The organism is Mycoplasmopsis columbinasalis, assembly GCF_900660705.1.
GTDB classification, from domain to species: Bacteria; Bacillota_I; Bacilli_A; order Mycoplasmatales; family Metamycoplasmataceae; genus Mycoplasmopsis; species Mycoplasmopsis columbinasalis.
This window is the reverse complement of record NZ_LR215043.1, coordinates 288,357-346,027: the sequence shown is the minus strand read 5'-3', so window position 1 is coordinate 346,027 and position 57,671 is coordinate 288,357. Positions and strand designations below refer to the sequence as shown.

The following is a 57,671-nucleotide window of genomic DNA, read 5'->3' as shown; positions in this document are numbered from 1 at the left end:
ATTTCAAATGGATAATAGAAACAGTGCCACAGCTAGTGTCAAAATGCAAAGACTAAGCCCACGCAAAGCACGTTTAGTAGCTGACTTGTTTAGATACAAGCATGTACGTGAAGCATTAGGAATTTTGCACAACACCAACAAGAAAGCTTCTGCTTTCTTCATCAAACTACTTAACTCAGCCATTGCCAACGCAACCAACAACCACAACCTTGATGCCACCAAACTTTACGTGGCACAAGTACTTGTCAACGAAGGACCAACACTCAAACGTTTTCAACCAAGATCACAAGGTCGTGCTTACTCAATTTTCAAACGTACAAGTCACTTATCAATTACAGTAGAGGAAAGAAATTAGGTGCATTATGGGACAAAAAGTTAATCCAAATGGTTTTAGATACGGTATCACCAAGTCACACAACACAGTGTGATTCGCTGAAAAGCAAAACTATGGAACTTATTTAGTTCAAGATGCCAACATTTACAAATTCTTCGATAAGTTAGTACGTAAATATCAAATCGGACAAGTGGAAATTCACCGGAGCGCACACAACAAAGTACGTGTGATTCTACACTCAGCCTTACCTGCTAAAATCTTAGGCGAAAATGGTTCAAACATTAAAGCCTTAACCTTAAGCTTACACAAATACCTTGCCGACCGTAAGCTTAACTTGCGCTTAGATTTGCAAACCTTAAAAGACCCAGCACTTAATGCTCGTTTAGCTGCCGAAGCAATCGCGCAACGTCTTGAAAATCGTGAAAGCTTTAGAATTGCTCAAAAAACAGTCATTAACGATGCACTTCGTGCCGGTGCGAAAGGTATTAAAACCGCTGTGTCAGGCCGTCTTAACGGTGTTGATATGGCGCGTACCGAAGGTTATTCACGTGGTGAAATGAAGTTACACACCTTACGTCAAGATGTTGACTTCGCCCGTGCGACCGCACGTACCACTTATGGTGCCATCGGTGTGAAAGTGTGAATTTCGAAAGGTGAAGTGGAAGGAGAACAAGCCTAATGTTACAACCAAAGAGAACGAAGTATCGTAAGCCTTTCCTTGTAAACCCTCTTAAGCGTAAAGCACACAAAGGTAACAAGGTATCATTTGGTGAATTTGGTTTACAAGCAACTTCAGCTTCGCTCATTACTTCACGTCAAATCGAGGCAGCTCGGATCGCCATTACTCGTAGAATGGGTCGTGAAGGACAAGTTATTATTCGTATCTTCCCACACTTTCAAAAAACTTCGAAACCTATTGGTGTACGTATGGGTAGCGGTAAAGGTGCACCAGAAAAATGATACGCTTCAGTACGTGAAAACACAATGATGTTTGAAGTCTCAGGCGTGAAAAAAGACATTGCCCGTGACGCGCTTAGATTAGGCGGTCACAAGCTACCTGTAACCTGAAAAATTGTTGCCAAAGCACAGCAAGAGTGCAATTGTGGTGTGAGCAATTGTCACCTCAAAGCTGCTCGTGCTAATGAAGGAGGTCAAAACTAATGCTTTTCAAAGATATTAAAGACAAGAGTCTTGACGAACTTCACAAGTTAGTAAATGATTTAAGAGCCGAATTGTGAACCTTAAGGTTTAAAAACCACACTTCAACCCTTGACCAAACTCACAAAATCAAACTTGTCCGTCGTGACATTGCCCGTTTACTTACTGCCATCAAACAAAAATCACTTGAGCAAGGAGCTAAATAATGGAAAGAACAACCAAGACTCGTAAAACTCTACAAGGTCGTGTGATCAAAGTTAGAGGTGACAAGACCATTTACGTGCAAGTGGAAACCTACCGTTCACACCGTTTGTACTCAAAACGTTACCGTGTGACCAAGAATTTCGCTGTGCATGACGAACACAACCAAGCTCAAGTTAATGATTTTGTGGCAATTATGGAAACGCGTCCATTGTCAAAAACCAAACATTTCCGTTTACTTGAAGTTAAACACCACGCTTCAGAAAGTGAGCAATATTTATGGTTATAGAACTTTCGAGATTAAATGTTGCTGATAACTCAGGTGCCAAAGAAGTTGGTCTCATCCGTGTCCTTGGGGGCAGCCGGAAGAAAACTGCTAACATTGGCGATGTGATTATTTGTTCAGTGAAAAAAGCTTTACCAAACGGACTTGTTAAGGAAGGCCAAGTAGTCAAAGCGGTCGTAGTAAGATCGCGTTATGGCCTTAAACGTGACAATGGTTCACACATCAAGTTTGATGATAATGCTGTTGTGCTTATCAAGGAAGACTCAACCCCACGTGGTACCCGTGTGTTTGGCCCAGTGGCGCGTGAGTTACGTGACCGTGGTTATCTTAAAATCGTTTCGTTAGCACCTGAAGTGCTTTAAAATTCCCCATCTCCCCAGTGTCAAAAGTTAACCTGACCCACTAAACCAGCATATTTAAGCAAAACTTAAACCTGCTTGCAAGTGGCTAACTAATTAACTTAGACCTTCGACAACACTTAGTGCCCTAACCAAATCACAGTCTTAGTTGCCTGCCAAACAAACTCAACCCACCTTGAGTGAGCGTGCGATTGTGTGACTATTGCCTGCTAGTTTGAAACCTACACTTTGTGCACTTGTTATGACTTTTACCCTGTAACAAACTAATTAATAACACTTTCATAACACTGCTGGGTCTGCCGATCAGCCCAACACCAACAATATTTGTTCTTTGACAACTCCATCCATCTACTCTCCAAGCGTGAATGCGAACCATCCTTTTGTGTTTCCTTATCCCTTCTTGTTATTTACACTTAACAAAAAACATTTTTTGTTCTTCTTTCACCTAATTCAAGTTTCCCCTGCAATCACAGGGGCGAACGAGCGGGAAACTTGCCTTTGCTTCCTAGTTGCACTTAGACTTGCATCATTAAGCTGCTTGCGCTGGTAGTTTTAATTCCCACAACCGCAAGTGCGGTTGGTGCCACTACCACCACAGGTTAGGAGCAGAGTTAATTAATAATTTTGGTCAGTCGTCATGGTTCCTTTCTGACATTCTGTGTAGTAACACTAATTTATGGTGGTCTTAGTCTTTGAATACACAGGTAAGCTCATGCCTAGTGTTGACTAAGATCGCTCTCATTCAAACTTGCTTATCCAACCACGCTTAAGGCGTTGCTAACTTAACGTGTGGTTAGTTGAACTCGGGTTGTTTTTCTTAGCTTGCTCAACATCAAGTTGATTGTATGTGCGTATTTTCTGTAGTTCAACTTCACCTTGGAGAACATTAGATTTTCCTCAATTAGTGTCAATTTAGTTTCAGTTGCCTAATTTCATTTGAGCACTAAACTTGTGACCTTTGGTACTAGTTGCTAATGTCAATTTGATACGTGAAATCTTTCATTGTCAAAGGTGTAGGTAGATGGTTAGTGAGGAGCAAGTAATGTTGGTGTTGGGTTGAGTTCGACCAAAAGTTAGTGTTATGGTAGTGTGATGGGTAAAAGACAAACAAACAAAGTTGTGGCTAGGTGCCTAAGTTGTGTTGCTATGTATTAATTATTAAAGGAGCAAGATGAAATTTAAAAAGAACGATGAAGTAGTCATTATTGCTGGCGACCACAGAGATAGAGTCGGCATTATTGACAGAATCGACCACAAGCACAACCGTGTCTACATTAAAGACATTAACAAAGTAACTAAACACATTAAACCAAGTAACGGTCAAGACGGTAGAATTACCCAAGTTGAAGCTCCAATTCACGTTTCAAATATTGGTCTCTTAATCAAAAAAGCAACCAAAACTTCGCCAGCTGTGTATTCAAAAATCGGTTACGAATTCAAAGGTGAGAAAAAAGTGAGAATTAGTCGTAAAGACAAGAAGGAACTTAAATAATTATGACAACTTTAAAACAACACTATACACGTAAAGTTGTACCTGCTTTGCGAGAAAAATTCCAATACAAGTCAGTAATGCAGGTACCTCGCCTTGAAAAAATCGTGTTAAATATGACTGCTGGTCGTGAAGTTACTAACTCAAAGGCAATTGAAGAAGTGTTGAATGAACTCACCCAAATTTCAGCACAAATTCCTTACAAAACTAGAGCAAGAAAATCAAACGCGTCATGAAAATTACGTGAAGGTATGCCTATGGGTGGTAAAGTTACCCTTAGACGTGACCGTATGTGAGATTTCCTTGCAAAATTAATCAATGTTGCTATGCCAAGAATTCGTGACTTTAGAGGTGCCAACCCTAAAGCTTTCGATGGTCGTGGTAACTACTCATTAGGTATTAAAGAGGAAATTATTTTCCCAGAAATCGAATTTGACAAACTTCGTAAGATTAAAGGTTTAGACGTGCAACTTATCACCACAGCTCGAACTGACGCTGAAGCTAAAGCGTTACTTGAACTTATTGGTGTGCCATTTGCAAAAGGAGAGAAATAGGTATGGCCAAATCATCACTCAAAGCGAAAGCTAAGAAGCACCCTAAGTTTTCAACCCGTGCTTATACTCGTTGTGAACTTTGTGGTCGTCCACATGCAGTTTTAAGAAAATACAAAGTTTGCCGTATTTGCTTCCGTAACTTAGCCCACGAAGGTAAGATTCCTGGTATGAAGAAAGCGAGTTGATAATTATGTTTATTACTGACCCAATTTCAGATATGATAGTGCGGATCAAAAACGCCAACCAACGTAAATTTAAAACTGTAACTATTCCTTTTTCAAACAAAAAAGCCGCTATCCTTGATATCTTAGTAAACGAAGGTTTTGTAACTACTTACACTGTTAAAGGTGAAGGCAAAACAAAAGCATTTGAAGTTGTCCTTAAGTACAAAGGCAACCAACGGGCAATTATTGACTTTAAGCGTGTGTCAAAACCTGGTTTGCGTATTTACGCCAGTGTGGAAGAATTACCAACTGTGTTATCAGGTTATGGTTGTGCAATTATCTCAACTTCAAAAGGTGTCATGACTGCTAAAGAAGCTAAGAAGGAAAATGTAGGTGGCGAAGTGCTTGCCTACATTTGATAGGAGGTTAAAACTATGTCTCGTGTTGGAAATCGTGTTTTAACCGTACCAGCGGGCGTGGAAGTAACCATCAACGGTACCACCGTGAGTGTCAAAGGCCCACTTGGTACCCTTAGTCGTGACTTTAGCCCACTTATTAGCATTCACCTTAACAACGGTACAGTAACTACTACTCGTGCCAACGAAGAAAAGCACACCAAACAACTCCACGGTACCACCAACGCCCTCCTTGGTAACATGCTTGTGGGCGTGTCAAAAGGTTTTGTGAAAGAATTAGTAATTAAAGGGGTTGGTTACAAAGCCACCCTCAAAGGCGATGTGCTTGAAATCGCCGCTGGTTACAGCCACCTTGTGAACTTACCAATTCCAAGCGATGTCAAAGTTACAGTGGCTAAACCTACCGAAGTAACCCTTAACTCAATCAACAAAAAAAGTGTTGGTCAATTTGCAGCGTTAGTGAGAAAAGTGAGAAAACCAAACCCTTACTCAGGGAAAGGAATTGCCTACAAAGACGAAGTGATTCGTCGTAAAGAAGGAAAAACTGCTGCTAAATAATGTTAGTTTGTCCCCTTTGTTAGTTTGCATCTTAACACCAAAAACCCTAGCACATAGCGTTCTTGGTCGCAGCAAACAACAGGTACAAGCACACATTTAGAAAGGTATAAACTATGGCTCAATTATCAAGAAACCAAGCACGCAAAGTAAAACACTTACGTGAAAGACAAACCATTCGTGGCACAGCCACTAAACCTAGATTGGCAGTTTTCAAATCTCACCAAAACTTCTACGCGCAATTAATTGACGATGTGGCTGGTCACACACTTGCCGCTGTGTCAACACTTGAAAAGGGTAAATACCACGGCAATATCGCTAGCGCTGCTGCTGCTGGCGAAAAGATGGCCGCACTAATTACTAAACTTAACATCACCGAACTTGTCTTTGACCGTGGTGGTTACATTTACCATGGTAAAGTCAAAGCATTTGCAGAAGCAGTCAGAGCACACGCTAAAGGAGTAAAATTCTAATGGCAGAAGTACAAAAGAACCAAAACTTAGAACAATCAACAACATCAGCAGCTCCGAAAGCCGCAGCAACTCGTGAAGTAGTTGGCAAACCACAAGCACCACGCGGCGAACGTCCAAGGAGAACTCCTGGCGAAGCTGGTAGTGCACCACGTCGTTTCAACGGCGCACCACGTCCTCACGGTGAAGCTGGTGACAAACGTACACCAGGCGAAAAACCTTTCCGCAGCTTCCGTCGTGATGGCGAAGGCAGACGTGACAAGAGTAAACGTGGTCCACGTGAACGTCACCAAGACAATGACTTTAGCGAAAAAGTAGTACACATTAGTCGTGTTACTAAAGTAGTTAAAGGTGGTCGTAGATTTAGCTTCTCAGCATTTGTGGTAGTTGGTAACAAGAAAGGCCAAGTTGGTTTTGGCCACGGTAAAGCAAATGAAGTGCCTGACTCAATCAAAAAAGCTGTGAAAGATGCTAAAAACAACCTTGTGACTGTGCCAATTCACAAAGGTATCACTGTACCTCACATCACTCAAGCTAAATTCCTAGCCTCAAAAGTAATGTTAAAACCTGCACCTAAAGGTAAGGGAATCGTAGCCTCAAACACAGTTCGTGCTGTGGTTGAACTTGCTGGTTACACTGACATTTACACCAAAACCTACGGTTCACGTTCAAAAGCTAACATTGTGCGTGCAACTTTAAAAGCCTTAAGTGCTTTACGTACACCTGACCAAATTGCTTTCATTAGAGATAAAAAAGTTGAAGACTTACTTTAGTAATAGTTACCCAATTACGCTATGCGCAAGCGTAATTGGTGACAACAAGTTCACTAAACGTAGTCAAAAGATTCAACTTCATCATCATAAAGGAGATTACTATGAGTGTTAAATTACACACACTTAAGTTCGCCACTGGCTCACGTCCTGACAAACACCGTGTTGGTCGTGGACATGCTGCTGGTAAAGGTAAGCAAGCTGGTAAAGGTCAATCAGGTCAAAACAAACGTCACGGACACCGTCCAGGCTTTGAAGGTGGACAAACACCTTGATTCCGTAGAATTGGTAAAAGAGGTTTCAACAATGTTAACCACGTTGAATACCAAATTGTGAATTTAGCTGACTTAGAAAGAGTTTTTGCTGACAATACAACTGTTGATTTAGAAGCACTTTTTGCTGCAAATTTACTCAAACGTACCTTACCAGTGAAATTATTGGCTAAGGGCAAACTTACCAAAAAATTCAATGTTGTGCTTCACGATGCTTCAGAAAGTGCAGTCAAAGCTTTAGAAGCTAACGGCGGTTCATTCCAACCACTTGGTTTAACTGCTGACAATGCTGCTGCCTAAGTAACTTTTACTTAACCAAATTCAAATTATTTCGCAAATTTAATTACTCTGCAATAACCTAAATTATGTGTGTTGACGCCACAGTGCTCACCACACTAAACCTAATTAAAAAATACTTGCTTTGCTGAGCAAGTTTTTTTTATTTTATCTTTAGTCCTAAAACATAAGCCTATTAGTCAAATTAATTTTTCAAACTAGCACTTCTCAAAACATTTTGTACTGCTAAACACCAAACAAAAACCACAAATTGTTTTGTGGTTTCTTGTCAAAATTACAATTTAGTTTTATCAACTTTACGTGTGAAATCTTGGTTAGTAGTGTCACTATACTCGGCGAGCACTTTGGCTAAATTTTTCCGGTCACGAACACCTAGTTTTGGCATCACAACTTTAAAAAAGACTCTAAAACAACTAAAACTGCCAAGTTGTCCTTTTTTAAAGACTACGCTGTCTTGATCCATAATGTTTGAAGTAAGTTGATAAGTTTCCTCACCATAAGGGGCAGGAATTGTGATGGTTCTTTCGTTTAAAATATCTAAGAAAGTTACTGGCACTTCCAGTACAACTTCTCTGTTCATCACTTTAAAATAAGGGTGTTCGTCAATTTCAATTTTTAAAACTAAAGCACCAACTGCGCCACCGTTGATACCGCGTTCACCATATCCAGGGAAAGTGATGGTATAACCATCAGCTGTACCTTTTGGAATGGTGAAAGTAACTGTTTTACGTTTTTTGATGTAAATGTTGCCATTACATTCATGACAAGGTTCGCCATAAATTTTTCCTGCACCATGACAGTCCGAACAAGTAGTTGAGTAAACCATCATTCCCATACGTTTACCCACTTTACCAGTACCTTTACAGGTTGAACAAGTTTTAATGTCTTGTGGTCTTTGCGCACCTGTTGCATCACAATTTTGACAAAGCTCGTATTTTGGTCATTCAACTTTCTTTTCAACTCCGTTTATTGCTTCAATAATCGAAATTTTTAAGATGCCAAGGATGTCTTTACCTTTTCTCTTGCGGCCTGGTTCGCGAGTGGCTGTACCTGTAAAATCAAAGCCACCAAAATCTCCAAAAATATCACCAAAATTACTAAAGAAATCACCAAACCCACCAAAGTGCTGTGAAAAGTTAGCTCCGCCAAAACCTTGTGGTCCTTCCGCCGACCCAAAACGGTCATAATTTTCACGTTTTTCTTTATTACTTAAAACTTCATAGGCTTCGTTTAATTCTCTCATTTTTTGATCGCTTGTACCATCCTTCAAACGATCTGGGTGATATTGCATAGCTAATTTACGATATGCACTTTTAATTTCTTTCTCTGTTGCGTTCTTACTTACACCTAAGATTTCATAATAATTTTTATTAGACATAGAAGATATTTTAGCACATATGTATTTTTTTGCTAACTTTAAAATCAGGTTTTTTACTTAATATTTTTTCAAACTTAGTTTTAGCCGATATCTCTATAGCATAGCCAAAAAAGTCAAATTATTTAAAAAGAATTAACTTTAAAAATAAAAACTTTTTAGCGGAAAATTTGAGTTTACTTTAGACTTTTTGTTAAAATTTTTCTATGCCAAAATTACCATCAATATTAACCGGCAAAACTAGAAGTAATTCGGATTTAGAATTAACTTTAGTGACAATTGCCGACGCGAAGAAATATAAAATTCTCGGCCGCGAAGAAATAGAAAATTTAACTAATGAACAAAGAGACATTCTTTTAGATGCAGCTAAAAATGATTTAGACACCGACAAGAAATCTTTTTTATCAAAGCAAATGAAAATTTATTTTTCAACACTCTCAATTTTCTTTATTTCGCTTGGAATAATCGCTATTGGTGTGCTTTTGTGTCTTGGGGTTTTTATCTGAAAATAATTTGAATAAAACTAACGAACCGTACAAGCGTTCATTTTTTTTATTTACTGCTGTCAGATAGGCTCAACTAAGCTTTGCAAGGCTTTGTAATATAATACTTTTATGGAAATCGATGAGAGTTTACTAGAAAAAATTAACATTAATTTTAACTTCGAATATTTAGATGAAAATTTTACTTTTGAAACAGAATTTGAAGCTATAGTTGCCAATTTAATGCAAGAATTTGACATCAAAAAGGTAGTGGAAGTGGACGTTTCCTTTGTGGATGAAGAAACTATTCAAACATACAATCGCACCTATCGCGGAAAAGACAAACCCACAGATATTTTGTCTTTTGATTTTGGTAAAGATGAATTTTATGAAAAATTACCTTACTTACCACTTGGGGAATTGATTTTATGTCCGCCAATTATTCAAAAGCAAGCCGCAGAATTTAATCATTCGCTAAAACGAGAATATTGTTATTTATTTGCTCACGGTTTAATTCACTTGATGGGCTATGACCACGAACTCGAAGTTGAAAGACAACAAATGAATGCTCTAGTAGACAAAATCTTTTTACCGTTAAAAATCACAAGGGAGTAAGATGATTAAAAAGTTACAAGAATTATTACAATATTCGTATTCGCCTTGGAGTCACTTTAAAGTTGCAGCTGTAGCCGTTGATGCTGCTGGAAAAGAATTTTATGGCGTGAATGTGGAGAACGCTGCTTTTCCATCTGGCTTATGTGCAGAACGTTCAGCACTCTTTGGTTCAGTAGCATACGGTGGTAAGGTTGGTTCGTTTAAAGAATTACATATTATGGCTTCAACAGATGCTATCACATCTCCGTGTGCTGGCTGTCGTCAAGTAATTACTGAATTTATGCCAGACAACGCCAAAATTATTCTTTATAACCAAAGCGGTTCGCTAATTCGTGAGTTCACTGTAGAACAACTAGTGCCGCTGCCAATTCGTGCGGAGCAAATTAAATAATGAAAATCGCAATGGTTACTGTGCTTGGTAGACCTAATGTTGGTAAGTCTACTTTAATGAATAAAATTCTTAATTATGATGTGTCAATTGTCTCGAATGTGCCACAAACTACCAGAGATCAAATTACTGGAATTTATAACGAAGAAGACTATCAGATAGTGTTTATCGACACACCAGGAATTCACAAACCATTAAATTTGTTAGGTGAAATTCTTAATAAAAACGCTTACGATTCACTTGAAGAAATCGATTGTGTGTTGTTTTTAACACCCCTAAATGAAGACCTTGGAGCAGGTGATTTAGCAATTCTGGAAAAACTTAAAGTCGTACAAAACAAAATTGCAGTAATTACTAAAGTTGATTTAGCCAAAACCCCTGATGAAATAAGTACAAAACTTGCACAATTACAACAAACAGGTTTTAATTTCACAAAAATTATTCCTTTTTCAAACAAAAAACAAGAGTTTGCTGACGACCTAATTAAAGTGTTGAAAGAATTCACATATGAAGGTCAACCTTTATATGATCCAGAATACATTACGGATAAATCAATGCGTTTTTTAGCAAAAGAAATTATTCGTGAAGCAGCTTTTAACTATTTAAAAGAAGAATTACCACACTCGATTGCAATTGAAGTCGAGGATTTTATCGAAGATGATGAGTTAACTCAAATTAATGCCATTATTTATGTGAAAAAAGATTCTCAAAAGGGAATGGTGATCGGTAAAGAGGGTCAAATGATCAAAAAAATTGGAATGATGGCTCGTAGAAAATTAATGGCTTTATTTAGTGTCAAAGTTGAACTCAATTTGAAAGTTAAAGTAGCAAAAAAATGGACGCAAGATGTTAAATTGCTAAAAAAATTTGGTTATTAGAAAGGTAAAAATGAATAGAAAAATTTTAGACAAATTATTCGCCGAAAAAAAAGTAGATGCTTTAGTTTCAATGGTGCCACAAACTAGACTTTGATATGCAAAAGTGCAAACTACAGATGGTTATTTAGTAGTAGAAAAAGACAAAGCTTACTTATTTGTAGATGGTAGATACATTGAATATGCTCGTAGTAAAGCTAAAAATGTAGAAATCATTTTACTCAAAGGTACCAAAACATTGCAAGAGTTCTTTGACCAAAAACGCTATAACACAGTGGCATTTGAAAAAGATTACTTAACCTATGGTGACTTTAAACGTCTTGAAGCCTTGATTAAGCCTTCACACGTAGAATGAATTTCGGGGCAACACTTAAGAATTGTTAAGTCAAAAGAAGAAATTGAAATTATGCAAAAAAGTATTGATATTTCACTTAAGGCTTATGATGAATTACTGCAATGAGTAAAACCTGGAATGACTGAAAAGGAAGTTGCAGCTAAACTCAACTATCTTTTAAAAATCAACGGCGCAGACAAAGAATCTTTTGATGAAATCATTGCGACAGGTAAATATTCAGCTGAACCACACCACCACCCAACAGATGCTGTCTTAAAAGAAGGTGACTTGCTTAAAGTGGACTTTGGTGCTTTATATAAAGGTTATAGCGCTGATATCACCAGAACCATTGTTTTAGGCGGTAAAGCTTCAAACCCAGAAGCAGCAAAAATTCTCCAAATTGTTAAGGAAGCAGCAAAAGCTGGACGCGACGCGGTTAGACCAGGCATTAAAGCTAGTGAAATTGATGCTATTTGTCGAAAATACATCACTGATGCTGGTTATGGTCAATATTTTGTTCACGCTACTGGTCATGGTTTAGGTATCGATGTGCATGAAGAACCTTACGTAAGTTCTTTATCAGATGCAATTTTAGAACCTGGTCACATTATCACAGTTGAACCTGGAATTTATATTGAAGGACTTGGTGGCGCGCGTAATGAAGACGATGTACTTGTAACCGAAACTGGTCGCTATGTGTTTTCACAACCTGACGAAAGATCTTAGTTTATAGAGCTATTTAAAAAACGTTCACAATTTTGCGAACGTTTTTTATTTTTTAATCTTCTCTTCTTTAAAACCATGATAACTGTCAAAACTTAGCATATATAGCGCAACAAGTTTTATTTCATCATCGTCGATTCCAACAAATAACTCGTCAGAAACTGTATCTTTGCCTTTTGAAAATAATTTTGTTTCATTTAAAACCTTATTTATTATCTTAGGCAAAACCATACACAATTGATAAAACGCGTCATATTGACCTGTTATTATTTCGTAAAATTTATCAACACTCACACGTCTGATTCTATTATTCTTAAGTTCAATGTCTTCAATTTTTGTTTCTCAAATCACGTTTTGAGATTTTTTCGCCACTATTTCAACCAAAAAACAAAAAGTATTCTTATCTTCCAATAAAAGTTGATTTTGCATTTTCAAATACGTTCTTGATGCAGAACTATAGTTCATTGTATTGTGTTTGTTCTTTAACTCTACATAAACTTTTTCAATTCAAAACTCATCATCTACTTTAATTTTGGTTTCAGGCTTATAAATAACGTCTCAACCGTGTCCGGGTACAGAACAATTTTTTATATATTTAAATATGTTCTGGTGAAAATAACCAATTTCATTATTATTAGACTTATCTTTTTGTCTGAATATTTCGTTTTCAATTAATTCGTCTCAAGAATAACCGTAAACTTGTTTGTCAAAAATTAATTTAATGGGATCAATAACATTCTTTTTAAAAAGTTTAAGATCAAATGGTTTTATTTTTTCTCCGTACTTTTCAATTGTTGTCCTCACAACACTTGTGAGATCTGCTTCACTGATGAAATTTAATTTTCACATAATTTGTCTAAGCTTTCTTTAATTTTTTCGCCGATAGCTTTTGCTAAATTAACTGGTACTGCATTGCCTATTTGTTTATATTTTTCTGATAAACCACCTTCAAATTGTCAGTCGTCAGGAAAAGTTTGGCATCTTGCCGATTCTCTAATTGTCAAAGGCCTAGTTTCTGCAGGGTGACATCTTTCTGTTTGTTTTTGTGAAGGAGACGTCAAAATTGTCAATGCTGGTTCGGAATAACTTAATCTTCTTAAGATACCAGTTTTACCTCCACCTGTTTCTCAGGTTTTTTTCATATAAGATCTTGCTATTTTCTCAGGTATATCTCGTCAATAACCACCTGGAGGTACTAACTCAAAAATTTTTTTCTTTTCAAGCGAATACTTCGCACCTTCACTTGCGGGACAATTCGGCAAAACATCTTTCAATGTTGGTTTATACAAATGAGGCTCGGGAAAATTAAAAGAGGTTTTATGAATTAAATCTTGTCTAATACCGACTAATATCAATCTTTCTCGTTTTTGTGGTACACCATAATTTCAAGCATTCAAAACTTTGTAACTTTCAGAAGTTATTGCATAGCCAGTTTTTTGGAGTCTTTCAATAATTTGTTTAAAAGTATGTCCTTTATTATGAGAAAGCAATCCCTTCACGTTTTCAAACAAAAACATTTTTGGTTTTAGTTTCTCTAAAAAAAGAGCGAAATCATTGAATAAAGTTCCTCTGGTATCATCTAAACCCAATTTTTTCCCCGCGTAAGAAAAAGATTGGCAGGGAGGACCACCAGATAACAAATCTAATTCACCTCTTTTTAAATCAAAAAGTTGTTCTAAATTTTTTTTAGAAACATTTTTAATGTCATCTTGTATTACATTTCAACTAGGACGATTTTTTCGTAAAGTTTGAGCAGCTCATTTGTCCATTTCGACTAACCCAATAGTTTCAAAACCAGCAAGTTCGATTCCTAGAGCAAGACCACCAGCTCCTGCAAACAATTCAATTACTTTGTATCTCTTTTCGTGATTCATATCAAGTTATTATAAACAAATTGTGCTTTCATTTTCTCTCTGAAATGATTAAGAAATAATTTACTTGAAGACATAAACGAATTTGCTGCATATCTACTTTTGCTTTAACTGAAAAAATAATTAGTGAATTTTCCATATAACATTACGTGGCAATCTTTGCGAACAAGTACTTTATGTGTTTGAAATGTTATAATTTGCGCAAATTTAAGGAGAAGAATGAATCGAGACAATGTGAGAATTTTTGGAATGCCTAATTCTCAAAATTTAGCTGAAAAAATTGCGGCAAAATTAGGCATTAAGTTGACACCTGTGGTTGAAACAATTTTCGCCGATGGTGAATGTATGTTGGTAAGTAGTGACACTGTGCGTGGTCGGGATGTTTACATTATTGCAAGTAACTCAAGACCAGTGAATGAAAACGTAATGAAACTATTACTTTTCATTGATTCACTAAAAAGAGGCAGCGCTAAATCAATAACTGTGGTATTAACTTACTATGGCTATGCGCGTCAAGATAGAATTATTGGTGGCCGTCAACCAATTGGTGCTAAGTTAGTCGCGGACTTAATGGAAAAAGCGGGCGCTACAAAAGTTGTAGCAGTTGACTTACACAACCCTGCTATTCAAGGCTTTTTCAACATTCCTATTGATGACTTAACAGGACAATATACCTTAGCAAAAGCAATTAGTCAAACAAACGAAAAGTTTACAGTGGTTTCACCTGACCATGGTGGTACTGTTAGAGCGAGAAGACTCGCTGAATTAATTGCGGAAACAATTAAAATTAGCATTATTGATAAACGTAGAGTTGGCACCAACCAAACTGAAGTAATGGGTTTAATTGGTGATGTGCAAGATCAAAATGCTGTGATTATTGACGATATTATCGATACTGGTGGTACCATCTTAAAAGCCGTTGATACTTTGAAAAACTTTGGCGCTAAGAAAATTTATGTCGCAGCAACCCACGGAATTTTTTCGCGCGGTTTTGAAGCCTTTGAAGCTAATCCAAATGTTGAAAAGGTCATTATTTCTGACTCAATTGATAATAGTGAATTGACTAAAAAATTTAAAAAGTTAGAAGTTGTCAGCCTAGATTATTTCTTAGCAGGTGTGCTTAAGCGTCACATTGATGCTGAACCAATTGCTGAGCTTTACAAAAAGTTCGAACGCGAAATTAGAAAAGTGAAGTAATGAATAAACCAAGCAAACTGCAAACTTACATTAACCTTGTTTATGCGAAAAACCAAGTGATGAACTTAACTGGTTTTGCCACTAAAGCAGAAATCGAGCAACAAGGCGTGAATGATTCATTAAGTGCTTTTGCTGGATTATTAGCACTTGTGCAAGCTAAAAATTGAAACAAAATCAAACTCCTTGACATAGGTGCTGGAGCGGGGTTTCCATCAATCCCGCTTTTAATTAACCACAGCGAACTCATTGAACTTACTGCTGTTGAGTCTTTAACCAAGAGGTGTGAATTTTTAAAAGAAGTTGCCACTCAGTGTGAACTAGACTTTATCATTATTAATGACCGTGTGGAAAACATCAAAAATCAAAACGCAACTTTTGACTTCATTACTGCTCGTGCCGTAGCAACCATTACCAAAATTTATTTAATGGCGCATCATTTGCTCAAAGAAGGTGGGTACTTTTATTTATTAAAAGGCGAACATTATCAAGCTGACTTAGCCGAATTTTTTAGTTTTTTCCCGGACGCACAAGCGCATACGAAGGTATTGACATACCAAAATTCACAAGGCGCCAATTCTCACATTATCTTAATTCAAAAAATGGAACCTTCACCGCGACATTGACCTTTGCGGTGAAAACAAATCTTAGATTTTGTCACGCAGAAAAAATAATATTTTTGGCACTTTTTACTATCTGTGCTAAAATTTGCTTATCGATTCTGATTAATTATTACCTTTTACATTTATAATTAGATTTATTTTATGAATTAGACATAATCATAAAGGAGCGAAATGTCACACCAATTTAAAAAAGATCAAGACAAAAAATATGTTTATAAACAAGTAACAATCGAAGGCAAAGACTGAACCGCAGCACTTGCTGAAGCTGAAAAGAAACTTTACAAAAATCTTAAAGTTAAAGGGTATCGTAGTGGAAAAGTGCCAAAAAATGTTGCTGACAAATACATCACTAGAGCTCAAGTACTTCACGAAGCTATGTCAGTAGCAATCAACAACTATTTCACTAAAGATGTAGAAACTAAGTTACAAGCAGAACTTCAAGCCTTTGAATCTGCAGCAGTTTATGCTCCAAGAATTGAAAAAGTCAACCCAACCGAAGAAAAATTTGAATTTGAACTTTCTTTCCCAATTGAAGTTAAAGTAGAAGATTTGATTTTAGATAAGGTAGATGCACAAGTTAACTTTGCACCAGTTACTGACGAAGAAGTAGAAAAAGTTATTAACGCTAAGTTGCAAAGACTTGCTTTGACAGTGCCACTTGCTAAAGACCAAACAACTAAACTTGGTGACACAGTAGTTATTGATTACTTTGGAACACTAAAAGAAACTGGCGAAGCTTTTGAAGGTGGCGAAGCTAAAGATGTACCCGTGACACTTGGTAACAAATCATTCATTGAAGGATTTGAAGAAGCCCTACTAGATAAAAAAGTTGGTTGAGAAGGTGATTTTGATGTTACTTTCCCAGAAAAATACCCATCAGCTACTGTTGCTGGCAAAAAAGCAAACTTTAAGGTAACTCTTAAGGAAGCGAAACGTCCAGAAGAAATAAAACTTACTGCAGAAAACTTACCATCACTTCACCTTGATAAGTACGCTAAAACTATCGACGAAGCTAAAGCAGTGATTAAAACTTTACTTGCTAGACAAAAACTTACCGGAGCGTTGATTGAATTCTTTAACGCCGTGAGTGAAGAAGTTAAAACTAAGAAAGCACAGTTACTTGACATTCACCCTGAAAGACTCAAGAAAGAAGCTGAACATAAGAAGAGTGAACTAAGAAACTTACTTAAACAACAAGGTCTTAAGTACAATGAATACCTTGAAATTCTTGGTCGTTCAGAAGATGAAATCAACGCAATGATTGCCGACGAAGTAAAACAAGAATATGCAACTAGATTCGCTTCTTTCGCAGTGGCAAGATCAGTGTATTCACCAGAAGATGACAAAAAATTCGAACTTAGCGAAGAAGAATTTAACGCAGCTGTTAAACTTAGAGCTCTTGAAGTTAATCTTCCAGGTTACGAATTCTTAAAACTTGTTACACAAAATCAAGATATTAAAAATCAATTTAGCGCCCAAGCTGCGGACGAAAAAATGTTTGTTGCTGTGGTTGGCAAGTACTACCCAGAAAAAGTTAAAGAATATAATGACTTAAAAGCCAAAGCTGAAACTGAAATTAACAAACTTGTTTCACTAGATGCTCCAGCTGAAGAAGCTAAAGAAGAAAAATCTAAAGAAGCAAAATCAGCAAAAACTAAATAATGTATTTAACCATTCGCAAGAATGGTTTTTTATTCGACATTTTTAACATTGGAAACGCTGAGTGATCAAAATTTTGCACCTAACCTTTATTTTCAATATATTTTTGGTGTTTTTCCTGCAAAAACACAAACAATGTAAAAATAGCTGACAATCAAGCAAGACTCAATTATTTAAGCAATTTGATCGGTGATCAAGCCAACTTAGAATTTAGTGCTGAATGAAAAGCTTTGGTTGACCAAGCGCTTAGTGACACAAATGAATAAAATTTCAAAAAAATAAGAGCAACTTTTAATTCAATTTCTCTGAAAAAAGTTTTTTAACTTTCGATATAAGTTTTTCACAATGGCTTAGTACATTGGTTTTAATATATAATATATCTAAAATTATAAGAGATTTAATTTCTTGTATCTAAAGAGGAGAAATATATGAAGTTTTTTAAAAAGAAATTATTGTTAGGACTTGCGCCAGTTGTTGGTATTTTACCAATTGCAACTGTTTCTTGTGGCGCTTCTGATATTCAAGTTACAAATATTAAGGTTGACAATGATTTAAAATTATCTGCTAACGAGAAATTAGCTGTTAAAAAAATTGCATTAATTTTGGATGAAGGAACAGTTAATGACAAGTCATTCAATCAATCAAGTTGAGAAGCACTTCAAAAATTTGCTACTGAAAATGAATTGCAATACGATAAAAAAGGTTTTGCGAACAACGCTGCTGTTGGTTATTATGCAATTGCCAACAAGAATTACCTTGACCAATACGATGCCGCAATTAATCAAGGCTATTCAGTTCTTTTATTGAATGGTTTCACACACGAAGAATATTTAAAAAAATGATTGGAAAACCAAACAAACATTGATAAATTAAAAGCAAGAAAGATTGTGTTTATTGCTCTTGATTTCACTCTTTCAGATAAAGTTCTTGATGAAGTAACACAAAAAGGAGCAAACGGATTCTTTATTTCACTTCAATACAAATCAAATGAAGGTGGTTTTATTGCTGGTTTAGCTGCTTCTGATATGTTCAAAGATGAAGCCGATGCACAAAATAGAACATTTACAACATTTGGTGGCTCAGATATTAACGCAGTAACAGACTTTAATGAAGGTTTTTACAAAGGTGTTTATTTTGGTAACCTTATTCGTGAAAATGCTAACAACAGACTAAAATCAGTAAATGATGGAGATAGTGTTTTATTAGACACAAACTTCGACGCGGCAAAAACTGACAAACAAACAAAAGTTCAAGGTGTAATTAAGAAAAACACTAAATTAATTTTACCTGTAGCAGGAAGTTGAACACAATATGTTACTAAAAATATGAAATCAAGTCAATACGTAATAGGTGTTGATGGTGACCAAGGAATTGCTGACACCGGAAAAACAGGTCAATATTTTACATCGATTACTAAAAACATTGGTCAATCTGTTTTTGAAGTAATTTCAGTTTTACAAAAAACAAATGAAGAACTTTTAAATAAATATGTTGGCGAGTTTAGATTAGGAACTAAGAACGTAAGATTGACAAAAGGTTTTGATGCCGATTGATCAGGAGTTGCTCCAACTCACCTTTCAAATGAGACACTTGCGAAAAAAGCACAAACAGCTCTCGATAACGCTACAAAAGCATTCAGACAACTTAAAAATAATCTTGCTCTTAGAAAGTTTATTGAAGTTGGTTATACAACGCTTAATGGCGATGGTACAGAAAACGACACCAAAATCGATGATAACGCTAAAAGAATTAATGCTTTATCAGACCTTTTAGAAAATCCTGAATCAATTCAATACAGCCAATACTGAAAAAATATTTATGACAATGCATTAAATGGTACTCCAGTAAATGCCGCACCAACAAATTCTGAAAAGCCTTCTAACTAATTATTTTAAAAAATGGAATTGCAATCATTATAAATCAAACTCAAAATGCAATAGAGTTTAGACATATAACAAAAGAATTTCCAGGTATTAAAGCTAACGATAACGTTAGCTTTAATGTTAAAAAAGGGACAATCCATGCTTTAATTGGCGAAAATGGAGCTGGAAAAAGTACTTTGATGAGTATTCTTTTTGGTTTATATGAACAAACTTCTGGCGAAATTTATGTTAACGGTAAAAAAGTCTTTTTTAAAAGTCCTAATGATGCTGCCGAATTTGGTATTGGAATGGTTCACCAACACTTTAAATTAGTTAAAGTTTATAACAATTTACAAAATGTTATATTAGGCGACGAACTGGGACAACATAATGTAATTGACTATAGTCTTGCCGCAAAAAAAATTGTTGCCTTACAAAACGAATACGATTTACATTTCGATTTGAACCAAATGACTTCTGATGCAACTGTTTCAACTCAACAAAAAGTTGAAATTATGAAGATGTTATTTCGTGATAACGATATTTTAATTTTCGACGAACCAACTGCAGTCTTAACTGATGAAGAAATTCAGGGTTTATTAAAATCTTTTGAAATTTTTAAATCTGTTGGTAAAACCATTATTTTTATCTCGCATAAATTAAACGAAATTGAACAAGTGGCTGATTATGCAACAGTTTTACGTTTAGGAAAATCTGTTGGCACTTTTAATGTTAAAGAAACTCCAATGTCAGAAATTGTTAAAGTTATGGTTGGAGAAAATATTGTTGAAACTAAAAACACAACTGATTGCGAAAGAAAAAATGTTGTTTTTGAATTAAAAAATATTTCAACAAAGAAAGAAACTAAAAACTTGCAAGATGTATCGTTCAAAGTACATGCAGGTGAAGTTTTTGCTATTGCTGGCGTTGAAGGTAATGGTCAAAGAGAAATTGAGCAAATTTCTTCAGGAATGATGTTTCCTTCGCAAGGTCAAATTTTACTTGCTAACGATAAAGGTGAATTAGAAGACATCACAAAATTAGGCGTTAAAGCTCGTTCTCAAAAGAATATTTCTTATATTCCTACTGATCGTCATGCACACGGCTTAGTGTTAGATTTCTCAATTAAAGAAAATTCCATCTTAAGAAGGCTTTGAGATTCAGAATTTCAAAAATTGACTTTCTTTAAGACAAAAAATATTGCTAAAAAAACTGAAACAATTATTGAAAAATATGATGTTCGTGGTAGCTTAGGTGGTCTTTCTCACGCTCGTTCATTATCTGGCGGTAACCAACAAAAATTTATTGTTGGACGTGAAATTGAAACACCGCACAATTTTATTATTGTTATGCAACCCACACGTGGTTTAGATATTAAAGCAATTCAAAATATTCATAACCGAATTTTGAAAGAAAAAGCAAGTGGTAAAGGAATTTTATTAATCTCTTATGAACTTGATGAAGTTCTTGCGTTAGCTGACACAATTGCTGTTTTAAGCGAGGGCAGAATTGTTGCTGTTAAAGATGCAAAAAATATCACTCGCCAAGAAATTGGTAGTTATATGGCACACAAGAAAGGAGGTGATGAGTAATGGCTTCGTTTGCCAAAAAATTTGTCGAAAAATATAATGATTGAAGTCAAAAAGCAAGTGCTTTTATTCGCTTAGGTAGCACACGTAGTGGTTTTCGTAAAACAGCTTCCGTAATTTGAGCATTTCTATTTGGTTTAATTCTTAGTTTTTTATTCATATGAATGAACTCTGGTCAAGATCCTTTTTCTGTGATTGGCTCACTTGCTCAAAGCGTTGGTAATTCGCAAAAAGATCAAGCTAAATTTTTAACATTTTTTGTTATTTTTGGTTTTATAGGTTTGGCCTCAGCGGTCGGGTTTAAATCAGGATTATTCAACATTGGAATTAGTGGCCAAATGATGATAGCGTCAACGGTTATTTTCCCAATTTTAATTGCTACTGACACAAGTGTTGTTACTGGTGGTTTATTAGTTCCATTCCTATTTATGAGCATGATTGCCGGTGCTGTTCTTGCTTCAATTGCTGGAGCACTAAAAGCTTATTTAAACATCCACGAAGTAATTTCAACTATTATGCTTAACTGAATAGTTGCAAAACTTAACTCATTCCTTTTAGGTACAAGTGTTCATCTTTATTCTGAAGATAAAATTAATAAATACTTAGAAATCTCACACAATGGTGGAATTAATCCAAATGCTTTCACCTTGCTTGATTCTTCTGGTAACGTTTCAGATGTTGTGCCTTATATTTATGGAATTTCATTCACTGTGATTTTCATTTTACTTGGAATTGGGCTTTTCTTTATGTATCGTTCAACTAATATCGGTTACAAATTGAAAATGCTCGGACTTTCAAAAACAAATGGTCAATACATCGGTATTAATGAAAAATTATCAACAGTTTTAGTGATGGCGCTTTCAGGCGCCTTAGCAGGTCTTGGTGGTTTCTTCTATTTTGTATTCACTGATAATTTAGCAGATACACTTGGCGCAGGGTCGCGTTCACCGTTAGCCATTGGTTTTGAAGGAATTGCAATTGCCCTAATTGCTCTCAACTCCTCGCTAGGAACAATTCTTGTTGCCGCATTTTATGGTGCTCTTTACTTTGTACAACCAAGCTTGCAAGGTGTCGGTGTATCAAAAGAAGACTTTCCATTTATTACTTCCTTAATTCTTTACTTAGTTGCACTTTCACAATTATTTATTGAGTTTAAACCAGTTCATTCGGTCACAAAATGAATCTCAAACATTTCCTCGCGTCTTTGAGTGTTAAATCTTAAGAGATACTTTTTAATTCGTTATCGTTTATTGCTCATCAAATGTTACAACATGAAAAAAGCAAAAATAAACGCAACAATTAATGACCAAAACAAAGATAAAAAAATAGCTCAATATCATACATCTAAACAAAAAACTTATATCAAAGTTGCTTCAATTGACGCCAAAATTGAACATTACAATGAATTGATTAAATTAGCTACCGTTTTACAACAACAAAAAGCTGACTTACACTACAACAATTTGGTTTTAGCCCGTTTATCAAAAAAACTTACCAAAATTGTTAATCAAAATACTAAAAACATTGCTTATAATGAAAAATTAGCTCAAAAAACTTCTGCTCAACAAAACTCTAATCAAGAATTAGCTTTAAGAGAAATTAAATCTGAAGCTGAAATTAAAGAATTACAAAACTTAATTACTGAACTAAAAGCTCGTTTAGCTGATAAAAAAGGCCTTTACCAAGAAATTTTGGCTGATTATAAAACTAACAAAGTTCCTGCAGCTCAAAAAGCTTACCAAGCAGATGTTGCCAAAATCAAAAACTTAGTTTTAACTTTTGATGATGCTCAATTCAAAGTGGAAGCAACTTCTAAAGCTCAACGCATCCGTCAAGCAAAACAAGAGTTTAAAAAAGTACAAAATGAATATTTGCTTAAAATTTCAAGCAATACTAAACTTGTTGAAAAACAACAAAAAGCAATGAAAAAAGGTGTGCAACTTGATCGAAAAGTTGAATCACTTACGAATCGTGAAATTATTGACGTTTTTGAAAAAGTTACACTTGAGCGTAAATCATTTAATCAATATGTTAATTCATTAGATGGTAACCAAGTGCGTGAAATTAAAATGCAATATCGTGCAAATAAACTTAAAGAGAAAAAAGAGTTCAAAGAATTTTCAAGAACAAATTACTCATTTATTAAAGAAAATTATCTTCGCGAAGTTTATAGCAAACACAGTAATGCAAGAAAGGTGGAAGTATGTTTATAGGCGAACTTTTTTACTATAGCCTAATGCTTTATTTCTGCATTTTTGCTGTGGCAGCAATTGCTGGTATGTTTACTGAACGCGCCGGGATTGTTAACGTTGCTATTAACGGAATGATGATTTTTGGGTGTTTAGGTTATACCTTAACTGGGCACTTGCTCGGTACTGATACAGAAAAGAACTTTGGGCACACTTTATTGTGTACCCTTGTTGGTTTATTACTTGGTTTGCTCACGTCCTTGCTGTTTGGATTTGCAACTATTAAGCTCAAAAGTTCACAAACAATTTCAGGTTTTGCTTTTAACCTTTTAGCTACCGGTGTGTCTCTTTTTCTTTTAGTTACTTTTGGCGAAAGTAGAAAATTTGTGCTCAACACACCTGAAATCGGAATTTTTGTTAATGCACAAAACGCCGAAGGAGCTGAATTTAAATTTGAGATTATTACTTGAAAACTAATCTTAACTTTAGCTATTATTTTTGGTGGTTGATTCTTACTTTACAAAACCAAATGAGGTTTAAGATTTAGATCAGTTGGTGAAAATCCTAATGCTTCAGACGCAGCCGGAATCAATGTTAACAGTTACAAATGACAAAGTGTCTTGATTTCAAGAGGTTTAGCTGCCTTAGCTGGTACTTTCTTTGGCCAAGCAACTACTCTAAGCACAACCTTTGACGGAGATGTGCAAGGAATTGGTTATCTTGCTTTAGCAATTATGATTACAGGTCAATGAAACATTTTGAACATCGCAGTCTTTTCACTCTTCTTTGCTGCGATGCTTGGCGTTGCCAACATTAGTCCCGCAAGTAAATCAATTGCACCTTTCTCTGACATTGTGCTTACCTTACCTTACTTCATTACCATCCTTGTGATTATTTTTACCGCCAAACGTTCCAAAGCTCCAGCTGCTGCTGGTCTGCCTTATGACAAATCGATGCGGTAAGCCAAATTTTGAAAATACACTTCGGTGTATTTTTTTATTTTTATCTTTATATATAGTGAGCAAACCGATTTAAAACCAAAACGCCCTGTAAAATTCTTGTTAAAAACTTACATAAAAGCAATTAATTTGTGTCGCATTTTTGCAAAAACAGATAAAATAATACTGCTAAAAAGTAGTTTACTTTTTTTGTAACTTTACTGCGTAAAAAATTTTAAAAATTATTTGGTCTTAGATTAGTAAGTGCTATAATTCTTAAACTATTTTGCGTATAGCTTAAATTTAATGTTAATAAAACCGAATATCAAAAAAATTCGAAAATTTATTTTCGTTAAAATTTAATTGTGATAAAATAGTAAAGCTGCTTTATACAGCACTTGTTCTTTGAAAACTAGATATAGATAAACATGACAGTCAATTTTTTTCAAGAGTTTGATCCTGGCTCAGGATGAACGCTGGCTGTGTGCCTAATACATGCATGTCGAGCGAAGTTCTTCGGAACTTAGCGGCGAATGGGTGAGTAACACGTACTCAACGTACCCTTTAGCTTGAGATAGCAGTTGGAAACAACTGATAATATCAAATACGCATCTTTGTCGCATGACGCAGATGTAAAAGAACCTTCACGGGTTCGCTAAAGGATCGGGGTGCGCAACATTAGCTAGTTGGTGAGGTAACGGCCCACCAAGGCGATGATGTTTAGCGGGGTTGAGAGACTGAACCGCCACACTGGGACTGAGATACGGCCCAGACTCCTACGGGAGGCAGCAGTAGGGAATATTCCACAATGGACGAAAGTCTGATGGAGCGACACAGCGTGCAGGATGAAGGCCCCATGGGTTGTAAACTGCTGTGGTAAGGGAAGAAAAAACCGAAGAGGAAATGCTTTGGTCTTGACGGTACCTTATTAGAAAGCAACGGCTAACTATGTGCCAGCAGCCGCGGTAATACATAGGTTGCAAGCGTTATCCGGAATTATTGGGCGTAAAGCGTCTGTAGGTTGTTTGTTAAGTCTGGCGTCAAAACTTGGGGCTCAACCCCAAATCGCGTTAGATACTGGCATACTAGAGTTATGTAGAGGTTAGCGGAATTCCTTGTGAAGCGGTGAAATGCGTAGAGATAAGGAAGAACACCAATATGGCGAAGGCAGCTAACTGGACATACACTGACACTGAGAGACGAAAGCGTGGGGAGCAAACAGGATTAGATACCCTGGTAGTCCACGCCCTAAACGATGATCATTAGCTGATGGAAAATTCATCGGCGCAGCTAACGCATTAAATGATCCGCCTGAGTAGTACGTTCGCAAGAATAAAACTTAAAGGAATTGACGGGGATCCGCACAAGCGGTGGAGCATGTGGTTTAATTTGAAGATACGCGTAGAACCTTACCCACTCTTGACATCTTCTGCAACGCTATAGAGATATAGTTGAGGTTAACAGAATGACAGATGGTGCATGGTTGTCGTCAGCTCGTGTCGTGAGATGTTCGGTTAAGTCCTGCAACGAGCGCAACCCTTATCCTTAGTTACTAACATTTAGTTGAGCACTCTAGGGAGACTGCCCGAGTAATTGGGAGGAAGGTGGGGATGACGTCAAATCATCATGCCTCTTACGAGTGGGGCAACACACGTGCTACAATGGTCGGCACAAAGAGACGCAAACTGGTGACAGGGAGCAAACCTCAAAAAACCGATCTCAGTTCGGATTGTAGTCTGCAACTCGACTACATGAAGTCGGAATCGCTAGTAATCGTAGATCAGCTACGCTACGGTGAATACGTTCTCGGGTCTTGTACACACCGCCCGTCAAACCATGGGAGCTGGTAATGCCCGAAGTCGGTTTATTAACAAACTGCCTAAGGCAGGACTGGTGACTGGGGTTAAGTCGTAACAAGGTATCCCTACGAGAACGTGGGGATGGATCACCTCCTTTCTACGGAGTACACTTAGTTAATTGTTCTTAATCGTTAATTCTAACGGCAATTAACACTTTTAACCAAACTTACATTTGACCTTCATTATTTCATAAATTTATCAACGTTTAACAGTCATGGCTTACAGGTCATAAGCAAAATATATCTAGTTTTGAGAGAACATTTCTCTCACAATGAAATTGTTCTTTGAAAACTGAATAGTAAGATATTTTAATTAATATTTACAACGACATCTAACAAATTAATGTCAATTTGTTTTGATTCATCGAGTAAAAAACCAACACAAAAATGGTTTATTGAAATGTCTTAAAATACACATCAACAACCAAATAGGAACATACTTTTAAATAAGGAAGAGTTTGTGGTGGATGCCTTGGGTCTGGAAGTCGATGAAGGACGTGATTACCTGCGATAAGTCTCGTGGAACTGGAAATAAGTTATGAAGCGGGAATTTCCGAATGGGGAAACCTAACTAGGGTAATGCCTAGTTGCCGTTGTCTGAATACATAGGACAATGAGTGAGACACCTTGCCAACTGAAACATCTTAGTAGCAAGAGGAAAAGAAAATAAATAATGATTTCTTTAGTAGCGGCGAGCGAACGAGAAAGAGCCCAAACCATTTAATATGGGGTTGTAGGACGATCTATATAGAGTTACAAAACTTAATGATAGCAGAAGCTTTTGGGAAGAAGCGACACAGAGGGTGATATCCCCGTATGCGAAATTGTTAAGTCTCTTGGTCGGATCCTGAGTAGGGCGGGGCACGTGGAACCCTGTCTGAATCCGCCGGGACCACCCGGTAAGGCTAAATACTAACCAGACACCGATAGTGAACTAGTACCGTGAGGGAAAGGTGAAAAGAACCCCGAGAGGGGAGTGAAATAGATTCTGAAACCACTTACTTACAATTAGTCAGAGGCCATTTAAGGCTGATGGCGTACATCTTGCAGTATGGACCGGCGAGTTACTTTAACATGCGAGGTTAAGCGGACATAAGCGGAGCCGTAGAGAAATCGAGTCTTAACAGGGCGCTATTAGTATGTTGAAGTACACCCGAAACCAGGTGATCTATTCATGAGCAGGTTGAAACTTGGCTAACCCCAAGTGGAGGACCGAACCGCAGTACGCTGAAAAGTGCCCGGATGACTTGTGAATAGCGGAGAAATTCCAATCGAACTTGGAGATAGCTGGTTCTCCTCGAAATAGCTTTAGGGCTAGCGTGTGATGTTAAGTTTTGGTGGTAGAGCACTGAATATGGAATGGCGGCGCCTAGCTGTACTGACTATAATCAAACTCCGAATACCATTATGTATTGTCATGCAGTCGGAACCGGGGTGCTAACGTCCCGGTTCGCGAGGGTAACAACCCAGATCGTCGGCTAAGGTCCCAAAATCGTGTTAAGTCAGAAAGGTTGTGAGGTTTCACAAACAACTAGGAAGTTGGCTTAGAAGCAGCCACCTTTTAAAGAGTGCGTAATAGCTCACTAGTCAAGAGACCTTGCGCCAATAATTTAACGGGAGTAAAACACGATACCGAAGCCACGGGTACATTTGTACGTTAGAGGAGCGTTCTTAGGGCAATGAAGCTAGACTGTGAAGACTAGTGGAGCGCTAAGAAGTGAGAATGCCGGTATGAGTAACGATTCGTAGTGAGAATCTACGACGCCTATTGGGGAAGGTTTCCTGGGCAAGGTTCGTCCACCCAGGGTGAGTCAGGACCTAAGGCGAGGCCGAAAGGCGTAGTCGATGGACAACAGGTTAATATTCCTGTACTTTCTATAATTGTGATGGAGTGACGAAGAAGGATAGTCCTACCCATTTACTGGATTATGGGACAAGCTATAACTGGGAACTGTTGGCAAATCCGCAGTTCATAACCGGGAGTAGTGACGTACAACTCTTTTGAGTAATCGGATGACTTCAAGCTTCCAAGAAAAGCTTCTAAACTTATGTTATGGAAACCTGTACCGAGAACGGACACACGTCCCCCAGATGAGTATTCTAAGGCGAGCGAGAAAACTAGTGTTAAGGAACTCTGCAAAATGACCCCGTAAGTTCGCAAGAAGGGGCTCCTATGCAAATAGGACACAGTAAATTATGAGGGGCAACTGTTTATCAAAAACACAGCTCTCTGCTAAACCGTAAGGTGAAGTATAGGGGGTGAAGCCTGCCCAGTGCCCGAAGGTTAAGTGGATGCGTTAGCTTTAGCGAAGCGTTGAAATGAAGCCCGGGTGAACGGCGGCCGTAACTATAACGGTCCTAAGGTAGCGAAATTCCTTGTCGGCTAAATACTGACCTGCACGAAAGGCGCAATGATCTCTCAACTGTCTCAACACTAGACTCGGTGAAATTATGGTCCCAGTGAAAACGCTGGGTTCCCGCATCAAGACGAAAAGACCCCATGGAGCTTTACTATAACTTCGTATTGAAATTTGGTCTAACATGTGTAGGATAGGTGGGAGATGCTGATGCTAGGACGCTAGTTCTAGTGGAGTCGTCCTTGAAATACCACCCTTGTTATATTGAGTTTCTAACTTGCTATCACTACAGGTAGGAGGACAGTGCGTGGTGGGTAGTTTGACTGGGGCGGTCGCCTCCTAAAAGGTAACGGAGGCGTTCAAAGGTACACTCAATACGGTCAGAAACCGTATGTAGAGCGCAAAGGTAGAAGTGTGCTTGACTGTGAGACTTACAAGTCGAGCAGGTGCGAAAGCAGGACTTAGTGATCCGGCTATTCATCGTGGAATGGTAGTCGCTCAACGGATAAAAGTTACCCTGGGGATAACAGGCTTATCTTGCCCAAGAGATCACATCGACGGCAAGGTTTGGCACCTCGATGTCGGCTCATCGCATCCTGGAGCTGGAGTCGGTTCCAAGGGTTTGGCTGTTCGCCAATTAAAGCGGTACGCGAGCTGGGTTCAAAACGTCGTGAGACAGTTTGGTCCCTATCTGATGTGGGCGTTGGAATATTGATGAGAGCCGCTCTTAGTACGAGAGGACCGGAGTGGACGTACCGCTGGTGCTCCAGTTGTTTCGCCAGAAGCATGGCTGGGTAGCTAAGTACGGAAAGGATAACCGCTGAAAGCATCTAAGTGGGGAAGCCTCCTCAGAGATAAGTATTCCCTTGAGATTCCTTATAGACTATGAGGTTGATAGGATGGGGGTGTAAGCGTAGTAATACGTTGAGCTGACCATTACTAATAAATCGATCGGTTTAAAAGTATTGTTGAAATGTATTAAGACATTTTAATGAATCATTTGTGTAACTTACTGTTCAGTTTTCAGAGAACATCAATGTGCACCAACAGGTGCTTTTTTTATGCCTTGCACAGTTTTGACTCCAAACCAAGACTCATTGCTGTCTTAAACATAAGCATTATTGCTTGCTTATTGACTTTAATTACCTTTTGTTTATCTTTTTGATTTCTGCAAAACCAAAAACATTGTCTCCAAAATGTTTCATTTTAATTATTGCATTGCTAGTTAGTGTTAATAAGTGTGCAACATAAAAAAAATTGTGTTTGTTAAAGTTTAATTTGCTTGAGTTAAGTTGTACTCTTTAAATGTTAGGTGTTGTGTGAAGTTAATTTGGTTGTATAACATTTAAAATTTTTACCTTAATTTCTTGTGTAAATTTAATAAAAAATCGCCCATAAGGCGACTTTTAGAGTTTTGGTTGATTAAATTTTATGCTTTGGTCTGTTTTTTAGTTTTTTGGTAACTGCGATAAAGTTTCTTAGTTTGTTTGAAAATTTTTCTACTTAACCACCACATTTTCAAAAAGTTTAAATGTGAACCATTACTTTTGAAATTATATTGAAAACAAACATCATAGTTGATTTGGATTTTCTCAGCAACTAAATCGTAGCTTCAAGTCATTGTGTGGTGTTTTTCAGAGGTGAATTGAAACAAAATGATGCGGTCTTTTTCTTGTTTGTTGTGCACAATTAAATTATTAAAGAGTGTTCCGCTGTTAAAACTATTAAAAATAGTTCTTACTGCCCGTAATAAGAAATATAGTTTTTCCTGTTTAAATTTTTTGTGCACTCGTAAGCTTTTGGTTAAGCCAAAGAGTTCTAAAACTTGTCGATACTTAAAAGTAAGCAAATTGTTACGGTTCTTATAACTGTTATGCATTATTGTTAAGTAAAGTAAAAAGTAATAGTTTTGAAAAGGTAATGATTCAGTTGGAGTAATGATGAAAGTTTTATTAGTAAAAACAAATAAGCAATTAGGATCTTGTAAATATTCATTTATAGTTTGATTGTTATAAAAATAATATTTAACTTTATACAATTTGAGCAATTCGACTATTTTATAGGATGATTCGTGCGAAATCACCACAAAATGATCATCTAGAGAAGTCTTCTTAAATTTAAATTCTTCGAGAAAAAAATACAAGAAAAATAATGCTAAATCTAAATTATTTAATTTTTTTAATTTTTGGTTAAGAACAAATCAAGCCTCTAAATTATCATTAAAATCAAGATCATAAACTGCTGTTAAGTTTTTATTTTTCTTAGTTTTTAGTCTTCATCTTCAAAATCACGTTGAAATATACGTAGGGAAGAAAGTTGCTCCCAATTGATAATTATTTTTGTAATTAGTAAATAATTCAGTCGCTAAATTTCTAGCTACAATGCTTCTCGAATTAATAAAAAATTGTGTTTTATATCTTTCTTTTAAACTGACAAAGTCTTTAGTTAAACCTGTTTTAAGATCCGAAAGAGTGTGTAAAAGTTGTGCAATGTTAAGCGAATTACTTTTAGCCCTATTAGATAGGGCTGAATACTCATTTAAAGTCTGATAAATATTCACAATTTCAGTTAACTTTTCGACAGGAATTTCTTCATTAAAATTAACTAATTTAATCACCAATTTTTTTAATTTGTGATGGTAAATTGCTTTAATTAGAAAATCATAACCAAGCTTAGTTTGCGCGTAGTAATCAAGCTCTAACGGAATTGATAATAAAGAGTTATAAGTTGTTGTTTCGCAAAAGAATGAAAAATAATCGAGTACATTTTGAAAGATTTTTTTCGGTAAAAACATTCCTTGGTAGGAAATGAAAAGTTTAAATTTGCTATTAATATTAAGTGTTTTTTGAATTGCTTGTGCGAGTAAGTTGAGTGAATAATTTAATTTCTTGCCATTGAGAGGCTTTTCTAAAACTAAAAAATCATTGACAATTTGAATTTTAAGTCTGTCAATGAGTTTCTTTTGTTTAATTTGTTTCAAAGTCTTTGCTTTCACTAGCACTTAAGTCATCATCTTCTTCACTTAATTGAGTTGCTTGAAACTCTTGCGGATCTGTGTTGGCAAGTTTAGCTTTAATTTCAGCAGTCAATTGTTTGGCTTTTGCAACTGCTTCAGGATCACTATTTTCATCCACTTTAATGATTTCAATTGCTTGAATTTCATCATTATCTTTTAAGTTAATTAATTTCACACCTTTCGATGAACGTCCGACTACAGAAAGTTGTAACAATGATGTACGCACAGTTAAACCTTGCGTGGTAATGATTAAAATTTCATCTTGTAAGTTAACAAATCTAGCAAAAATAAGATTTCCAGCTAGTTTAGAGTTAATTCCAATTACACCCTTGCCACCACGGTTGGTTAATCTAAAGAGTGATTCATGCGAAAGCTTACCAAACCCTTTAGCACCAACTGTTAAAATAAATTCACCTTCATTTAATGCTGAAGCAGTAATAGCTTTTTGGTTAGGTTCAAGTTTAATGCCTCTTACACCTGTAGCGGTACGTCCTAAAGCACGAATGTCGTTGGCATTAAATTTCACAACACGATCTTGATTATTCGCAATTAAAATCAAATCATCATCACGCACAAGAAAGGCACGAATTAATTCATCGCCCTCGACTAAATTGAAAGCATACTTACCATTTGTATTGACTCGTTCATATTCAGCTAATGCTGTTTTTTTAATTGTTCCATTTTTAGTAACGGTGAAAAGATAAATATTTTCGCCATATTCGCTCACCGGCAGCATTGAAACAATTTTTTCGTCGTTTTTAGCGTCTAAATTAGCAACAATGTTGACGAAAGGAATCCCTTTTGATTGTCTTGATAATTCTGGGATTTGGTGTGCTCTGATCCGATAAACGCGAGCTGTATTAGTAAACAACAATAAATCTATGTGTGTAGTGGTGTAAAGAATTGAAGCAATGTCATCATCTTCATAGGTTTTCATTGTAGTTAAACCTTTACCACCACGGTTTTGCACGCGGTAGTCTTCGAGTGGCGTTCTTTTAACATAACCATTTGATGAAGTTGTAATAACAATGTTTTTGAGCGGAATTAAATCTTCATCAGTAATGTTGGTTTGGGCTGCCACATCGATAACTGTACGGCGCGCATCTGCGTATTTGTTTTTTAATTCGGTAAGTTTACCAATGATAAATTCAATTAATGCATCGTGATTATCAAGCAATTGTCTAATGCTTGCAATTTCAGCGTGTAAAGCAGCAATTTCTGCTTCCATATTTTCAATAGCCAAACCTGTTAAACGGCCTAGACGCATATCGACGATTGCTTTAGTTTGCTTTTCGCTTAAGTTAAAACGAGCAGCAAGGTTTTGTTGTGCTTCAGCATCGTTTCGTGATTGTTTAATGATAGCAACAACTTCGTCAATGTTTTGAACTGCGATTTTAAGTCCATCTAAAATATGTAAACGTTCTTCAGCTTTATTTAAATCAAAGAGCAATCTACGACGTTCAACAGTTTCATAGTGGCGAAGATAAACTTGCAAAATCTCTTTGAGGTTAAGTAATTTTGGTTGTCCGTCAACCAAAGCGACTAAGTTAGCGCTGTAGTTGAGTTGTAAATTGGTTTGTTTGTAAAGTTGATTCAAAATAATGTGTGGGTTAAAGTTTTTCTTGATATCAATGACAATACGAATTCCTTCGCGTGATGATTCATCGCGCAAATCAGCAATTCCTTCAATTGTTTTGGTTTTCACCAATTCAGCAATTTTTTCAACAATAGAAATTTTTTTAATTTCGTAAGGAATTTCGGTCACAATAATTTTGCTTTTCCCATTTTGAAATTCTTCAATTCGACTTACAGCACGAGTGGTAATTGAACCCTTACCGGTGTGGTAGGCATTGCGAATACCACTCACACCAAGAATGGTACCTCCCGTTGGAAAATCAGGACCAGGTAAAAATTTCATTAATTCATCAATTGTAATCTCAGGATTTTGTGCTAAAGCAATTGCAGCATCAATTACTTCTCCTAAGTTGTGTGGAGGAATAGAAGTGGCCATCCCAACAGCAATACCAGAAACACCAGAAACTAAGAGATTCGGAAAACGAGCTGGTAATACAGATGGTTCTTGTTCAGAAGCATCATAGTTATCTGCAAAATCAACTGTGTTTTTTTTGATATCTTCGAGCAATTCAGCGGCAAGTTTTGACATTCTTGCTTCAGTATAACGCATAGCTGCGGGTTCGTCACCGTCAATTGATCCAAAGTTGCCGTGACCGTCAACTAACGGATAACGCATACTAAAGTCTTGTGCCATTCTTACCATAGCTTCGTAAACAGAAGAGTCACCGTGAGGGTGATATTTACCAAGAACATCCCCAACAATTCTGGCACTTTTACGGTGCGGTGAATTGTAGTTAATACCAAGTTCACTCATATCGTAAAGAATTCTACGGTGAACTGGTTTTAGTCCATCCCGTGCATCTGGTAATGCCCGCGACACAATAACGCTCATCGCGTATTCCATAAACGAATCAGTGACTTCTTTCTGAATTGGACGAATTCCAATGCCTTTAATTGGCTCAGCTAAAGTTTGATTTTCTACTTGGTATTCAGGTTTGTTTTGCGGAACATCTTCATCTTCATCATCGTTTTCTTCAGGTTGTTCAGGTTTTTTGAATGCAACAAAAAGCTCATCATCTAAGTTTTGTTCGTCTTCAATTTTATGAACCTTGTCTGCTTGTTCTTGCTGTTGTTTTTCTTTATCTTGGTCGAATTCAGAAAAGTGCATTTTTCCTCCAAATTTACGAATTTTAAATTGCTTTGCAATTTAAGTGTTTTAATTTTAACACATTAAGTCAATATCTTAGGATTGTAATAAAATATATATTTATATAGTGAATGGTGAACTAAGAAAAAAATATTGTTTTTTTAAGAAAATTTGATAAATAAGCCTGTAATATAGGACTATTTACAAAATTGATTCAAAAAACAAATTAAATTTGGTTTAGTTAGTAAAATAAAACTAAATTTTGCAAATATGCTTATGGTATAGAACTATATGCAAAACATAGTAGTTAAAGGAAGACTTAAAAAATGTTAAAGAAAATAAGAACTCGTTATGCTCCAAGTCCAACAGGTTATTTACATATTGGTGGCGCAAGAACAGCCTTGTTTTGTTACCTTTTTGCAAAGCACTTTGGCGGTGATTTTATTTTCCGTTTGGAAGACACTGATGTTAAAAGGGAAGTGGTTGGAGGCGAAAAAAGTCAGCTTGATAATTTAGCTTGATTAGGAATTGTTCCAGATGAAAGTCCTTTACATCCAAATCCTCTGTGCGGAAAATATCGTCAAAGTGAAAAATTGGGAAGATATCGTGAAATCGCATTAGAACTTATCAATAGAGGATTAGCTTACAAAGCCTACGATACTAGCGAAGAACTTGAAATTCAAAAAGCTGAAAGCGACGCTAAGGGTATTCCGTCATTTAGATACGATAGAAATTGATTAAAAATTTCTGATGCTGAAAAAGCTAAACGCGAAGAACAAGGCGCTTATTCAATACGTTTTGCAATGCCAAAAAATAAATCATTCGGTTGAAATGATATTGTTAGAGGTGAAATCAGTTTTGACAGCAGCGATATTGGCGATTGAGTTATTCAAAAAAGCGATGGTTATCCTACTTATAACTTCGCAGTTGTTGTAGACGACCATGATATGGCAATTACCAATGTGTTGCGGGGTGAAGAACACATTACAAATACACCTAAGCAGTTAGCAATTTATGAAGCTTTAGGTTGAGAACCTACGCAATTTGGTCATTTAACTATTATTACTAATATGGAAGGCAAAAAGTTATCTAAACGCGATACTTCTTTAAAACAATTTATTGAAGACTATCGCAATGAAGGTTATTCGCCCGTTGCAATTTTTAATTTTCTCGCATTACTTGGTTGAACAGAGGCGAATGCGCGTGAGTTAATGAGTAAAGAGGAACTTATTACAAGTTTTGACCCAGCAAGATTTAGTAAGAGTCCATCTAAATTTGATATTCAAAAGATGCAGTGATTTTCAAAACAGTATTTTAAACAAATAGATTTAAATGAATTATTGTGTGCATTAACATTACCTGAAACTGCTTGAAATAAACTTTTTGTGGAAACATATCGTGAAAGTGTTTACACTATTAAACAACTAAAAGAGTATTTAGATTTATATTTAACACCACTTTCAAGCGATGATTCGATTAAGGCACAACTAACAACTGATGAGGTTGAATTAGTTAAAACAAATTGAAACACAGTTGAAGTCTTTGTTAATCATCTTAATGCAGTTTCTTTTACGGTTGAAAATATTCAAAACGCAATCAATGAAACTGCAAAACTTACTGGCAAAAAAGGTAAAAATCTCTTTATGCCAATTAGATTGGCAACTACATATCATAGTCATGGTCCCGAGTTGGCTAAAGCAATTTATTTATATGGGGAAGAACGAGTGAAAGCGAGACTTAAAAAATGAAGTTAAAATTTAAATCAAAATCATTGCAGTTAGACGAACCAAAGGTAATTGAATTTGTGGTACCCTGCGAATACGAAATTTTTGTTGATGATGAAGATGACAACAAAGAGTATCACACTTATCATTTTAAAGAACCAACAAATGGTGAAATGAATCGTATCGAAATTCACCCAGAACAAATTAACATTTTTGCTGGTCCAACGACCCTTAGTATGAAGTTAGGACAAAAATATAACAACAGTTATATTAAAGTTGATGGTAATAAATTTTTGTTGATTTCAGAATTGTTAAAAACGCAAATTGAAGAACACAACAAAACTTTTGAATACAATCTTTTCTCTGCTAACCATGATTTAATTGGTAAATTTGAAGTATCAATTATCACTGACCCAGAAGTAGATACGCCAGAAGAAGCACAAGCTTAGTTGATGTTTTTAATGCTTAGTCAAGGTCTTAAGAAACACACATTTTGTGTTTTTTTTATTTAAAATTTGTAAGTTGCATAAATGTGTTTTAGTGGTTTATGTTTTGTGTATAGTTCTATGCCATAGTTAAATTCGTCATTGTAAATTTATTTTCAAGTTTGAAACTTGGTTTTAACTCATATGTTTATGTTTTTAACACTTAAATAGCAAATAAGTCTATAAAATAGGCTTTTACAAAAAAAAAAAAAAAACTGGCTTGGCCAGTTAACAATAACATCTAAGCACGAGCAGCTTGTGCTTCTCTAAGTGCTCTTCTTTCAGCACGAGCTTATTCTAATTGAAGTTTGTGAGTTCTTTTAGCAGCTCTTTCTTTCATTTTTCTTCTAGTAATTTTTCTCATAATTTCCTTATTGGTTTATATAATCAGGCGCTTTTTAAATTTTTCATTTAGCAGCTCTTTGACATAGTCAGAAAAGTTTTCAAATTATAACATGAATTAAAAATTAGAATAAGTAATGGTGTATCACTCTGGTAAAAAGTCCATATTTTGTGAGAGAGCAATGTAAACAGTTAAACCAATCATTCCTAATAAAATAATGTAATCAGGTAAGTGTCAAATTAATTTACGGTAACGTGTTCTTTTGGCATATGGATCGTAGCCACGAGTTTCCATAGCGTTTGCTAAATCTTCAGCTTTGTTGAATGAAGTGACAAAGAGTGGAATCACTAACGTAGTAAATGATTTGGCTTTTTCGTTAATCTTACCGTTTTTAAAATCGATACCCCGACTCGCTTGCGTTTTCATAATTCTTTGTGCTTCTTCAAGCAAGGTTGGAATAAATCTTAGTGCAATGGAAATAATTGTGGCCAAAATGTGCGTATTAATAAATAATAGTTTTAGTGGTCAAAGCAAATCTTCAATTGCTTTAGTTAATAAAATTGGTTTAGTACTAATTACGAAAATTGATGTAGTTAAGATCATTGTGTAAATTCTTACTACTAAAGCCAATGTTCGAATTAACTGCGGGTAACTAAATGCATAAGTTCCCTTTTTGTCAATTATATATCACACATACCCAGTATTTTTAGCATATAAGTCGAGCAGTACACCATTATTAGAAATTTTCATAGTGTATAAATTCACAAAGTAGAGAATGACACCAATAAAAAGCGGCATTTTTCACAACTTTAGTAAGCCAAGTCAACTCTTAGTTGTGATCACATAAGCAATCATCAATGGCACAAGTAATAACGCTGTGGTGATAAAGTAATTAGATACAAACACTAAGACAATAATGGTAATGTTGAGAGCAAGTTTTAATCTTGAGTCAAGGCGGTGAATAAAACTATTAATTACCATGTAACGACTAATTGTGTTCATTAACCTCTCCTTTACTTGCTAAAGTTGCATTGATGTGTGCGACTAAGTCATCAATAGATTTGACTTTCGGAATCGTTCAACCACGTTGTTCTAGTTTGTGCACAAAATCAAGAATTTTTGGTGGTTCCATTGCATTTTCTTTTAAAAATTGTGTATCACGTAAAACTTCGTAAGTTTTACCATCACGCACAATGTGTCCATCTTTAAAAATTAATACTCTGTCTGTTACTTCTAACACGTTGTCCAAATCGTGAGTGACAATCACCACGGTTTTGCCTTGTTTGTGTAAACGGTTGAAGATTTCTAAAATTTCACGCACACCAACTGGGTCGAGGCCAGCTGTTGGTTCGTCGGCAATTAGAATTTGCGGTTCCATTGCCAAAATGCCAGCTAAGGCAACTCTTCGTTTTTGTCCACCAGATAAATCAAAAGGTGATTTTTCCAAGAAAGAATCATCGAGGCCAACTAAGTTTAAGTATTTTTTGGCGCGTTCTTTTGCTTCGCTTTTTGACACACCAAAAGATCTTGGGCCAAAAGCAATATCTTTTTCGATGGTTTCTTCAAACAATTGGTATTCAGCAAATTGGAAGACAACACCAATATTTTTTCGTAACTCTTTAGCTTTCTTAACTTTTTTTCGTCAAGATTTTTTCAAAGTATATTCAGTTGTTACAGTTTGCTTAGCTTTTGTTTTCTTATCAATGATGTCTTTATCATAAATTCAAGTGATTTGCCCTTCAGTTGGTACTAACAAAGCATTAAGGTGTTCAATGAATGTGGTTTTACCCGAACCTGTTTGACCAATAATCCCAATGTATTCGCCCTGATTAATTGTGACATTTACTTTATCTAACGCCTTGTGTTCAATTGGTGTTTTGCGTAAGAAAATGTAGTCCAAATCTTTCACTATTATTTGCATAGGTTTTCAAGTAATTCCTTTTCATTGTAAGTTGAGTTTACACTATGAATCTTTTCACTTAATTTATAAATAAAAGGCGAATCAATTTTTGCTATTTCAATCACTTCTTTATCTTTTAAAATTTCGGCTGGAGAACCTATTGCCACAATTTTGCCTTGCGCAAACACGATACATTTGTCTGCCAAAATGGCCTCATCCATATCGTGGGTAATTGAAATGAGTGTTTTTTCCCGTTTTTGTTGAATTTCACGAATTGTTTCAAGAATTTGTCGTTTTCCTTTTGGATCCAACATCGAAGTGACTTCATCGAAAATGATAATTTTAGGGTCAAGTGCTAAGACAGAAGCAATGGCAACTCTTTGTTTTTGGCCACCAGACAAAAGTTGCGGTTCACGATCAAGATACTTTTGCATTCCTACTTTTTCAGCTAAATCATTGATGATTTTTTTCATCTCTTTTTGTGGAACTTGTGCATTTTCTAAGCCAAATGCAATGTCGTCTTCAACAGTTGCACCAATGAATTGGTTATCTGGGTTTTGAAAAATAATTCCGATTTTTTTCCGAATTTCCCGAATAGTTTGATGTGTAATTACCGTACCATCAATTTCAATTGTGCCGCTTTTTGGTTTGTAGAGTGCCACAAGTAACTTTGAAAAAGTACTCTTTCCAGAACCATTGTGTCCAAGCACTGCAACATACTCACCAGCCTCAATATCAAGCGAAATACCATCAATTGCATTACGCTTACTTTCGGCATATTTGAAAACTAAATCTCTAATTTTTATCATATTCATAGTGAAATTATATGACGAAAAGCCAATTTTAAATTTCCATTTCTTTGAAGAATTACGTAAGAAAATTATTCAAATTTAAACCATTTTAGGCGTTTTTCAAATAAAATTAAATAAACTTTTTCAAAAGTTTAATATTTAAAAGCAAGTATAATGCTTTTCTAAAAACACAAGATAAGGCAAAAAACAACTATGAAAATAAAAAAATTTCTCTCTCTTTAACTCCAATTTTAGGCATAACTGCAACTACTTTTAGTGTTTCGTGCAACACAGCGACCAATTCGGACGAAAAAAACAACGCAACAACTAATGAAAATGAAAAAAAAGATTATCAAAACATCTTGAATCAAGCTAATGTTCAGCTATTTTATACAGATAATAATCATCGAATTTCAACAGAAGCACAAAAGTCATATCAACAAGCAAGTTTAGTGACTGCCAATCAATTTTCATTATGAGTGCAAAAAGGTCAAGACTCTATTTTTACCGAATTTACGAACCTTTATTCAGAAGTTAAAGTGGAACTAGAAGTTTTACCTGACACAGTAAACGATATTAACGGTAGTGTTACAGTTAAAGCAACAATAGTTAACAAAACAACTAATGAAACTGTTGCAGAGAGAAATTTTTTGGTATCAGATTTTAAAAAATTAGATAATTTTGGAAATGATTTACTCCAAAGTTTTGCTAGAGTTGAGTTCATTAATACTGCTTTTCAAAAAAATCAACTTGGTGTTCAACAAGCTTATAAATTACCAACTAGCAGTTTTGCGATTTTTAAAAATAATGGTGAAATTTTTGGCTCTTACAACAATATTAATTACCAGCTCGAAATTTTGGAACCTACACAAGAAGATGTAGAAAAAGGCGAATTGCAAATAAAGGTTAAGCTTAATGTTGCAGATAAATTCTATGAAAAAACCTTTATTATAGGTGGATTTGCTACTTTGATTGATTTGGCCGCACAAACAATTGCTAAAGTTGTATACAAAAGTAATTTTCTAAATTCATTACCATCACTTGTTGAAGATTCTGAAATATCATTTCAAAATTCAGAGGGCAAAGAAATTGATTTTCAAAAAGAATTTAATTTAGCAAAACCTATTATAGTCAGCAAAACCCCAGATGATGACGCGGGTGTACTTGAAGTTGAATATAAATTAGTAGCTAAAGATAAAGAAGTATCATTTACTAAAAAAACAACTGATTTAGAGAATACTTATGCGTATTTGTATGAAAATTCATCTTCTATAGAGAGTGTTGAATATATTGGTCAAACAACCACTTTTAGTAACGCACTTAAACAACAAGGCCAGTGAATAATTTATAAGCACCTCCCAAGAGATTATTGAAATAATGTTCAACCGTTTCCAATTGATTTTGGAGATGATGAGGAATTTTACTTGGAAAAAATTAGTGAACGGCAAGATCCTTCTGATGTCAACAAAGTCATTGTGACTGCTCATGTAAAAGTTGTACATAACAAAAAATTCTTGTACTCAAAAGCATTTGATATCAAAGGTTTTAGTAGAGAGAACTAATAGTAAATCATTAGTAGCATCCGAAAAATTAATTTTAGATAAAGCTAAAACAAATTCTATTTATCGCAGTTTTAAAATAGCATTTTTAAATGTTTTATTTAAATTACAAAATGAAAATAACTCTATGTTATAGCATTATTTGTGAATTTGTTTTCAACTTTTAAAAACAACAAGTGAAAGGATTTAGTACCTTTTGCTTTTTCATTTATCTTGCTGGCCAAGAAAATTATTTCTGAAAATAAAAAATCTTGCCGAAGCAAGATTAGCAACTATAAGCCACGTTTTGTCCCATTGCTGGTGTCAACAATTTATCTAACCAAACAAAAGTTTGGCTCTTTTCTTAAATTGAATTCTTCTCGAAAAGTTCCCTTACCGAAAAATTTAGGTTTCTAGCTCATGGAGTTTACCCGTTTCACATTTCTCGTCTCTGTGGCACTAGTCGTCTAAGCTCGAGTTTATTAGACTCGACATGAATACTACAACCATCTCAGGTTGTGCTAGCGTGGACTTTCCTCTACTTTTACAAATAAAAGCAGCTGTTGACCATTGCTAAAAAGTATTATATCTAAAGATCACAAAAAATATTTGGTTCGTTTGCGGTTTCTTAATTTTTTAACTGATGAATTTTAAAAAAGAACTAAACTATTTTCAATAGTTTCAAGGCTTGCATTTTGCCTTTAACAAACATTACTATACTTTGGATTTGTTTTGACATAGAAATTTAGAATTTATAATAAAGTTATGCGTAAATTTAAAAATAAGTTTAACTTTTTCACATTAATGCCGCTTGCGCTTGCCCCCATAGCTTTGAGTGTTAGTTGTCAAGCGAAAACAGTTTTACCAATTCAAGATGTGATTGATAAAACAAAATTAGGCGTTATTTATTTAGAAGATCTCACTGATAAAACAACCAAAACTGTTTCTGAGAATTCACATACAGCTGCAACCGCTGCCAAAGAAATTAATTTTGTCTTACTTTACAAAAATATACAAAATGAGTTTGTTAACTTTCAAACGATATTTGATCATGCAGAATTTGCTGTGACCTACCAAATTGATAAAACATCTCTTGATGATGAGAATGGTTTGCTAAGTGTTGTTGTTAGAATCACAAGAGTTGCTACTAAAGAAAGTATTGTATCCGATCCTTTCAAGGTAGAGGGATTTAAAAAATCTTCTACGCAAGGAGATTTACAAGCTCAAATTGATTCAATCGAACGAGCTTATTTACGAGAAGCTAGTAGAATTTTACCGTCAGAAGCAGTTAAGCTAGACCTGGCTCATTTTGCTTTTTTTAAACAAAATGTTCAAGATGAATGACGTCCTGACTGAAAACAACTTAACGCTGAAGTTGCGTTTCCTGAAAACGCAGCAAATGATGAAACTGGAGAGTTAAACGTTACTTTAGTATTAACAAATAAAACTGATCCAACTAAAATGGTTCAAAAAACATTTGCAATAAGCAATGTGGCTCAAACAACAGACCAAAGACGTCGAGATACCGCTATAAAAGTTATAGAGGAAATGCTTGCCAATATGCGTTACTTAGCATTGAAAAGCGAAGCCGAGAAAAAACCTTCTGAACGTAACCATTCATTGTTGCTCGCAAGTGATGTGCGTGCAGATGATTTAGTGGTGCAAAATTCAAGTCAAATGGGAGAAATTGAATTACCAACTTCAGCTACATCTGACAAAGTTAATGTCACTAAACAACTTGTACAAGTTGAAAATCAACCTGAAGGCACTGTGAATTTAAAACTTACAGCAAGCTATAATGGTATTGAAGAATCTAAAATTTTAAGTTTAGATGGCTTTATGACTGACTTAACAAGAACAAAAGATCTTTTAGATAATGAAATCGCAACTATTAAACAAATCGATTGAATTGTTCAAGGTAAAAATAAAGCAGAAACTACTGTTACTGATGCAACGCAAAGAAATAATTTTGCTTCTGAATTAGTTCTTTATACTGATGATGAAAAACAAAATGTGTATCATTTTCCAGCGTTACAAAATAGTAGAGTTAGATACAAAATCTTAATCTTGAATAATGTTAAAGCAAGCAGCAGAGGTTCAGTAAATGTTAATTTCGCTTTTATTCAAGAAGAAGATAAAGATGAAACTCCAGTAGAAACCGTAAGATCAAAAAGCGTTTTTAAACAAATTACTGGATTTAAGGCAGAGAAAATAACTATTTCATCAAATTAATCAAAAAAATACGCATCTTGGCGTATTTTTTTAAAGAAAATTGACTATCAAAAAGTGTTCAAAAGCCATTCATTCATTTACTTTACCATTTATAATGGCGCGATCGAGTAGAGCTAAACTCTTGAGTAAATGTCTAACTTTCCGCAAACCTAATTTTTGTAACAAAGCATTTACTCTTTTTACTCGATAAACATTTAACTTTAAGTCATTAGCAACATAGTCCAAAGACTTACCAAGTTTTTTATAGCCCGCAATTTGATTACAAATAATTAATTGTTGACTAATTTGCGCAATTAAAGCAGTAACTGAAGTGACAAATTCCTTTTTCTTTTGATATTCTACTCAAATTAAATCAAAATTGTTACTTTCAAAAGAATTTACAAAAGCAAAAGCATCTTCGCTTGTAACAGCATCAACATAAGTTTCGACATCGTTATAATCTATAGTTTTTTTTAGCAGTAACAACTTGTTAATTTCATTGTTAATCAAGCCTAAATCACCAGTTGTTTTCAAACTTAAAATTTGAGCTGCAGAATAATTAATATTGCCGCCAAGGTTAGTTACTTTATCAATAATATATTTAATTTGTTGTGATTCAGTTAACTTTTTGATATCAATGTGTTGCGAAAAATCCTTTATCATAGAGTTTTTCGTGAAATTATTTTTATAAATATTCGCACATTCAGTTATTTCGTTATTTACAAAAACAAAAACATCATTTTTGCTTTGATGTAAAACATTTAAAAATTCATCTGCGAGTTTTTCCAAATTCTTGTCTAGTTTAGAAGTAAAAAAAAGCAAATTATTAACAATAAAAAAAGAGTGCTGTTTAAACAAACTTTGGTTGTTGGCTTCAGTAATTAAAGATAAAACAGCTTCCGGAGTTTCGCAATTAAATGTTTGGACTGCGTAATCAGGATAGTGATTTTTAAGTTCTTGAACTTTTTCTTGAATTAAGAAAGTATCTTGCCCACAGATTAAATACATAAAAAAATTTTAGTATAAATTTTAATTTTTAAATTCTTTTACTACCTCGTCGAGTTTTCTGAGTCAGTGATTCAAACCGCTACGAGTAATTTTTATGCCGTTTTTTATCATTATTTCGCTTAGTGATTGCAGAGATTCGCCGGGGTTTGCGAGCACTATTTCAAAAGCTTTTAATTGGTGCTGAGAAAATTTACTTTCTAAATTTTTAGCAAAAATTAAATTAATGTTATCTATATGTCGTCCATTTGCGTTTGCAATTCTGTTAATGTTTGAAAAATCAATATTATCAATTCGATTTATATTGTTGTAAAAATCTCGTTTGATTTTCTCTTCTTCGAACTCAAAATAAGCATTTCTAGCTTCAATTGCTTTTAAAAAATCCGCAATTTTTTCATGTTTTTTTAAATAAATTAAATACTTTTGGCGATAGCTAATTTTTTGAAAACCAAAATTGTATTTATTCAGTTTTTCTAATACTAAATCAATAAATTGTTCATAGTAAGAAGAAAGTTCCAAGTGGTAAGAAGTGTGTTTAAAATCACTAATAGTGCCACCACCGCAGAAAAAACCAGCAAAAAAATTGCTTAAATTATTAATTTGAGTCTGGAAATCGATTTGATTTTTGAAAATAATTAAATTACTATTTTCTATTTGGTGTTCGATTTTCAGTTCTTTCAAAAATGCTAATAATTTTTCTTTTGTTAACTCATCTTTAATTATTAAAAAGATATTTTTTTCAAGATCTAATTGACTTTTTGCTCATAAAAAACCAAGCAAAAAGTCAAAATTTTTCGCCGATGGTTTTGTTTTTTGAAAAAGTTCAATTTTGACTTTGCGTGTAAAGTTAATTGTTTGAGTCATAAAAATGCCACCAGTAAAAAATAAGTTATACAATTATAGTTAAATTTAATTAATTCTAGCTTTATTTGCCAGAGTAGAAAAAAGTAAAATGTTTAATAAACTAATGGCTAAATCAGATAATAACAAAATTAAAATCTTGTTTCTTGGCGATATTTTTGGTGAACGAGGCGTGCAAATTGTTGTAGAAAATTTGCCTAAAATAATTAAACAAACAAAACCGGACTTAGTTATTTGTCAAGCAGAAAACGTGTCTGGCCGCAAAGGCCTAACTCCTGCTGATTATCAAAAACTTAAAAATGCTGGAGTCAATGTTTTTACACTTGGTAATCATGTTTGAGGTAAAGAAGAAATTCTACAAATTATTAATAATGATGATATTGCACGGCCAGGTAACATTGAAAGTGGTTATGCTGGTAAAGGCAGTGTAGTCTTTACCACGAAACATGGCAAAACCGTAAGAATTGTTTCGTTAATGGGTATCACTTTTAATAAACTTTTGCCGCCATGAAGACAAGAAGTAGCCAATAACTTTTTTGACTATATGGATTATGTTCTTGAACGAGAAGAGAAAACTGATTTTGTTTTTGTTGATTTTCATGCGGAAACTACGAGTGAAAAAGCAGTTTTAGCATTGTATTTAGATGGTAAAGTTGACGCAATAGTTGGTACTCACACGCATGTGCAAACTAATGATGCCCGCATACTCCCTAAAGGTACTGCGTTTTGTACAGATGCAGGAATGTGCGGCACAATTAATTCTGCTATCGGTGCTAATTTTGAGGAAGTGTATCTTAAAATGAGATATGGTGCGAAAGCCTTGTTTAAAGCGTCCGAAGAAAAAGAGTGCCAAATTTGTGGTGTTTTGTGCGAATTAAATAGTCTCAATAAGGAAAATAACAAAATTTCGTTAATTAAACAATTTTTTACTTTAAAAACATAAATTTTGCAGACAGCTTTTTGTTTAACTCTTATTTATAGGGTTATATAAAAACAATTTAATATTTTTTTATTAATTTAGTAACAATTGAAAAAGTCAATTGTTATTTTTTTTATTAAAAAATGCCAACTTAACAAGTGGCATTTTTAAGGGGTATTACTTTTATGATGCTAATTTACACAAACGAATTTTAATTTGAACCATTTTCTGAGAGTGTTTCCTTAAACCCTATTTTATAGAGTTGTGCGTATTTTCCATTCAATTCCATTAATTCTGAATGTGTTCCTCTTTCTATAATTTTGCCATGGTCAACAACTAAAATTAAGTCAGCATTCACGATGGTGCTAAGCCGGTGCGCAATAATTAAACAAGAACGATTTTCGATTAAAAAGTCCATTGTTTTTTGAATTTGTGCTTCCGTTATTGTGTCAATACTACTTGTAGCTTCGTCCAAAATAGTTATTGGATGATTAGAAATTAAAGAACGAATGATAGAAATTAACTGTTTTTGCCCGTGGCTTAAATTAGAAGCATTTGATTCTAACATAGTATCTAATTGTTGAGGCATTGGATCTATGAATGATCTGCCTGTAATTTGATCTACTTTATTGTAAATTTCTTCATCAGTAATATTTTCATTAAAAAGACGCAAATTATCACGTAACGTAGCATTAAAAATGTAAGTATCTTGTAACACCATATCGATGTGTTTTCTTCAAGAATCATCTTTAATGCTTTGAACTTCTTGTTCATCAATAAAAATTTGGCCTTTAGTTGGTACATAGAATTTAGCTAAAAGTTTAGCAATCGTGGTTTTACCTGAACCAGTGTGGCCGACTAAAGCAACAGTTTGACCTGGTAAAATTTTAAAATTAATATTTTCTACAGCAAGTTCGGTAGTGGAGCCATTGTAGCCAAAGGCAACGTCACGAAATTCCACTAGCCCTTGTTTATAGTCTAATTCATTTAATTCATCTTGATTGACAGGCAGCTTTTGATTGAGTAATTGTTGTAAACGATAAATGCTACTCAAACCTTGTTGAACACTGCTGATTAAGTCTAAAATTTGAATAATAGTATTACTTACATTATTAATGTAAATAGTAAAAGTAACTAAAAGGCCTGGAGTTAATTGCTGAATGCCACCACTATTGATGTTATTGAGAATTAAGTATGAACCTAACGCAATAATAATCAAAATGTTAATGTGCTTCATGAATTGTGACAATGGATAAGTCAAAATATTTCTTTTAGCACTTTTTAAATTTGGTTTTACTAAAGCTTTGTTATAAGCATCAAAATTCTTCGAGATTTTCTCTTGTTGTTTTGTTAAACGGATTAAAGCAAAAGCGTCAAAAACCTCTTCTAAATAACCTTGGAAATCACCAAAAGCGTATTGTTGTTGAATAAAGAAGCGTTGATTTTTGCGAATGATTAAATACATAATCGTCAAAGAAATTAACATTAAACCAATTGCCACACTAGCAAGAATTGGTGAATAAATAAACATTAACACAAACACAAAGGTAAACTCTAACGTGATATTGATCATTTCTGAGAAAAAATTCAATAAGGCTTGTGTAATGTTGACAATATCATTTGTGAGCAACGACATAATGTCACCAGTTTTCTTACTGTCAAAATATGAAATGGGCATTTTTTGAATTTTTAAGTAGCTTTCTAATAATAGTTCATAAGAAAGTTTAAGCACAGCACTATAAAAAATTCGATTTTGAGCAATTTTGAGACATTTATGCAAAATGTACATCAAACTCAGCAAGAAAATTAAAATCGCAAAAGTTTTGTAGTCGAAGTTTACAAAATCAATATGAGTAAATCGTGAGTCAATAATATAACCGACAAAGTAAGTAGCGCCATTAGTAATTACAGGTACCAAAATTGAAACAGTAATACTAACAAATCACATTAATGGTGAAAATTTAATTCTTTGTAAAAATCTAAAAAAGTCTTTAACACTCAGTTTATGCAAATCATTTTTAGAATTAAAGAGATAATGATGTCTACGCATTTAACTCCTTTTTGTTTTGACTTTCATAGATTTTTTGATAATAAGGGTTATTTGCAAGTAAATTTTCATGTGTGTCAAAACCTACTAATTCTCCTTGGTCAAGAATTAGAATTTTGTCGCAATGTTTAATTGAACCAATTCTTTGGGCAATAATTAACATTGTCGTGTCTTTGTAGTAATTTCTTAATTTATTTCTAATTTCAAAATCAGTTTTATTATCAAGCGCGGATGAAGAATCATCTAAAACAAAGAGTTTAAGGTTTTTACTTAAACCTTGTGTAATTGATAAACGTTGTTGTTGACCTCCAGACAAATTTTTGCCTTTTTGTCCAAGTGGATAATCAAATTGTTCTTTAAATTCGTAAATATAATCACAATTAGCAATATCTACAACTTCGCGAACATCAGCTTCGGTGTAATGTGAATTTCTAAAAGTAATGTTTTCGAGAATAGTTCCGCTCAAAACTTTTGATTTTTGCAAAATTATTGATAGTTTTGAATAATAGTCATCCAAATTAACTTCAGCTAAATCTACGTTATCAATGAGAATTCTGCCTTGTCCCGGTTCTAGAGCATATTCGCGTGCAATGAGTTTAATAAGTGTGCTTTTACCACTGCCTGTTTTACCAATAATTCCGATTGACTGTCCACTTTGAATTTTGAAACTAAGATTTTTTAACACTTGGCGCGGCACTTTGTTTGCCTCTTGTGTTGGATAAGCAAAACTAACATTTTCAAATGTAATTGAAATATTATTAACAATTTTGCCATCTTTGTTCATTGGAATCGCAGGTTGTTCATTGAAGATTTCTAAGAATCTTTGCGCCGTTGGTTTAGCCCGCACCACACGATTGCTTGCAAACATAGTTCAAGAAACAGCGCCCGAAACCGAACCAAAATAGCTAGTAAATTGATAGATGTTACCAACTAAATTCATTTGTGCATCAGTCATCTGATTTTTAATTAAGAAACCAACAATAATAAATAAAAGTGAAGTTCCCAAAGCACTAATCAAATCGATTAATGGTCAAGCAGTCCCGCCAAGTAAGTTTGCTTTTTTCCCTATGTTATAGTTATTTTGGGCTTTTGCTAGAAAATTTTGATATCTTGTGTTTTCCAAGTTATATGACTTAATTAAAGTGATTGCACTAACATCTTCTTTAGCAACATCATTAATAGCATCAAGCGAATAATTTTCTTTTCTATACAAAGGAAAGAGTTTTTTAATAATAAAGAATGAACCAAGTATGGTTAAAGGAATTACAACTAAAAGAGTGATTGAAAAATAAATATTAGTTAAAACCGCGAAAACAATACCTCAAACGCACAATAAAATTGAGACAAAAAAGTCCCTAAAAATAGTGCTTAAACCATCTTGAAGTTTGCTAATATCATTGGTAAAACGTGTCAATAATGTTCCACTTGTATATTTTTCGATGTTACTTTGACTTAAATAAATTAAATGATTAAAAAGAATTTTCCTAATTTCGTAAGCAGCTAAAATGCCAAATTTTTTACTAAGATAACTAGAAGTAAATCATGTTGCAATAAATACAATAATAATACTAAGAGTAATAATGATTAAGTAAGTTAAAGTTTGGTTATAACCATTGGTTTTAATGGTTCAAAATATTAAATTGATACTATTTACTTCACTATTAGTTGAAATTGAGATTAACTGTTTCACAATTGAAGGCAGATACATTGATAAAAAAGGCTGAATGCAAGAAAAAATAACAGTTAAAACAGCAAATCATTTTAGTTTAGTAGAAAGCATCTTAAAAATTTTAAGCATCGTCTTCCTTTATTAAATTTTAACTTTACGATGAATTTTTACTTCAGGAGTTGGGATTTTGCTTTCTTCACGTAAAGTTTTTAAATTTTGTTTATTTAATTCTTCTTCTTTTTCAATTTTGGCAATTAGGTTATCGAAATATTTTGAACCATATGAAAGATTTACGTATGAATTTTCTGGTTCAGGTTGTTTTTGAAGCATTTCCAGTTCAATTATTAAATTATCAAGCGGTTGTGTTTCAAGTGGTTTTCAGTCAGAAACATAAACAGTTTGATTAATGTCTTGAGCAAAATCAATGTTAATATCATCAATAAAATTATTGTTTGGCACGATGTGATTAAAAAGTTCAAAGTCTTTTTTTAACTTATCGTCTTCCTTAAGTAAGTTATAAAGTAATGATTTCGTACTATAAGGTTTTTGTTCATTTATTAAGTAATCAAAATTCTTTTTATGTTTCGACATAAAAGAAATTATAGTAATTTCAAACACGAATGTTTTATTTTTAAAAAAATAGTTTCGACAATAAATTTGGCGTTGTTTGTTAAGTTATTTAGTTCTTGTGGATTTTTTTGTGTTTATTTTGCTGCACTATCTTTTAATCAAATAAAAAATAAAAAACACAGTCGCCCGACCGCGTTTTTTCTAGTGAGAAATTTTATCTGAAATGGTTTTAGCTGCAATTGCGCCATCAGAAGCAGCTGTGACAATTTGGCGAACTTTTTTCTCACGAATGTCACCGACTGCAAAGAGTCCAGGTACACTAGTTTCCATATCATCATTAGTTATAATAAAACCTCTGTCGTTTGTAATGTTTAAATGTGCAAAAGTTTTATTGCTTGGAATAAAACCAATGAATGGGAAGAAACCATCAACAGCTAATTCGAGTTCCTTACCTTGGTGGTCAATAATTGCTGATGCGATTACTCTTTCACCTTTAAGTTCTTTAATTTGCGATGACATAAAAATTTCAACATTTGGTAACTTACCTAAGTCTTCAACTAATTTAGCTTCAGCAATAAAGTGGTCATCTTTGACTACTAAATAAACTTTTTTTGCTAGTTTAGCAAGGTAAGTTGATTCTTCAACTGCGCTATTACCACCACCAAGTGTTAAAACAACTTTGTCTTTGTATAAAGGACCATCGCAGGTTGAACAGAAACTAATGCCCCCCATCTTAAATTTTTCATAATTTTTAATGAAAGTTGGTTCGCGGTGCACCATACCAGTAGCAATAATCACGAAATGACTTTTCACTACAGCACCATTAGCTAATTCAATGGTAAATTGACCATTGTCCAATTTGTTAATTTTGTTGACTTCACCGAAAACGTCATCAGCCCCAAAGGCTTTGGCGTGTTCAAACATTTTTAGTGCTAAGTCATAACCTTCAACAGTTTCAAAACCTAATCAGTTTTCAATTTTTGATGTTTGCACCATTTTACCGCCTGGTGCAGCCTTTTCAATTACCGCAGTACGTAAACCTGCACGTGAAGCATAAAGCGCAGCGTTAAGTCCTCCTGGCCCTGATCCAATTATTACAACATCATAAAGTACATCATAAAGCATTGTTTGTTACCCCCATTTTTGTTAAGTATTCAGTTGGAAATATTATATGTTTTTTTAAGTCTGGAAAAATAAAAAAATGGCAAAAAGTGCCATTTTGAATGTTTTAAACGTTAAAAAATGATATTTTTGCTTTTTAAGCACTTTGTGTAGCTTGTGATTTTTGTCATTTTTTGTTAGGTGCTTTACGAAACAAGTCCGCAAATCTAGTGCCTAAAACTTTGATGGTTGTACGATTAATTCAAGCTGCGTATTTTTCTGGATGTGCGTATTCATGATCAGTTCAACGTCCTCTTTTGACTTTGACATAGTGCACGTTGTTGACAAATTCGAAGAAAATAAACGCAAGCGTGCCCGCAATAATGAATAAAATTGCTGCAATCGAATAAATCGCGTATGCATTTTCACGTAATGGTTCCATTGCCATTCTCACTAAACCATACCAAATGAAGTAGAGTGCAGCTGTAGAACCAGGTTTGAAAGTACCAAGTAAGTTAAAAATTCACACAATTACTAAGTAACCAACTAAGTTAGCGATTGCTTCGTAAAGGAAGAGTGGATATCTATAAAGTCCAATCACACCCATTGCTTCTGAAACTGAGTCACTAATATACATGCTAGCAGCAAAAGTTTTACCAAAGGCTAACACACTGGCACCGCTAAAGTCTACTTTACCGTAAAGTTCGTGGTTTGCATAGTTACCTCAACGACCAATGACTTGTCCAATTAGTATGCAAGGAATAATAATTGAGGCTACTTTGCGAATATCGAGTTCACGACGTTTGACATAAACATAAATGAAATCACCAATAAAGGCAAAGACCACGCCACCTTGAATACTCAAACCACCTTCCCAGATGGCATACCACCTACTAAAGTCAAAGGTGTCACGCTTGTACAAGGCTTCTTCCACTAAGTCTCACAACCGAGCACCAATAAGGGCAAGTGGAATGGTAATTAAAATGAGTACCATTAAGTGTTCAATTTTATATTTTTGGCGTTTTCAGAAGATAAAAATGGTAAGAATTGATGCTAAAATCCCTAACAACATCGTGAGTGAGTACACTCTCACTTCAAAACTACCAACGCTAAAGAGAATACCACCTGAACCAGCCGCGTAGGCAACTTCGGGTGTTCAAATTGCTTGATTAGCCATTGACGAGCTCCTTTCGAGAAATAATTTGTTCCAGTACTGACACACCATCTTTCCGAGCAAGAAAAGTACTTACGGCTGCTTCAATTAAGGTTCCTGAAGAAAAACCGTTTTTGACTGGAATGCGAATTAGTGGTAAAGAACCATCCAAAATTTCATAACGTAAATTATCAGTACCTAAACGATCAAAAATTACATTTTCTTCATTGGCTTGTACTAATTCCACAACTAAATCAATCACAGCACCTTCAGCAATCGATTTAATACCATAAGTATACTTGATGTCAATAAGTCCAAGTCCTCTCACTTCAAGAAAATTCCGTGTGAGTTCAGGGGCAATACCATAAAAATTTGAGCCAATGTGACGAATTAAGACAGCGTCATCACTAATAAAAACGTGTCCTTTTTGAATTAATTCTAAGGTTGCTTCACTCTTACCAACACCACTTTTACCGGTGATCAGCACACCAGTGCCACCAAGGGTGATTAAGCAACCATGAACTTGCACTTCAGGTGAGAAAAAATCGTTGAGGTACGTACCAATAGTCACTATAATTGTGTTGGTGCTATTTTTGCTTCAATATACAGGTACTTTGTAGGAGTCAGCTAACGTAATAATTCAGTTAAAAACTTGTTCTTTAACTCCACGCGACAAAATTAAGAGCGGTGGTTGTTTTTTGAGAATCCGAGCAATAATTTCTTTTGCTTGTTTTTCACCTAAGCCTATAAAATAGTTATTTTCGCTTTCACCTCAACAAATAACATTGTCGTGGTAAGATTTTGTAACTTCAATGCCGGCGAGTTCTAGTCCAATTTGTTTAACCGCTGGAGCTAAAATATCTTTATAATTTAAGTCAGTAGCTCGATTACTGAGGGTGAGTTCAAACTTGTCTAGTAGCCGTTTAACATTAATTTTCTTTTGATCCATAACAACCTGTATTAAAAATAAAATATATTATACTTAAAATTAGTTTTTAACCCGATTATTAAATTAACGCACTCAAACCGCAGTTTTTGCTTTAAAATTAAGTGCATATTCTTTTGCTTTATTTTCTTAACTATAATAATCTTTAATAATTATCTTAATTAAACACGGAAAGGAAGATATGACACCAACAAGATTGATTCCGATTGGTGGTGTGCAGGAAATTGGTAAATCTACTTTGTTGGTAGAACATGAAAATCATATTTTTATCATTGACGCCGGAATAAAATTTGCCGACATTGCCACAACAGGAATTCGTGGCATCATTCCTGATTACCAATATTTACTTGAAAGATACCAAAACATTGAAGGTTTGTTCATCACCCACGGACACGAAGACCACATTGGGGGCGTGGTGTACTTGCTTAAACAAGTGCCACTCAAAAAGATTTTTGCGCCTCGAATTGCAATTCAATACTTTAAAGCAAAATTTGATGAACACAAAATTGACACTAAAAAAATTGAATTTATTGAAATTGAAAAAGATTCTGTGTTTAAATTTGGCAATTGTACCGTAGACTTTTGAACAGCTCAACACTCAATTCCGGACGCTTTTGGAATTCGCATTACCACACCAAATGGTTCGTTAATGTGCACTGGTGACTTTAGATTTGACTATAACCCAATTGGACAATATTTTACTGACTTTGCCAAACTCGACCAAATGGGTAAAGAAGGTCTTGACATTTTATTAAGTGATTCGACTAACGCAATGCACCCAATGCATTCGCCAAGTGAAAGTGACATTCTCATTGATATTGAAAAATATATGCGTCAAGCAACTAAAAAGACCATTGTCACTGCGTTTGCGTCAAATCTTACCAGGGTAAAAGTTATCATTGAATTAGCAGCTAAACTCAAGAAAAAAGTAATCACCTTTGGTCGTTCGATGGTGCAAGGTGTTAAAATCGGGCGTAAACTTGGCTACATCAATGTGCCAAATGATGTATTTGTGGAAAAAAGAGATTTACCAAATGTACCAAGCAATAAATTAGTCATCTTAACCACTGGTTCCCAAGGTGAACAACTAGCGGCGCTTTCAAGAATGAGTTACGGTAAACATGCAACTGTGCGGATTGAAAAAGGTGATATGGTTATCTTTTCATCATCACCAATTCCTGGTAACAGAATAGTGATCGAGTTATTGGTCAATCGTTTAGCTAAATTAGGCGCAATTATTAAAGAAAATGGTGTTGACGGTTACTTGCATACATCTGGGCACGCTTACAAACACGAGCATGACAAAATTTTTCAACTAACCCGTCCAAAATACTTTTTACCTTACCACGGGGAATATCGAATGTGTATGGTGCACGGTCAAAGCGCTGTGCGTAATGGCGTGAATCCAAAAAATATCATTATTCCTGAACTTGGTTGTGTTTATCATTTAGAAAATCACAAAGTATATAAAACAAACGAAAAGATTAATTTCGGCCCAATTTATATTGATGGTTTTAACACTTTAAACCTAAATTCTAGCATCGTACGTGAAAGAGCAAAACTTGGTGAATCGGGTTTTGTTAACGTCTTAATTGTAATTGACCGGAAGAATAACGATATTCCAGGACGTTCAACAATTATTAGTCGTGGCAGTTTCTTTGTTAAAAATTCATTAAAAATTGTTAACGAAGCTAAAAGAATCGCCCACGGTGCAGCACTTTATTACGTTAAAAATACACCAAATTGGTCTTTAAGTGAATTAAAACAATTAATTACTGAGCGTTTAGAAAACTTTTTCTATAAAGAAAAACGCCGTAGACCAATAATTATTCCGACTATTGTGTTTCTAAATGAAGATTTAGATGATGAATTTGCTAACACCAAAATTCAATTTAGTCGTGGCACTAATAAAAACAAAGAAAATGTCAACGACGAAGAAGCTGCAGAAGTTTACAAAATGCTCAAACAAGTTAAAAGCGAAATTTTTGGTTCTATTGACGAAATTTCTGAAGATATTCACGACGAAGAAGATGAAGAATAGTTTGCAAATATTCCTATAACATAGGATTAAATTAAACATAACTTAGTCCAACTAAGTTATGTTTTTTCTTTGTTCAAAAACACAAATTAGAATAAAAAAACCTTTGCTAGACAAAGGTTTAATTAGTAGTAGTTTGCTTAAGTACTAAAGGTTTATTTATACAATCACTTGTGAGTTTGCTTCAGTTGGTTTTGAATTCTTCACTAGCTAGATAGTCATCATAAGCTTTTTTAGTGCTTCATCTTTCGACTAAAACAGCATTTGTTGGGTCTTTTCAAATCGCATCTGCTGAAAGATTGAGTGGTTGTTTTTTGAGGTTTTTAAGAAAAACTTCAAAATTTGTATCAAAATTTGCTTTAACGTCTTCTTTGATTTTCAAATTTTTAATAACAAGATAAATCATTACTTCAACCTTTCGTATAGCATAAATTGTTTTGCAGGAATTACATTATCAAACTTGTGAAAATCTAGTAACGCATCTTTATCGAAATTAGTCACACCAAGTGCTGTTGCAACTTCAGCAATTTTTCTTGGCAGAGAAACTTGTAAGGCAAATGCAACAGCATAAATTCCATTTAATAAACGACTTAAAACTAAACTTAATTCTGGTAAATTATTAGTTAATTTTCAAGGCATAGTCTTGTCAATATACTTATTAAGTTTGTCAGAAAGTTCAATTGCAAGCTTTAAGCCTTTATCAAAGTGAAATGCGTCCATTGCTGTAACATAGTTGTCTAAGAAACTTTTGATTTCATTTTCAATCTCTAAATGCACTTGTTCATTACTTGTTTTGTAAACAATTCCGTGGTCAAAAGAGTTTGAAAGCATCTTTAGTGTTCTTGAAATTAAATTACCAAAATTGTTCACTAAGTCTGCATTTACTACTTCTTTAAGTTTTTCCTCGCCGAAGTTAGCGTCTTCGCCAAAAATTACTTGCGATGCAAAATAATACTTAATCATTTCATCATCAAACTTATTAAATAAAGTATCAGGTTCAATTACGTTATGCAATGATTTTGACATTTTACGACCATCTTTATCTCTCAGTAAACCGTGACTAATGATAGTTGTTGGTTGTCTCAAACCAAGAGCTTCAAGAAACATTGGTCAGTAAATAAAGTGAAAACGTGAAATTTCTTTTCCTAAAATATGCACAATTTCAGTTCCGTTTTCTCAGTATTTCACATAATCAGCAGCTTTTGGGTTACTTGGTGAATATCCTAAAGTAGTTACGTAATTGAAAAGAGCATCTAGTCAAACATAAAGTGTGTGGTGAAAGTCTTCTTTAATCGGAATAGCTCACGCAACATTAGTTCTAGTGACAGATAAATCTTCAAGTCCTTCGTTGACAAAATTATTAAACATTTCGTTAACTGTTTTTTGTGGTAACAAAAAGTTAGGGTGAGTTTTGACATATTCAACTCATCATGCTTGCATTTTTTTGATTTTGAAGAAGTAACTTTCTTCGCTCATCACGGCCAACTTATGTCCTGATGAAGGGTGAAAATATTCGCCATCCTTGAACACTGCCTGATTTTTAGCTAAGAATTCTTCATCTTCAATTGAATAAAGCCCTTCATATCTATCTTTATAAATAAAATCATTTGCTAAAAATCAGCTAAAAACTTGTTTCACAGCTTCTTCGTGATGTGCTGAAGTGGTACGACTAAAGTAGTCATAATTGATATCTCATTTTGCTCACATTTGTTTGCAAGTTTCGACTAACTCATCAACAAATTGTTTTGGTTCTTTATTTTGCGGTTTTGCCTTGTTGGCAATTTTTTGTCCGTGTTCATCGCTACCTGTTAAAAATTTAGCATCATAACCTTGAGATTTTTTGTAGTTAGCGATCGTTCAAGCCATAATTGTGCAATATAAGTGTCCTATATGTAAAGGACCTGAAGCATAATAAATTGGTGTTGTCACATAAAAAGTTTTTTTGCTCATAACTCTCCTTACAATTTTGGATTTTTTATTGGCTTATAAAGTTTTTTGATTGAATCTAAATATTGATGATCAATTTTATTATTTGGGTCATGTAAGTATAAATTTGGTAAAAAGTGAACACCTCAACCTGCTTGATATCTAGCTTCCACTAAAACAAGTTTTGGTTTATCATCAAGTCTCGGTAGAATAAATTGAATTCTTTTTGGCTCAAATTTATACTGACGCATCAAACAGAAACAATCAACAAGACGTTCAACTGGCAGAACCATTGTTAAATATCCTTTTTGTTCAATTAATTTTGCAGATCCTTGAATGATTTGTTCCAGATTAAGTTTAACTTCGTGAGTGGCAATTAACATTTGTTCGCTCACTTGTGTGCTAACTTTCGTTTTTTCTACAGTGTAGAATGGTGGATTGCAAACAAT

The 57,671-nt window shown here is 34.6% G+C and carries 51 protein-coding genes, 2 rRNA genes and 1 other RNA gene (1 of these 54 only partly in view); 34 read left to right on the top strand and 20 right to left on the bottom strand.

The annotated features are described in order from the left end of the window. Positions 1 to 7: 7 nt before the first annotated feature. From rplV to rplO, 14 genes are all read left to right on the top strand, one after another. Positions 8 to 355 carry a 50S ribosomal protein L22 gene (gene rplV, locus EXC55_RS01290; RefSeq protein ID WP_129622893.1) on the top strand — a complete coding sequence of 116 codons (348 nt, stop codon included), beginning with the start codon at positions 8 to 10 and terminating at the stop codon, positions 353 to 355. A gap of 7 nt (positions 356 to 362) precedes the next feature. Next, complete coding sequence (rpsC, locus tag EXC55_RS01285; RefSeq protein ID WP_129622892.1) at positions 363 to 1,013, top strand: 30S ribosomal protein S3; 651 nt, start codon at positions 363 to 365, stop codon at positions 1,011 to 1,013. After that, entirely contained in the window at positions 1,013 to 1,495 is a 483-nt protein-coding gene (rplP, locus tag EXC55_RS01280) for a 50S ribosomal protein L16 (protein ID WP_129622891.1), read from the top strand. The genes rpsC and rplP overlap by 1 nt, the downstream gene beginning before the upstream one ends. Then, a complete protein-coding gene (gene rpmC / locus EXC55_RS01275) occupies positions 1,495 to 1,698 on the top strand; it encodes a 50S ribosomal protein L29 (protein ID WP_129622890.1) in 204 nt (67 codons plus the stop codon). Before rplP ends, rpmC begins: the two co-directional genes overlap by 1 nt. Further along, a complete protein-coding gene (gene rpsQ, locus EXC55_RS01270; protein ID WP_129622889.1) occupies positions 1,698 to 1,982 on the top strand; it encodes a 30S ribosomal protein S17 in 285 nt (94 codons plus the stop codon). Before rpmC ends, rpsQ begins: the two co-directional genes overlap by 1 nt. Further along, positions 1,973 to 2,341, top strand: a complete 369-nt coding sequence (rplN, locus tag EXC55_RS01265; protein WP_129622888.1) for a 50S ribosomal protein L14 — start codon at positions 1,973 to 1,975, stop codon at positions 2,339 to 2,341. Before rpsQ ends, rplN begins: the two co-directional genes overlap by 10 nt. A 1,168-nt stretch (positions 2,342 to 3,509) precedes the next feature. After that, the gene (gene rplX, locus EXC55_RS01260) at positions 3,510 to 3,830 is read left to right on the top strand and encodes a 50S ribosomal protein L24 (protein WP_129622887.1); all 321 of its coding nucleotides are present in this window, start codon (positions 3,510 to 3,512) and stop codon (positions 3,828 to 3,830) included. Positions 3,831 to 3,832: 2 nt separating this feature from the next. Next, positions 3,833 to 4,381: a 50S ribosomal protein L5 gene (gene rplE / locus EXC55_RS01255; RefSeq protein WP_129622886.1), complete on the top strand. Its 549-nt coding sequence runs from the start codon at positions 3,833 to 3,835 to the stop codon at positions 4,379 to 4,381. Between the two features lie 2 nt (positions 4,382 to 4,383). After that, a complete protein-coding gene (locus tag EXC55_RS01250; RefSeq protein ID WP_129622885.1) occupies positions 4,384 to 4,569 on the top strand; it encodes a type Z 30S ribosomal protein S14 in 186 nt (61 codons plus the stop codon). A gap of 2 nt (positions 4,570 to 4,571) precedes the next feature. Next, on the top strand, positions 4,572 to 4,967 hold the full coding sequence (rpsH, locus tag EXC55_RS01245; protein WP_129622884.1) for a 30S ribosomal protein S8: 396 nt from the start codon (positions 4,572 to 4,574) through the stop codon (positions 4,965 to 4,967). A 12-nt stretch (positions 4,968 to 4,979) separates the two neighbouring features. Next, positions 4,980 to 5,519 carry a 50S ribosomal protein L6 gene (gene rplF, locus EXC55_RS01240; RefSeq protein ID WP_129622883.1) on the top strand — a complete coding sequence of 180 codons (540 nt, stop codon included), beginning with the start codon at positions 4,980 to 4,982 and terminating at the stop codon, positions 5,517 to 5,519. A gap of 113 nt (positions 5,520 to 5,632) precedes the next feature. Then, positions 5,633 to 5,989, top strand: a complete 357-nt coding sequence (rplR, locus tag EXC55_RS01235; protein ID WP_129622882.1) for a 50S ribosomal protein L18 — start codon at positions 5,633 to 5,635, stop codon at positions 5,987 to 5,989. Beyond that, entirely contained in the window at positions 5,989 to 6,759 is a 771-nt protein-coding gene (gene rpsE, locus EXC55_RS03370; protein WP_129622881.1) for a 30S ribosomal protein S5, read from the top strand. The genes rplR and rpsE overlap by 1 nt, the downstream gene beginning before the upstream one ends. A 101-nt stretch (positions 6,760 to 6,860) precedes the next feature. Further along, the gene (gene rplO, locus EXC55_RS01225; protein ID WP_129622880.1) at positions 6,861 to 7,328 is read left to right on the top strand and encodes a 50S ribosomal protein L15; all 468 of its coding nucleotides are present in this window, start codon (positions 6,861 to 6,863) and stop codon (positions 7,326 to 7,328) included. Positions 7,329 to 7,599: 271 nt separating this feature from the next. On the opposite strand, the gene EXC55_RS01220 is transcribed toward rplO, so the two are convergent. Then, a complete protein-coding gene (locus EXC55_RS01220) occupies positions 7,600 to 8,703 on the bottom strand; it encodes a DnaJ domain-containing protein (protein ID WP_129622879.1) in 1,104 nt (367 codons plus the stop codon). Positions 8,704 to 8,906: 203 nt separating this feature from the next. Between EXC55_RS01220 and EXC55_RS01215 the strand changes: the two genes are divergently transcribed. The 5 genes from EXC55_RS01215 (at position 8,907) to EXC55_RS01195 (ending at position 12,120) form a co-directional block, all read left to right on the top strand. Next, entirely contained in the window at positions 8,907 to 9,212 is a 306-nt protein-coding gene (locus EXC55_RS01215) for a hypothetical protein (RefSeq protein ID WP_129622878.1), read from the top strand. Between the two features lie 102 nt (positions 9,213 to 9,314). Next, positions 9,315 to 9,797, top strand: coding sequence for an rRNA maturation RNase YbeY (gene ybeY, locus EXC55_RS01210; protein ID WP_129622877.1), 483 nt, complete (start codon positions 9,315 to 9,317; stop codon positions 9,795 to 9,797). A gap of 1 nt (position 9,798) precedes the next feature. Then, positions 9,799 to 10,188: a cytidine deaminase gene (cdd, locus tag EXC55_RS01205; RefSeq protein ID WP_129622876.1), complete on the top strand. Its 390-nt coding sequence runs from the start codon at positions 9,799 to 9,801 to the stop codon at positions 10,186 to 10,188. Next, positions 10,188 to 11,063, top strand: a complete 876-nt coding sequence (era, locus tag EXC55_RS01200) for a GTPase Era (protein ID WP_129622875.1) — start codon at positions 10,188 to 10,190, stop codon at positions 11,061 to 11,063. The genes cdd and era overlap by 1 nt, the downstream gene beginning before the upstream one ends. Positions 11,064 to 11,073: 10 nt before the next feature. Then, positions 11,074 to 12,120, top strand: coding sequence for an aminopeptidase P family protein (locus EXC55_RS01195; protein WP_129622874.1), 1,047 nt, complete (start codon positions 11,074 to 11,076; stop codon positions 12,118 to 12,120). 45 nt (positions 12,121 to 12,165) lie between these two features. Here EXC55_RS01195 and EXC55_RS01190 read toward each other — a convergent pair whose 3' ends face one another. Together EXC55_RS01190 and EXC55_RS01185 are read right to left on the bottom strand one after the other, a co-directional pair. Further along, complete coding sequence (locus EXC55_RS01190; protein WP_129622873.1) at positions 12,166 to 12,966, bottom strand: Eco47II family restriction endonuclease; 801 nt, start codon at positions 12,964 to 12,966, stop codon at positions 12,166 to 12,168. After that, positions 12,954 to 13,991 carry a DNA cytosine methyltransferase gene (locus tag EXC55_RS01185; RefSeq protein WP_129622872.1) on the bottom strand — a complete coding sequence of 346 codons (1,038 nt, stop codon included), beginning with the start codon at positions 13,989 to 13,991 and terminating at the stop codon, positions 12,954 to 12,956. The genes EXC55_RS01190 and EXC55_RS01185 overlap by 13 nt, the downstream gene beginning before the upstream one ends. Positions 13,992 to 14,207: 216 nt before the next feature. Between EXC55_RS01185 and EXC55_RS01180 the strand changes: the two genes are divergently transcribed. The 9 genes from EXC55_RS01180 to EXC55_RS01140 all read left to right on the top strand — a co-directional run bounded on the left by EXC55_RS01180 (position 14,208) and on the right by EXC55_RS01140 (position 29,221). Further along, positions 14,208 to 15,185, top strand: coding sequence for a ribose-phosphate pyrophosphokinase (locus EXC55_RS01180; protein WP_129622871.1), 978 nt, complete (start codon positions 14,208 to 14,210; stop codon positions 15,183 to 15,185). Then, positions 15,185 to 15,856, top strand: coding sequence for a 16S rRNA (guanine(527)-N(7))-methyltransferase RsmG (gene rsmG, locus EXC55_RS01175; protein WP_129622870.1), 672 nt, complete (start codon positions 15,185 to 15,187; stop codon positions 15,854 to 15,856). The genes EXC55_RS01180 and rsmG overlap by 1 nt, the downstream gene beginning before the upstream one ends. Before the next feature lie 120 nt (positions 15,857 to 15,976). Continuing rightward, entirely contained in the window at positions 15,977 to 17,467 is a 1,491-nt protein-coding gene (tig, locus tag EXC55_RS01170) for a trigger factor (RefSeq protein WP_129622869.1), read from the top strand. A 425-nt stretch (positions 17,468 to 17,892) separates the two neighbouring features. Further along, positions 17,893 to 19,350, top strand: a complete 1,458-nt coding sequence (locus EXC55_RS01165; protein ID WP_129622868.1) for a BMP family ABC transporter substrate-binding protein — start codon at positions 17,893 to 17,895, stop codon at positions 19,348 to 19,350. Between the two features lie 26 nt (positions 19,351 to 19,376). Then, entirely contained in the window at positions 19,377 to 20,918 is a 1,542-nt protein-coding gene (locus EXC55_RS01160; protein WP_129622867.1) for an ABC transporter ATP-binding protein, read from the top strand. Then, entirely contained in the window at positions 20,918 to 23,128 is a 2,211-nt protein-coding gene (locus tag EXC55_RS01155; protein ID WP_129622866.1) for an ABC transporter permease, read from the top strand. Before EXC55_RS01160 ends, EXC55_RS01155 begins: the two co-directional genes overlap by 1 nt. Before the next feature lie 23 nt (positions 23,129 to 23,151). Then, positions 23,152 to 24,066, top strand: coding sequence for an ABC transporter permease (locus EXC55_RS01150; protein ID WP_235666090.1), 915 nt, complete (start codon positions 23,152 to 23,154; stop codon positions 24,064 to 24,066). Positions 24,067 to 24,483: 417 nt separating this feature from the next. Continuing rightward, positions 24,484 to 25,998: ribosomal RNA gene (locus EXC55_RS01145) — 16S ribosomal RNA — on the top strand. A gap of 342 nt (positions 25,999 to 26,340) precedes the next feature. Continuing rightward, positions 26,341 to 29,221 (top strand): 23S ribosomal RNA (locus EXC55_RS01140). The 16S and 23S rRNA genes sit together here, the layout of an rRNA operon. 465 nt (positions 29,222 to 29,686) lie before the next feature. Here the strand turns inward: EXC55_RS01140 and EXC55_RS01135 are convergent. Both EXC55_RS01135 and gyrA read right to left on the bottom strand, forming a co-directional pair. Then, positions 29,687 to 31,237, bottom strand: coding sequence for an MAG5620 family putative phospho-sugar mutase (locus tag EXC55_RS01135; protein ID WP_129622864.1), 1,551 nt, complete (start codon positions 31,235 to 31,237; stop codon positions 29,687 to 29,689). Beyond that, positions 31,224 to 34,016 carry a DNA gyrase subunit A gene (gene gyrA / locus EXC55_RS01130; RefSeq protein ID WP_129622863.1) on the bottom strand — a complete coding sequence of 931 codons (2,793 nt, stop codon included), beginning with the start codon at positions 34,014 to 34,016 and terminating at the stop codon, positions 31,224 to 31,226. The genes EXC55_RS01135 and gyrA overlap by 14 nt, the downstream gene beginning before the upstream one ends. A 308-nt stretch (positions 34,017 to 34,324) precedes the next feature. On the opposite strand from gyrA, the gene gltX reads away from it, so the two are divergent. Then, positions 34,325 to 35,749 (top strand): glutamate--tRNA ligase, encoded by a 1,425-nt coding sequence (gene gltX / locus EXC55_RS01125; protein WP_129623254.1) that lies wholly within the window; start codon positions 34,325 to 34,327, stop codon positions 35,747 to 35,749. Beyond that, positions 35,740 to 36,168 carry a hypothetical protein gene (locus EXC55_RS01120; protein WP_129622862.1) on the top strand — a complete coding sequence of 143 codons (429 nt, stop codon included), beginning with the start codon at positions 35,740 to 35,742 and terminating at the stop codon, positions 36,166 to 36,168. Before gltX ends, EXC55_RS01120 begins: the two co-directional genes overlap by 10 nt. 496 nt (positions 36,169 to 36,664) lie before the next feature. Here the strand turns inward: EXC55_RS01120 and EXC55_RS01115 are convergent, their stop codons facing one another. The 3 genes from EXC55_RS01115 to EXC55_RS01105 are packed head-to-tail and all read right to left on the bottom strand — an operon-like array spanning position 36,665 to position 39,256. Next, positions 36,665 to 37,552: an energy-coupling factor transporter transmembrane component T family protein gene (locus EXC55_RS01115; protein ID WP_408634040.1), complete on the bottom strand. Its 888-nt coding sequence runs from the start codon at positions 37,550 to 37,552 to the stop codon at positions 36,665 to 36,667. Next, positions 37,536 to 38,468 (bottom strand): energy-coupling factor transporter ATPase, encoded by a 933-nt coding sequence (locus EXC55_RS01110; RefSeq protein WP_129622860.1) that lies wholly within the window; start codon positions 38,466 to 38,468, stop codon positions 37,536 to 37,538. Before EXC55_RS01110 ends, EXC55_RS01115 begins: the two co-directional genes overlap by 17 nt. Further along, positions 38,459 to 39,256: an energy-coupling factor transporter ATPase gene (locus EXC55_RS01105; RefSeq protein ID WP_129623253.1), complete on the bottom strand. Its 798-nt coding sequence runs from the start codon at positions 39,254 to 39,256 to the stop codon at positions 38,459 to 38,461. The genes EXC55_RS01110 and EXC55_RS01105 overlap by 10 nt, the downstream gene beginning before the upstream one ends. Positions 39,257 to 39,600: 344 nt before the next feature. Between EXC55_RS01105 and EXC55_RS01100 the strand changes: the two genes are divergently transcribed. Then, positions 39,601 to 40,800: a lipoprotein 17-related variable surface protein gene (locus EXC55_RS01100; protein ID WP_129622859.1), complete on the top strand. Its 1,200-nt coding sequence runs from the start codon at positions 39,601 to 39,603 to the stop codon at positions 40,798 to 40,800. A gap of 267 nt (positions 40,801 to 41,067) precedes the next feature. Here EXC55_RS01100 and rnpB read toward each other — a convergent pair. Then, positions 41,068 to 41,351: RNase P RNA component class B (gene rnpB / locus EXC55_RS01095), an RNA gene on the bottom strand. A gap of 190 nt (positions 41,352 to 41,541) precedes the next feature. Here rnpB and EXC55_RS01090 point away from each other — a divergent pair. Beyond that, the gene (locus EXC55_RS01090; protein ID WP_129622858.1) at positions 41,542 to 43,008 is read left to right on the top strand and encodes a lipoprotein 17-related variable surface protein; all 1,467 of its coding nucleotides are present in this window, start codon (positions 41,542 to 41,544) and stop codon (positions 43,006 to 43,008) included. 30 nt (positions 43,009 to 43,038) lie between these two features. On the opposite strand, the gene holA is transcribed toward EXC55_RS01090, so the two are convergent. Next, entirely contained in the window at positions 43,039 to 43,995 is a 957-nt protein-coding gene (holA, locus tag EXC55_RS01085) for a DNA polymerase III subunit delta (protein WP_129622857.1), read from the bottom strand. A gap of 21 nt (positions 43,996 to 44,016) precedes the next feature. Beyond that, complete coding sequence (gene whiA, locus EXC55_RS01080; protein WP_129622856.1) at positions 44,017 to 44,856, bottom strand: DNA-binding protein WhiA; 840 nt, start codon at positions 44,854 to 44,856, stop codon at positions 44,017 to 44,019. Positions 44,857 to 44,959: 103 nt separating this feature from the next. Between whiA and EXC55_RS01075 the strand changes: the two genes are divergently transcribed. Continuing rightward, positions 44,960 to 45,796, top strand: coding sequence for a TIGR00282 family metallophosphoesterase (locus tag EXC55_RS01075; protein ID WP_129622855.1), 837 nt, complete (start codon positions 44,960 to 44,962; stop codon positions 45,794 to 45,796). A gap of 187 nt (positions 45,797 to 45,983) precedes the next feature. Here EXC55_RS01075 and EXC55_RS01070 read toward each other — a convergent pair whose 3' ends face one another. From EXC55_RS01070 to hprK, 6 genes are all read right to left on the bottom strand, one after another. Next, a complete protein-coding gene (locus EXC55_RS01070) occupies positions 45,984 to 47,822 on the bottom strand; it encodes an ABC transporter ATP-binding protein (protein ID WP_129622854.1) in 1,839 nt (612 codons plus the stop codon). Beyond that, positions 47,815 to 49,617 (bottom strand): ABC transporter ATP-binding protein, encoded by a 1,803-nt coding sequence (locus EXC55_RS01065; RefSeq protein ID WP_129622853.1) that lies wholly within the window; start codon positions 49,615 to 49,617, stop codon positions 47,815 to 47,817. The genes EXC55_RS01070 and EXC55_RS01065 overlap by 8 nt, the downstream gene beginning before the upstream one ends. Before the next feature lie 12 nt (positions 49,618 to 49,629). Next, complete coding sequence (locus EXC55_RS01060) at positions 49,630 to 50,079, bottom strand: hypothetical protein (protein WP_129622852.1); 450 nt, start codon at positions 50,077 to 50,079, stop codon at positions 49,630 to 49,632. 180 nt (positions 50,080 to 50,259) lie between these two features. Then, entirely contained in the window at positions 50,260 to 51,183 is a 924-nt protein-coding gene (locus EXC55_RS01055) for an NAD(P)/FAD-dependent oxidoreductase (protein ID WP_129622851.1), read from the bottom strand. Positions 51,184 to 51,316: 133 nt separating this feature from the next. Continuing rightward, positions 51,317 to 52,336: a prolipoprotein diacylglyceryl transferase gene (gene lgt, locus EXC55_RS01050; RefSeq protein WP_129622850.1), complete on the bottom strand. Its 1,020-nt coding sequence runs from the start codon at positions 52,334 to 52,336 to the stop codon at positions 51,317 to 51,319. Continuing rightward, positions 52,329 to 53,261: an HPr(Ser) kinase/phosphatase gene (gene hprK / locus EXC55_RS01045; RefSeq protein ID WP_129622849.1), complete on the bottom strand. Its 933-nt coding sequence runs from the start codon at positions 53,259 to 53,261 to the stop codon at positions 52,329 to 52,331. The genes lgt and hprK overlap by 8 nt, the downstream gene beginning before the upstream one ends. A 178-nt stretch (positions 53,262 to 53,439) precedes the next feature. Here hprK and EXC55_RS01040 point away from each other — a divergent pair, with 178 nt between their 5' ends. After that, positions 53,440 to 55,299 (top strand): ribonuclease J, encoded by a 1,860-nt coding sequence (locus tag EXC55_RS01040; protein ID WP_129622848.1) that lies wholly within the window; start codon positions 53,440 to 53,442, stop codon positions 55,297 to 55,299. A gap of 118 nt (positions 55,300 to 55,417) precedes the next feature. On the opposite strand, the gene EXC55_RS01035 is transcribed toward EXC55_RS01040, so the two are convergent. The 3 genes in view from EXC55_RS01035 to EXC55_RS01025 are tightly spaced (at most 8 nt apart) and all read right to left on the bottom strand, a layout consistent with a single transcriptional unit that may run on beyond the window. Continuing rightward, the gene (locus EXC55_RS01035; RefSeq protein WP_129622847.1) at positions 55,418 to 55,702 is read right to left on the bottom strand and encodes a putative quinol monooxygenase; all 285 of its coding nucleotides are present in this window, start codon (positions 55,700 to 55,702) and stop codon (positions 55,418 to 55,420) included. Continuing rightward, positions 55,702 to 57,246, bottom strand: coding sequence for a methionine--tRNA ligase (gene metG / locus EXC55_RS01030; RefSeq protein WP_129622846.1), 1,545 nt, complete (start codon positions 57,244 to 57,246; stop codon positions 55,702 to 55,704). The genes EXC55_RS01035 and metG overlap by 1 nt, the downstream gene beginning before the upstream one ends. Before the next feature lie 8 nt (positions 57,247 to 57,254). Further along, a protein-coding gene (locus EXC55_RS01025) for a tRNA1(Val) (adenine(37)-N6)-methyltransferase (RefSeq protein WP_129622845.1) crosses the window boundary here: on the bottom strand, positions 57,255 to 57,671 show its 3' portion. The gene runs 372 nt beyond the window's last position; the window shows 417 of its 789 coding nt (coding positions 373–789); its start codon lies off the right edge, out of view — the gene reads right to left on this strand; the stop codon is at positions 57,255 to 57,257.